General features: G+C 68.8%; 56 protein-coding genes (2 of these 56 running past the window's edge). 30 read left to right on the top strand and 26 right to left on the bottom strand.

Annotated elements, in window-relative coordinates:
• From OG558_RS33940 to OG558_RS33915, 6 genes are all read left to right on the top strand, one after another.
• On the top strand, positions 1-94 hold the final stretch of the coding sequence (locus OG558_RS33940) for an FtsX-like permease family protein (RefSeq protein ID WP_405066623.1). Its footprint begins 1844 nt before the window's first position; the window shows 94 of its 1938 coding nt (coding positions 1845-1938); its start codon lies beyond the left edge, outside the window; the stop codon is at positions 92-94.
• 254 nt (positions 95-348) lie between these two features.
• A complete protein-coding gene (locus OG558_RS33935; RefSeq protein ID WP_405066622.1) occupies positions 349-2799 on the top strand; it encodes a DNA topoisomerase (ATP-hydrolyzing) subunit A in 2451 nt (816 codons plus the stop codon).
• Positions 2800-2804: 5 nt separating this feature from the next.
• The gene (locus OG558_RS33930) at positions 2805-3512 is read left to right on the top strand and encodes an LppX_LprAFG lipoprotein (protein ID WP_405066621.1); all 708 of its coding nucleotides are present in this window, start codon (positions 2805-2807) and stop codon (positions 3510-3512) included.
• Complete coding sequence (locus OG558_RS33925) at positions 3509-5203, top strand: MFS transporter (RefSeq protein WP_405066620.1); 1695 nt, start codon at positions 3509-3511, stop codon at positions 5201-5203. Before OG558_RS33930 ends, OG558_RS33925 begins: the two co-directional genes overlap by 4 nt.
• A gap of 43 nt (positions 5204-5246) precedes the next feature.
• Complete coding sequence (locus OG558_RS33920; RefSeq protein WP_405066619.1) at positions 5247-6188, top strand: sucrase ferredoxin; 942 nt, start codon at positions 5247-5249, stop codon at positions 6186-6188.
• Positions 6185-6682 (top strand): carbonic anhydrase, encoded by a 498-nt coding sequence (locus tag OG558_RS33915; RefSeq protein WP_328520893.1) that lies wholly within the window; start codon positions 6185-6187, stop codon positions 6680-6682. The genes OG558_RS33920 and OG558_RS33915 overlap by 4 nt, the downstream gene beginning before the upstream one ends.
• Positions 6683-6696: 14 nt before the next feature.
• On the opposite strand, the gene OG558_RS33910 is transcribed toward OG558_RS33915, so the two are convergent.
• Positions 6697-7266, bottom strand: a complete 570-nt coding sequence (locus tag OG558_RS33910; protein ID WP_405066618.1) for a dihydrofolate reductase family protein — start codon at positions 7264-7266, stop codon at positions 6697-6699.
• A 145-nt stretch (positions 7267-7411) separates the two neighbouring features.
• Between OG558_RS33910 and OG558_RS33905 the strand changes: the two genes are divergently transcribed.
• Entirely contained in the window at positions 7412-8422 is a 1011-nt protein-coding gene (locus OG558_RS33905) for a sigma-70 family RNA polymerase sigma factor (RefSeq protein ID WP_405066617.1), read from the top strand.
• Here the strand turns inward: OG558_RS33905 and OG558_RS33900 are convergent.
• Positions 8419-8712 (bottom strand): hypothetical protein, encoded by a 294-nt coding sequence (locus OG558_RS33900; RefSeq protein ID WP_405066616.1) that lies wholly within the window; start codon positions 8710-8712, stop codon positions 8419-8421. The genes OG558_RS33905 and OG558_RS33900 overlap by 4 nt on opposite strands.
• 60 nt (positions 8713-8772) lie before the next feature.
• On the opposite strand from OG558_RS33900, the gene OG558_RS33895 reads away from it, so the two are divergent.
• Entirely contained in the window at positions 8773-9402 is a 630-nt protein-coding gene (locus OG558_RS33895; RefSeq protein WP_405066615.1) for a TetR/AcrR family transcriptional regulator, read from the top strand.
• Positions 9403-9472: 70 nt separating this feature from the next.
• On the top strand, positions 9473-10768 hold the full coding sequence (locus OG558_RS33890; protein WP_405066614.1) for a hypothetical protein: 1296 nt from the start codon (positions 9473-9475) through the stop codon (positions 10766-10768).
• 474 nt (positions 10769-11242) lie between these two features.
• On the opposite strand, the gene OG558_RS33885 is transcribed toward OG558_RS33890, so the two are convergent.
• Positions 11243-11920, bottom strand: coding sequence for a Gfo/Idh/MocA family oxidoreductase (locus OG558_RS33885; protein ID WP_405066613.1), 678 nt, complete (start codon positions 11918-11920; stop codon positions 11243-11245).
• A 283-nt stretch (positions 11921-12203) separates the two neighbouring features.
• Between OG558_RS33885 and OG558_RS33880 the strand changes: the two genes are divergently transcribed.
• Entirely contained in the window at positions 12204-12446 is a 243-nt protein-coding gene (locus OG558_RS33880) for a hypothetical protein (protein WP_405066612.1), read from the top strand.
• Between the two features lie 76 nt (positions 12447-12522).
• Complete coding sequence (locus tag OG558_RS33875) at positions 12523-14646, top strand: Xaa-Pro dipeptidyl-peptidase (RefSeq protein ID WP_405066611.1); 2124 nt, start codon at positions 12523-12525, stop codon at positions 14644-14646.
• A gap of 9 nt (positions 14647-14655) precedes the next feature.
• Here OG558_RS33875 and OG558_RS33870 read toward each other — a convergent pair whose 3' ends face one another.
• Positions 14656-15285, bottom strand: a complete 630-nt coding sequence (locus OG558_RS33870) for an HAD family hydrolase (RefSeq protein ID WP_405066610.1) — start codon at positions 15283-15285, stop codon at positions 14656-14658.
• Complete coding sequence (locus OG558_RS33865; RefSeq protein WP_405066609.1) at positions 15285-17369, bottom strand: type IIA DNA topoisomerase subunit B; 2085 nt, start codon at positions 17367-17369, stop codon at positions 15285-15287. The genes OG558_RS33870 and OG558_RS33865 overlap by 1 nt, the downstream gene beginning before the upstream one ends.
• A 426-nt stretch (positions 17370-17795) precedes the next feature.
• Between OG558_RS33865 and OG558_RS33860 the strand changes: the two genes are divergently transcribed.
• Positions 17796-18026, top strand: a complete 231-nt coding sequence (locus tag OG558_RS33860) for a hypothetical protein (RefSeq protein ID WP_329477330.1) — start codon at positions 17796-17798, stop codon at positions 18024-18026.
• A 91-nt stretch (positions 18027-18117) separates the two neighbouring features.
• Here OG558_RS33860 and OG558_RS33855 read toward each other — a convergent pair whose 3' ends face one another.
• Complete coding sequence (locus tag OG558_RS33855; RefSeq protein WP_405066608.1) at positions 18118-19593, bottom strand: PLP-dependent aminotransferase family protein; 1476 nt, start codon at positions 19591-19593, stop codon at positions 18118-18120.
• An 87-nt stretch (positions 19594-19680) separates the two neighbouring features.
• Between OG558_RS33855 and OG558_RS33850 the strand changes: the two genes are divergently transcribed.
• Positions 19681-20307: a LysE family translocator gene (locus OG558_RS33850; RefSeq protein ID WP_329477334.1), complete on the top strand. Its 627-nt coding sequence runs from the start codon at positions 19681-19683 to the stop codon at positions 20305-20307.
• Here the strand turns inward: OG558_RS33850 and OG558_RS33845 are convergent.
• Positions 20265-22283: a glycogen debranching N-terminal domain-containing protein gene (locus tag OG558_RS33845; protein ID WP_405066607.1), complete on the bottom strand. Its 2019-nt coding sequence runs from the start codon at positions 22281-22283 to the stop codon at positions 20265-20267. The genes OG558_RS33850 and OG558_RS33845 overlap by 43 nt on opposite strands.
• Before the next feature lie 41 nt (positions 22284-22324).
• On the opposite strand from OG558_RS33845, the gene OG558_RS33840 reads away from it, so the two are divergent.
• The 4 genes from OG558_RS33840 (at position 22325) to OG558_RS33825 (ending at position 25756) form a co-directional block, all read left to right on the top strand.
• Positions 22325-22810, top strand: coding sequence for a DUF456 domain-containing protein (locus OG558_RS33840; protein WP_405066606.1), 486 nt, complete (start codon positions 22325-22327; stop codon positions 22808-22810).
• 109 nt (positions 22811-22919) lie between these two features.
• The gene (locus tag OG558_RS33835) at positions 22920-23453 is read left to right on the top strand and encodes a hypothetical protein (protein WP_405066605.1); all 534 of its coding nucleotides are present in this window, start codon (positions 22920-22922) and stop codon (positions 23451-23453) included.
• Between the two features lie 66 nt (positions 23454-23519).
• A complete protein-coding gene (locus tag OG558_RS33830; RefSeq protein ID WP_405066604.1) occupies positions 23520-24221 on the top strand; it encodes a response regulator transcription factor in 702 nt (233 codons plus the stop codon).
• A complete protein-coding gene (locus tag OG558_RS33825; protein WP_405066603.1) occupies positions 24221-25756 on the top strand; it encodes a sensor histidine kinase in 1536 nt (511 codons plus the stop codon). Before OG558_RS33830 ends, OG558_RS33825 begins: the two co-directional genes overlap by 1 nt.
• Here OG558_RS33825 and ppk2 read toward each other — a convergent pair.
• On the bottom strand, positions 25731-26639 hold the full coding sequence (ppk2, locus tag OG558_RS33820; protein WP_405066602.1) for a polyphosphate kinase 2: 909 nt from the start codon (positions 26637-26639) through the stop codon (positions 25731-25733). The genes OG558_RS33825 and ppk2 overlap by 26 nt on opposite strands.
• A gap of 68 nt (positions 26640-26707) precedes the next feature.
• On the opposite strand from ppk2, the gene OG558_RS33815 reads away from it, so the two are divergent.
• Complete coding sequence (locus tag OG558_RS33815) at positions 26708-27517, top strand: phosphotransferase (RefSeq protein ID WP_405066601.1); 810 nt, start codon at positions 26708-26710, stop codon at positions 27515-27517.
• A 219-nt stretch (positions 27518-27736) separates the two neighbouring features.
• Here the strand turns inward: OG558_RS33815 and OG558_RS33810 are convergent, their stop codons facing one another.
• From OG558_RS33810 to OG558_RS33765, 10 genes are all read right to left on the bottom strand, one after another.
• Positions 27737-28792, bottom strand: coding sequence for a Gfo/Idh/MocA family oxidoreductase (locus OG558_RS33810; RefSeq protein WP_329477348.1), 1056 nt, complete (start codon positions 28790-28792; stop codon positions 27737-27739).
• A 1-nt stretch (position 28793) separates the two neighbouring features.
• Positions 28794-29636 (bottom strand): TIM barrel protein, encoded by an 843-nt coding sequence (locus OG558_RS33805; protein WP_329477350.1) that lies wholly within the window; start codon positions 29634-29636, stop codon positions 28794-28796.
• Complete coding sequence (locus OG558_RS33800) at positions 29633-30772, bottom strand: ROK family transcriptional regulator (protein ID WP_405066600.1); 1140 nt, start codon at positions 30770-30772, stop codon at positions 29633-29635. The genes OG558_RS33805 and OG558_RS33800 overlap by 4 nt, the downstream gene beginning before the upstream one ends.
• A 91-nt stretch (positions 30773-30863) precedes the next feature.
• Positions 30864-31541, bottom strand: coding sequence for a YidC/Oxa1 family membrane protein insertase (locus tag OG558_RS33795; RefSeq protein WP_405066599.1), 678 nt, complete (start codon positions 31539-31541; stop codon positions 30864-30866).
• A gap of 45 nt (positions 31542-31586) precedes the next feature.
• Positions 31587-31847, bottom strand: coding sequence for a DUF6412 domain-containing protein (locus OG558_RS33790; protein ID WP_328520925.1), 261 nt, complete (start codon positions 31845-31847; stop codon positions 31587-31589).
• Positions 31847-33172: an RNA polymerase sigma factor gene (locus tag OG558_RS33785; RefSeq protein WP_329477357.1), complete on the bottom strand. Its 1326-nt coding sequence runs from the start codon at positions 33170-33172 to the stop codon at positions 31847-31849. The genes OG558_RS33790 and OG558_RS33785 overlap by 1 nt, the downstream gene beginning before the upstream one ends.
• A gap of 249 nt (positions 33173-33421) precedes the next feature.
• A complete protein-coding gene (locus OG558_RS33780) occupies positions 33422-34042 on the bottom strand; it encodes an HhH-GPD-type base excision DNA repair protein (protein ID WP_405066598.1) in 621 nt (206 codons plus the stop codon).
• Between the two features lies 1 nt (position 34043).
• A complete protein-coding gene (locus OG558_RS33775) occupies positions 34044-34457 on the bottom strand; it encodes a universal stress protein (protein ID WP_405066597.1) in 414 nt (137 codons plus the stop codon).
• 422 nt (positions 34458-34879) lie between these two features.
• The gene (locus OG558_RS33770) at positions 34880-36358 is read right to left on the bottom strand and encodes a glutamate--cysteine ligase (RefSeq protein ID WP_329477361.1); all 1479 of its coding nucleotides are present in this window, start codon (positions 36356-36358) and stop codon (positions 34880-34882) included.
• 87 nt (positions 36359-36445) lie between these two features.
• Positions 36446-37207: an MBL fold metallo-hydrolase gene (locus OG558_RS33765; RefSeq protein WP_405066596.1), complete on the bottom strand. Its 762-nt coding sequence runs from the start codon at positions 37205-37207 to the stop codon at positions 36446-36448.
• A gap of 36 nt (positions 37208-37243) precedes the next feature.
• Between OG558_RS33765 and OG558_RS33760 the strand changes: the two genes are divergently transcribed.
• Both OG558_RS33760 and OG558_RS33755 read left to right on the top strand, forming a co-directional pair.
• Positions 37244-38599 carry a DNA polymerase IV gene (locus OG558_RS33760; protein ID WP_405066595.1) on the top strand — a complete coding sequence of 452 codons (1356 nt, stop codon included), beginning with the start codon at positions 37244-37246 and terminating at the stop codon, positions 38597-38599.
• Positions 38592-39542, top strand: coding sequence for a tetratricopeptide repeat protein (locus OG558_RS33755; RefSeq protein WP_405066594.1), 951 nt, complete (start codon positions 38592-38594; stop codon positions 39540-39542). Before OG558_RS33760 ends, OG558_RS33755 begins: the two co-directional genes overlap by 8 nt.
• On the opposite strand, the gene ddaH is transcribed toward OG558_RS33755, so the two are convergent.
• Positions 39511-40272: a dimethylargininase gene (ddaH, locus tag OG558_RS33750; protein ID WP_405066593.1), complete on the bottom strand. Its 762-nt coding sequence runs from the start codon at positions 40270-40272 to the stop codon at positions 39511-39513. The two genes, OG558_RS33755 and ddaH, sit on opposite strands and share 32 nt — an antisense overlap.
• A gap of 48 nt (positions 40273-40320) precedes the next feature.
• Between ddaH and OG558_RS33745 the strand changes: the two genes are divergently transcribed.
• Entirely contained in the window at positions 40321-40833 is a 513-nt protein-coding gene (locus tag OG558_RS33745) for a hemerythrin domain-containing protein (RefSeq protein ID WP_405066592.1), read from the top strand.
• A 55-nt stretch (positions 40834-40888) separates the two neighbouring features.
• On the opposite strand, the gene OG558_RS33740 is transcribed toward OG558_RS33745, so the two are convergent.
• The 4 genes from OG558_RS33740 to OG558_RS33725 all read right to left on the bottom strand — a co-directional run bounded on the left by OG558_RS33740 (position 40889) and on the right by OG558_RS33725 (position 44148).
• Positions 40889-41620 carry an MBL fold metallo-hydrolase gene (locus OG558_RS33740; protein ID WP_405066591.1) on the bottom strand — a complete coding sequence of 244 codons (732 nt, stop codon included), beginning with the start codon at positions 41618-41620 and terminating at the stop codon, positions 40889-40891.
• Complete coding sequence (locus tag OG558_RS33735) at positions 41617-42009, bottom strand: YccF domain-containing protein (protein WP_329477375.1); 393 nt, start codon at positions 42007-42009, stop codon at positions 41617-41619. The genes OG558_RS33740 and OG558_RS33735 overlap by 4 nt, the downstream gene beginning before the upstream one ends.
• 112 nt (positions 42010-42121) lie before the next feature.
• Positions 42122-43258 carry a saccharopine dehydrogenase family protein gene (locus tag OG558_RS33730; RefSeq protein ID WP_405066590.1) on the bottom strand — a complete coding sequence of 379 codons (1137 nt, stop codon included), beginning with the start codon at positions 43256-43258 and terminating at the stop codon, positions 42122-42124.
• Positions 43255-44148 carry an SDR family oxidoreductase gene (locus tag OG558_RS33725; protein ID WP_405066589.1) on the bottom strand — a complete coding sequence of 298 codons (894 nt, stop codon included), beginning with the start codon at positions 44146-44148 and terminating at the stop codon, positions 43255-43257. Before OG558_RS33725 ends, OG558_RS33730 begins: the two co-directional genes overlap by 4 nt.
• 195 nt (positions 44149-44343) lie before the next feature.
• On the opposite strand from OG558_RS33725, the gene OG558_RS33720 reads away from it, so the two are divergent.
• The 5 genes from OG558_RS33720 (at position 44344) to OG558_RS33700 (ending at position 50083) form a co-directional block, all read left to right on the top strand.
• Positions 44344-44934 (top strand): TetR/AcrR family transcriptional regulator, encoded by a 591-nt coding sequence (locus OG558_RS33720; RefSeq protein WP_405066588.1) that lies wholly within the window; start codon positions 44344-44346, stop codon positions 44932-44934.
• Between the two features lie 182 nt (positions 44935-45116).
• A complete protein-coding gene (locus tag OG558_RS33715) occupies positions 45117-45920 on the top strand; it encodes an exodeoxyribonuclease III (protein ID WP_405066587.1) in 804 nt (267 codons plus the stop codon).
• Between the two features lie 49 nt (positions 45921-45969).
• Positions 45970-46683: an alpha/beta hydrolase family protein gene (locus tag OG558_RS33710; RefSeq protein WP_405066586.1), complete on the top strand. Its 714-nt coding sequence runs from the start codon at positions 45970-45972 to the stop codon at positions 46681-46683.
• A 31-nt stretch (positions 46684-46714) separates the two neighbouring features.
• Entirely contained in the window at positions 46715-48799 is a 2085-nt protein-coding gene (locus OG558_RS33705) for a S9 family peptidase (RefSeq protein ID WP_405066585.1), read from the top strand.
• 324 nt (positions 48800-49123) lie between these two features.
• Positions 49124-50083, top strand: a complete 960-nt coding sequence (locus OG558_RS33700; RefSeq protein ID WP_328520942.1) for a sigma-70 family RNA polymerase sigma factor — start codon at positions 49124-49126, stop codon at positions 50081-50083.
• A 65-nt stretch (positions 50084-50148) separates the two neighbouring features.
• On the opposite strand, the gene OG558_RS33695 is transcribed toward OG558_RS33700, so the two are convergent.
• Together OG558_RS33695 and OG558_RS33690 are read right to left on the bottom strand one after the other, a co-directional pair.
• Entirely contained in the window at positions 50149-50865 is a 717-nt protein-coding gene (locus OG558_RS33695; protein WP_405066584.1) for an HAD family hydrolase, read from the bottom strand.
• Positions 50866-50908: 43 nt separating this feature from the next.
• Positions 50909-52096 carry a CPBP family intramembrane glutamic endopeptidase gene (locus OG558_RS33690; protein WP_405066583.1) on the bottom strand — a complete coding sequence of 396 codons (1188 nt, stop codon included), beginning with the start codon at positions 52094-52096 and terminating at the stop codon, positions 50909-50911.
• Positions 52097-52144: 48 nt separating this feature from the next.
• Between OG558_RS33690 and OG558_RS33685 the strand changes: the two genes are divergently transcribed.
• From OG558_RS33685 to OG558_RS33670, 4 genes are all read left to right on the top strand, one after another.
• Positions 52145-53113, top strand: coding sequence for a Dyp-type peroxidase (locus OG558_RS33685; protein ID WP_405066582.1), 969 nt, complete (start codon positions 52145-52147; stop codon positions 53111-53113).
• 53 nt (positions 53114-53166) lie between these two features.
• Positions 53167-54741, top strand: coding sequence for an ATP-dependent DNA ligase (locus OG558_RS33680; protein WP_405066581.1), 1575 nt, complete (start codon positions 53167-53169; stop codon positions 54739-54741).
• Positions 54734-55408, top strand: coding sequence for a class I SAM-dependent methyltransferase (locus OG558_RS33675; RefSeq protein ID WP_405066580.1), 675 nt, complete (start codon positions 54734-54736; stop codon positions 55406-55408). Before OG558_RS33680 ends, OG558_RS33675 begins: the two co-directional genes overlap by 8 nt.
• Positions 55409-55691: 283 nt before the next feature.
• The gene (locus OG558_RS33670; protein WP_328520949.1) at positions 55692-56561 is read left to right on the top strand and encodes a helix-turn-helix transcriptional regulator; all 870 of its coding nucleotides are present in this window, start codon (positions 55692-55694) and stop codon (positions 56559-56561) included.
• 143 nt (positions 56562-56704) lie between these two features.
• Here OG558_RS33670 and ctaD read toward each other — a convergent pair whose 3' ends face one another.
• Positions 56705-57671, bottom strand: partial view of a cytochrome c oxidase subunit I gene (gene ctaD / locus OG558_RS33665; RefSeq protein ID WP_405066579.1) — the 3' portion only. Its footprint extends 731 nt past the window's final position; 967 of the gene's 1698 nt are visible here — the last part of the coding sequence; its start codon lies beyond the right edge, outside the window; it ends in the stop codon at positions 56705-56707.

Here is a 57671-nt window from a genome sequence, read left to right as displayed (position 1 = left end):
CGCGGGAATCTGTCTGGGCCTGGCGGTAGGGTCCGCTCTGGCCCCGACGACGTACATCCTGCGCCGGTCGCAGCCGTCCGCGGCGGTGGAGTAGACCGGTATCGGGCGCTTCGACCACCACGCGGGCGGGTCGTGGCCCCGGTCATGGGGCCTCCCGTCCTGGACTGAGGAGCGTAGGGAGCGAAGCGACTGAAGCGACGAAGGAAGGACGGGAGTTACAGCCCCATGACCCGCCGCGCCGGAGGCGTGGCCGTTCGTACAGAAATCACCGTTCACCAGGGACAATGGGTGCGGCGCCGGACCGTCGCGGCGCCGGACCGGTTTTGATCGAGGAGTTCGCAGACCCGCATGGCACGCCGTAGCAGCACCACCGCTGAGCCCGAGGACTTCGAGGAGCGCATCCTCGACGTCGATGTCTCCGACGAGATGCGCTCCAGCTACCTGGAGTACGCCTACTCGGTCATCTACGCCCGGGCGCTGCCCGACGCGCGGGACGGGCTGAAACCCGTCCAGCGGCGGATCCTGTTCTCGATGGCGGAGAACAACATCCGCCCCGACCGCGGGCACGTGAAGTCGGCCCGCGTCGTCGGTGAGGTGATGGGTAAGTACCACCCGCACGGCGACGGCGCGATCTACGACGCCCTGGTCCGGACCGCGCAGCCGTGGTCGATGCGGGTCCCGCTGATCGACGGCCACGGGAACTTCGGATCTCTGGACGATGGTCCAGCGGCGATGCGATACACGGAATGCCGGATGGCGCCGCCGGCGATGGCGATGACGCAGGGCCTGGACGAGAACGTCGTCGACTTCCGGCCGAACTACGACGGCCAGGAGGAAGAGCCGGCGGTGCTGCCGGCCGCCTTCCCGAACCTGGTGGTCAACGGCGCCACCGGGATCGCGGTCGGGATGGCGACCAACATGGCCCCGCACAACCTGGTCGAGGTGATCCAGGCGCTGCGGCACCTGATCAAGACCCCGACCGCGACCCTGGACGACCTGATGCGGTTCGTCCCCGGCCCGGACCTGCCGACAGGCGGCAAGATCGTCGGCCTGGACGGCATCAAGGACGCCTACGCGACCGGTCGCGGCAGCTTCAAGATGCGCTCCACCGCCCGGATCGAGAACGTCACCCCGCGGCGCAAGGGCATCGTCATCACCGAACTGCCGTACTCCGTCGGCCCGGAGAAGGTGATCGAGAAGATCAAGACCCTGGTCCAGGCGAAGAAGCTGCAGGGCATCGCCGACGTCAAGGACCTGACCGACCGCACCCACGGCACCCAGCTGGTGATCGAGGTCAAGAACGGCTTCGTCCCCGAGGCCCTGCTGGAGCAGCTCTACAAGCTGACCCCGCTCGAGGACGCCTTTCACGTCAACAACGTCTGCCTGGTCGACGGCCAGCCGCGCACCCTCGGGCTCAAGGACCTCCTCGAGGTCTACCTCGACCACCGGTACGACGTGGTCCGCCGGCGCAGCGAGTTCCGCCGGCAGAAGGCGCAGGACCGGCTGCACATCGTCGACGGTCTGCTGATCGCGATCCTCGACATCGACGAGGTCATCCAGATCATCCGCGGCAGCGACGACGCGGCCGAGGCCCGTGGCCGGCTGATCGAGATCTACGACCTGTCCGAGGTGCAGGCCAACTACATCCTCGACATGCCGCTGCGCCGGCTGACGAAGTACTCCAAGCTCGAGCTGGAGACCGAGAAGGGTGAGCTCGAGCGTGAGATCGAGCGGCTGACCGCGATCCTCGAGGACGAGGCGCTGCTGCGCAAGACGGTATCCGACGAGCTGGCCGAGATCGCGAAGACCTACGGCACCCCGCGGCGGACCGTGCTGCTCGAGTCGTCCGGTGCGACCAAGACCGCGGCCGTGCCGCTCGAGGTCAGCGACGACCCGTGCTGGATCCTGATGAGCTCGACCGGCCTGCTCGCGCGGACGAATGGCGTCGAGCCGTTCGGCACCGGTGACACCCGGGCGAAGCACGACGCGATCGTCTCCGCGGTGAAGAGCACGGCGCGTGGTCAGTACGGGCTGATCACCAGCACGGGCCGGCTGATCCGGCTCGAGTCGCTCGATCTGCCCGCCGTACCGACGACCGCGAACGCGCCGAACCTGCAGGGCGGCGCGCCGGTGGCGGAGTTCGTCTCGCTGGAGCCGGGTGAGAAGGCGCTCGCGCTGACCACGATGGATCCCGACTCGATCGGCGTCGCCCTGGGGACGGCGGGCGGCGTGGTGAAGCGCGTCGTACCGGACCACCTGAGCAACCGCGACTCGTGGGAGATCATCCGGCTGAACGACGGCGACGAGGTGATCGGCGCGGTCGAGCTGACCACCGGCGACGAGGAGCTGTGCTTCATCGCGTCGGACGCGCAACTGCTGCACTTCCCGGCGTCAGTGGTTCGGCCGCAGGGGCGGACCGCGGGTGGCATGGCCGGCATCCGGTTGACCGCCGGCGCGAAGGTGGTCTTCTTCGGTGCCGTGAACACCGGTCGCGAGGCGCAGGTCGTGACGATCGCAGGCTCGTCGACGGCACTGCCGGGGACCGAGGTCGGCGCGGTGAAGGTGACGCCGTTCAACGAGTACCCGGGCAAGGGCCGTGGCACCGGTGGTGTGCGGTGCCAGCGGTTGCTGAAGGGTGAGGACGGGCTGCTGCTCGGGTTCATCGGTTCGGCGCCGGTGCGGGCGAGCGCGAGCAGTGGTGCTCCGGTCGAGTTGCCGCCGATCGACATGCGGCGCGACGGTTCCGGCGTACCGGTGGCTCAGCCGATCGCGGCCTGCGCTCCTGATCTGGCAGGCTGACCCCTGTGAAGAGACTGCTCGCGCTCTGCGCGGTGCTCGTGGTAGCGCTGGCGGGCTGCAACGACAAGAAGGACTCCGGCGGGGGCGACGGTCAGTCGGGCGACGATGCGGTCGCGATGCTGACCGCGGCCAAGAAGTCGATCGACGACGCGGCCAGCGTGCACATCGTGCTGACCGGGCGGGACCTGCCGGACAACGCACAGACGCTGGCGAGCGGTGACGGAGTCGCGACCCACGCCCCGGCATTCAAGGGCAAGCTGACGGTCCGTTCGAACGGCGCCCCGATCGACGCCCAGGTGGTGTCGGTCGGCAGCAAGGTCTACGCGAAGCTGTCGTTCACCCCGAGCTACATCGAGCTCCCGCCGTCGCAGTTGGCCGGTCTCGGCGCGCCCGACCCAGCGGTCCTGCTGGACCCGGCGAAGGGCTTGTCGTCGCTGCTGACGGCCGTGAAGGACCCGAAGGTGAAAGGTGAGAGCCGGGACGGAGCGAAGGTCCTGACCGAGGTCACCGGCTCGATCCCGGGCCAGTCCCTGCAGGGCATCTTCCCGAAGGCCCCCGCGGACAAGGACTTCCCCAGCTCGTTCAAGATCGACAAGGACTCCAAGCAACTCGTCTCCGCCACCATCACCGGTCCCTTCTACGGCGACGCCACCAGCAGCTACGACGTCACCCTCGACAAGTACGGCGAGAAGATCGAGATCACCAAGCCGTGAGCTCGTCCGTCGGCCGCCCGACGCCGGTGAGCAACCCGAGGACCCAACTCACCCTGGCCTCCATCGCGGTGGCGTTCGCGGCGGCCGACACGTACGTCGTCGTCCTCGCGCTGCCGGACATGATGGCCGGGGTCGGGCTGTCGGCCGACCAGCTGCAGCGGGCGGCGCCGATCATCTCCGGGTTCCTGCTCGGGTACATCGCGGTGCTCCCGCTGATCGGGCGGATCGCCGATGTGGTCGGGCGGACGCCGGTGCTGGTCGGTGCATTACTGCTGTTCGCGGTCGGCTCGCTGATCACAGCCGGGGCGTACGACCTGCCGCTGGTGGTGACCGGTCGGTTTCTCCAGGGCGTCGGCGGTGGTGGGCTGGTCCCGGCCACGCTGGCCCTGGTGGCGGATCTGTGGCCGGCTGAGCGGCGAGGCCTTCCGCTGGGTGTTGTTGGTGCGGTGCAGGAGCTCGGCTCGGTGCTCGGCCCACTGCTCGGCGCCGCCGTACTGGCGATCGCGGACTGGCGGTACATCTTCTGGCTCAATCTCACCGTCGCTGTCGTGCTGGCCCTGTTGTTGCGCGGATGGCGACCACCGCCTCTGTCCGCGATCATCGGGGTGCTCGCCTGCATTGCACTTGGGCTGACTCTCACCGCGCCCGAGCGGTTGGCAACTGGCGTAACGCTCGGCCTGCCATTCGTGCCGTTCACCGGGTCTTCCCGGCTGCTCACCCCGATCGGAGTCGCCACCCTCGTGCTGGGTCTGCTCTGGCTCGGTCTGGTCGCGTGGCGCAGCCGCGGCCGGATGGGGACTGTGCTGGCCCAGGTCGACCTCGTCGGAGCAGTCCTCCTCGCGCTCGCCCTTGCCGGCGTGGTGCTGGCGTTCGCGACCGCCGACCCCGAGCGTGAGCTGATGTCGCCGGCCGGCCCATGGCTCCTGGTCGCCGCCGCAGTCTTCGCGATCGCGTTCGCGGCCTGGCAGCGCCGTACGACGCGGGCGATCGTGCCGCACGGTCTCCTCGGTGCGCGGCCGGCCTGGGGATCGCTGGTCGTCAGCTTCCTCGTCGGATGTGCGCTGATCGCCGCGCTGGTCGACGTACCCGTGTTCGCCCGCACGACCCAGGGCGGTGGGCAACTGGCCGCCGCTCTGGTGCTGCTGCGGTTCCTGATCGCCCTGCCGGTCGGTGCGGTCGTCGGCGGCTGGCTGACTCGGCGCTATGGCCTCGGCCTGATCACGGGTGCCGGGCTCGCGTTGTCCGGCGCGATGTTTGTGCTCATGGCGTTCTGGAGCCGTACTGCGCTCGATCACTGGCCGGCGACCGTCGTACTCCTGCTCTGCGGCTTCGGCTTCGGACTCGCGCTGTCTCCGGTGAACACCGCCATGCTCGGTGCCACGCCGGCCGACAGTCACGGCCTGGTCAGCGCGCTGGTCGTGGTCGCGCGGATGGTCGGCATGCTGGTCGGGGTGTCCGCCCTCACAGCCATCGGCCTGCGGCGGTACTTCGCGCTCGCCGACGACATCCCCTCCCCGAACGAACTGTGCCCGAAGTCCCCCGGCAACTGCCGCCCGTTCGTCGACGCGCTCCGCGATGCCGCCGTTTCACAAGTTCACACCATCTTCGCCGGCGCCGCCATCAGCGCCTTCCTGGCCGCGCTCCTGGCCGCACTCCTGCTCGGCCGACGTGGCGTTGTGCACACATCCTGATCATCATGAGGGACAGCCGTCTCACCTCGCGTACGGTGATGCTGTGACCCATCGTCTCGACGCCACCGGTCGTGCCGGTTTGTGTTCGACCTTCTGCCGGGAGTTGCGTGAGCCCCTCGCCGGTACGGCGGTTGTGGCCGTGGGCTGGGTGGTTGTCGAGCAGCCGGGGCCGTGGGGCGCGAAGGCGCCGATGCAGAGTCACCTGGACCCGGCCTTCGGCGGCGCGTTCGACGAGGCCTGCAAGAAGGTGGACGTCCGCTTCGGGCTGATCCGCTCCCCCGGCCGCCATCCGGATGAGGTCGAGCGCTCGCACCAGGTGTACGTCGCCTCGACCCTCCCAGGGCGCACGTGGTTGCTTGGTGCCTGTGTCGATGATCCCGCCGCACTGAAGGAACTCGACCTCGACGCGGTCGGTCGCGGCGACCGGACCGCCGTACTCGCGTCGCTGCCGTCGCTGGCCCCGATCGACGAGCCCGTTGTGCTGGTCTGCACGAACGGCAAGCGCGACGAGTGCTGCGCACTCCTCGGCCGCCCGCTCGTCTCCGCGCTGGAGAAGCTCGCGCCGGGCCGGGTGTGGGAGGCGAACCATCTCGGCGGTCACCGGTTCGCGCCGACCGCGACCTTCCTGCCGGCCGGCACCATGCACGGCCAGTTGACTGTCGAGACCGCCACGGCCGTGCTGGACGCGGCCGGTCGTGGTGAGATCGTGCTGACCGGGCTGCGCGGCCGCTCGACCTGGACCAAACGCGGTCAGGCCGCGGAGATCGCCGTACGCCGTCTTGTCGGTGAGCTCGCGCTGGATGCCCTCAGTGTCGTGGGCGAAGACCTCGAGGCCGTCGCCGTACGGCATGTCGACGGCCGGTCCTGGACCGTGCCGGTGACCAGCGCACCCGCCGATCCACCCCGTCCGGAGTCCTGCGGAAAGGAGCCTTTCGCCATGTCGATCCTGCATGCCGGAACCCCTGAGGCTGGTGAGGTCCGTTGAGTACCGGTTTCGAGGATGTCCTGGCCGCCAACGCCGACTACGTCGCCGACTTCCACTACGGCGGGTTCGACGGCATCGCGCACGCCGGCATCGGCGTGGTCACCTGCATGGACTCCCGGATCCCGCCGCTGGAGATGCTCGGGCTGAAGCCGGGTGACGCGAAGGTGCTGCGCAGCGCCGGCGGCCGGGTTACCGAGGTCACGCTGACCGGGCTCGTCCTGGGCGTCCAGCTGCTCGGCGTCCGCCGGATCATGATCATCCCGCACACCCGCTGCGCGATGGCCGCGATGTCGGAGGACGACCTGCGCGCGAAGGTCGAGGCGGCTGCCGGGAAACCGGCGGGTTACCTGCCCATCCCGGTCATCCCCGACCAGCTCGAGGCCCTCCGCCGCGATGTCGCCGCCGTCCGCGAACATCCGCTGATCGGCGACGACATCCTCGTCGGCGGTTTCATGTACGACGTCGACACCGGGCAACTCACCCAGATCGACTGACGCCTACCGCCTGTTCAGTTGGCGCGCTGGTAGGTGAGCAGAACGAGACCGTCGCCGATGGTCCGGTTGCCGACGAGGCGCTGAGGCTTCTGCTCGCCGGTCTCGCCGAAGAGGTGTTGCCCGGCGCCGAGTACGCACGGGAACGTCATCAGCCGCAGTTCGTCGACCAGATCGTGCTCCAGCAGTGTCGGCACGAGGCGGCCACTCGCGTAGACGACGAGGTCTCCGGTGAGCGTTTCCTTCAACTTCGAGACGTCGTCCACGACGTCGCCGGTCAGCACGGTCGAGTTGTTCCACTCGGCGGCCTCGAGGGTGGCGGAGACGACGTACTTCGGCATGCTGTTCAACCTCTCCGCCCAGACGCCGGTCCGGGACGGAAACCGTCCGGCGAAGTACTCGTAGGTCCGTCGCCCCAGCAGCATCGCCTCGACGTCCAGCGCCTCGTCGGTGAAGAACTCGGCCCACGCAGCCTGATCCTCGGGCCCCATCTGGCTCCAGGCACCGCGGCCGAGACCTTCCTCACCGGTCGGGTCCTGGATGACTCCATCGAGCGTGATGTTCTCGGTGACGATGAGCTTTCCCATGTCGGTTCTCCCTTGTCGTGATGTCGACTACTGCTGATGGAGACTCCGCGGTGTCCGGAAACGGGGCGTCCGCAGACCGCCCCCTTCGCTCCTCGGCCGGCGTCCATACAGGATGGAAGCGCGACACGACAGAGAGGTGGCCGGAGTGGAGTTGGTGAGAGCCGACCTGATCAGCAGGGCGCGGGCCGGCGACGAGGAGGCGTTCCGGGCGTTGACCGAGCCGCACCGCAGGGAGCTCCAGGTGCACTGCTACCGCATGCTCGGATCGTTCCAGGACGCCGAGGACGCCCTCCAGGACACCCTGCTGGCTGCCTGGCAGGGGCTCAGCGGGTTCGAGGGGCGCGCCTCGCTCCGCACCTGGCTCTACCGGATCGCCACCAACCGGTGCCTCAGCACGCTGCGGTCAGCCATCCGGCGTCCCGCCAAGGAATGGGACATCCCCGGCGTCGAACGGCCCGAGCCGACTCGGCTCGGCGAGGTCGTATGGCTCGAGCCGTACCCCGACGCGCTTCTCGACGGCGCGATCACCGTGCCGCTCGGCCCGGAGGCCCGCTACGAGCAGACCGAATCCATCTCCCTAGCCTTCGTGACCGCCCTTCAGGTCCTGCCGCCTCGCCAACTCGCCGTACTGATCCTGCGCGACGTCCTCGGATTCCGCGCGAACGAGGTGGCCGGCATGCTCGACACGACCGTCGAGTCGGTGAAGAGCGCCCTCAAACGGGCCCGCGTCAGCCTGCAGCGCCGGCAGTCGGCGGCCGCCGAACCGCCTCCCGCCGCCGACTCACCCGCCGAGGATGCGATGGTGGCGAAGTTCGTCAGCGCGTGGGAGTCCGCCGACATCGACGGACTGCTGGCCCTGCTGACCGACGACGTCTTCATGTCCATGCCGCCGCTGCCGTTCGAGTACGAGAGCCGCGACATCGTGGCCGGCTTCTGCGCAACGCTGTTCGGCTCGGGCCGGAGATTCGACCTCGTCCCGACCCGAGCCAACGGTCAGCCGGCGTTCGGCGCCTACCTGCGCGGCGCCGCCGGCGTCCGGCACGGCACCGGACTGTACGTCCTTACCCTCAGCGGCGACCGGATCTCCGCCATGACCCGGTTCGAGAACAGCGTGTTCCCGGCCTTCGGTCTGCCGCGATCGCTCCCCGGCGCTTAGCGCTCGTCGATCACGTCGATCTCGTCGACGGCCGACGTACCCTCGCGGACCAGGGCGAACGCCGCCTTGGTCTCGGCGAGGGTCGGGGCGAGTTCACGGGCTGCCTTCAGGTCATCGGCGGACTCCCAGCGCCAGACGCCGACCCACTGGTTCTGGAGCCGGCCGAGCCGGGCCTCGGTGAGGCCTGGGATGGCGGCGCGGACCGCGTCCACCAGGGCGTTGTGTTTGCCGCGGATGTCGGAGGCGTCGTCGGTGGTGGCCTCGAAGCGGGTGATTGCGATGAGCGACATGACTATCGCCTTTCACTAGAGTTGACTTATAGCGAACAAATCTAGAGATAGACTCTAGTCATGACTGTTGTCAAGCGGCCCAACCGCCGAGCGGAGAAGGCGCAGGAGACCCGGCGGCGCATCATCGAGGCCGCGAGGGAGCTGTTCGTCGCCGACGGGTACGGCGCGACCAACCTGCAGGACGTGGCCGACCGGGCCGGCGTCGCGGTGCAGACGATCTACTTCACCTTCGGCAACAAGCGGGCTCTCCTGAAAGAGCTGGTCGATGTGACGATCGCCGGCGACAGCGAACCGGTCGCCACGATGGACCGCCCGTGGTTCACCGACGCGGTCGCCGCCGCCACCGCCGGGGAGATGCTGGCCGCGTACGTCCCCGGCTCGAGCGCCGTCCTCGCCCGGGTGTCCCCGATCATGCGGGTCCTCGAAGCGGCCGTCGCGAACGACCCCGAGGTCGCCGCGCTCTGGCCCCAGGACGAGGACCTGCGGTACGTCGTCCAGCGCGCAGCCGCGGACGCACTCGTCACCAAGCCCGGCGCTCGCAATGGTCTGACGGCCGACGAAGCCGCTGATCTCCTCTACGGCATCCTCAGCCCCGAGCTCTACCTCCTCTTCACCCGAGACCGCGCCTGGCCACACGACCGCTGGCTCACCTGGGCCACCCAAACCCTCCACACCCAACTCTGCGCGTGACGGCCAGATGATCACCCGGGGCTGTTCGGAATCTCTCGGAACTCGGGCCGGGATCTGGTAGACACCACGTATGAGACTCCGCCCCAGCTCATTTTCGCGTTCCCTGCTCGTCGGCGCCCTCGCCCTCACGACAGTCCTGTCCGGCGCTCCGACGGTCCACGCCATCCCGCCTGTCACCGGATGCCTCGACCAGTCCGCTACCGGAACGGTCGAGGAGCAACGTCTCGACACCGGCGTCGCCGGCGGTCCATCGGTCCCGGCCGAGATCCTCCGCCGATCCGGCTTCGACCGCCATGTCGCCCTGTTCACTCGCCTGCTCTGCTCGATCCCGAACCGCCAAGCCGCTGCGGCCCTCGTGCACGCGCAAGGCGAAGCCCTCTGGCGTACGGCGACCCACCGCGCCCAGCACGCGCCGACAGGATCGGACGCATTACCCGCCACCGACGACCGCGGCCTCTACTGGGCCCGCCTCTCGATGGCGCTCGCATTGAGACAATGGCACCCCCGGTTCGGCCTCGGTACGACGGAACGCGCCGGACTCATCCGATCCCTCGAGTACACCTCGCGCGGCATCACCAGCACCCGGTTCGCGCCCGGCGTACGGAAGATCCTGGTGACCGGCTTCGACCCGTTCACGCTCGATGCGGATATCCGGATCGGCAACCCGTCCGGGGCGAACGCGCTCACGCTGGACGGGCAGCGCTGGACGATCAACGGCAGAACCTACGAGATCCAGACCGTCGTGTTCCCGGTCCGCTACACCGACTTCGACGAGAACATGGTCGAGAACGCACTCGCACCGCACTACCGCCCCGGCCCACAGCACGCGGACCTGGTCATGACGGCCAGCCAGGGGCGCGTCGGAATCTTCGACCTCGAGGTGTTCAACGACCGGCGTCGTTCGGTCAGCTCGATCGGCGACAACAACAACCTCTGGGGAGGCGGCACGATCTCCGCTCCGGTCGTCTCCCCCAGCATGCCGCCGGGACCCGAGTGGATCACGTCGAGTCTGCCGCTGGCGCGGATGTCGCAGGCCGACGTGACGCCGTTCCGCACGCGCGTCAACACGTCGGTGCTGGAGATCCCGGCCGGCCAGACCCAGCCGGTCCGTCAGCCGCTCGGCCCGACGCCCGGCTCGATCGCCTCGGAGGGCACCGGCGGCGGGTACCTCTCCAATGAGGTTGCCTACCGCAACACCTTGCAGCGCGACCTGCTCGACCCGTCGATGCCGGCCGGTCACCTGCACGTCCCCGTGCTGTCCTTCGGCCCGGCCAACAAGACCGACATCACCGACCCGACGTACGAGGCCAACCGCGAGGCGATCGTCACCGGCGCCCACGCGATCCTCCGCGCAGCGCTCAGCTAGTACAGAAAGCTGGCTCCCGGGCGGCGGGTGGGGGCGCTGGCAAGAGCAGGGACCTGGGACAGGATGTCGGGACCTGGGGGGCAGGTCACCAGGTGTCTCAGGTCCCGACATGGTGTCCGCGCCCCCGCCCGCCAAACGACGCCGCTCGTGCGGGACCGTTGCGGGTTCGGACCTGAGCCACTCACCCGGCCAAACCGGTTTCGGCCACAGCAGAGCTCGACTTTGTGCACCAGATCCGTACGCGGAGTCCGGCGCCGTACGGATCTCGTGCACAAAGTGACCGACCCAGGCAGCCCGGCGGGGTAGCGAGGCGGCCGGGGGCGGCGACCAGCGACGAGGCTGACTAAGTGGCGTCCGCGGGGAAGGGGTTGGTCCCCGCGGGTACTCACGGAACGACAGGACAGCCAGAAAACTATTCATGGCCACGCTCGGCATGGACAGTTTTCTGATCAGGCCGGGCGTGGCGACGCACACTCAAAGAGCCAGTACGTCGGCCGTTCGAACAGGCAGTCCGGTCTCGAGGGAGCGGTTCGCCGCCAGCCCGGTCACCAGCGCCAGCGCGGCCTGCCGGGCATCAGCCACGTCGGCTCCCTCGGTCCGCGAGTCGTCGAGCAGCGCCGCGAGTACCCGGGCGTCGGCGCCACCATGGCCGGCGTGATCGTGCTCGACGGTGTGGTCGACAGCCGCTGACCACAGCGGCCGCAGGGTGATGCTTGTCTGTCCGGCCGTCGGCGCGGCGAGGTCGCCATGGACCGCTCCCCTGGCCGACTCGACCCGCTGGTGGGGCAGGACAAATGTCGACTCTTCTACATTCAGCTCCAGCCGTCCCCGCGATCCGTTGAATATCACGCGGTAGCCCTCGGCCGGTGAGTACGCGGTCAGGTGATACGTCATGGTCGCCCCGGAGTCGTAGGCCACCAGCACCGCCATGTCGTCCTCGATCGACACCCCTGGCGCGAACACGTTGCGATCGCGGTAGTAGCCGTCCTCCGCTTCCGCGTCCAGGTACAGCTCACGCAAGGTCTGGTTGTCGGCCAGGTGCAGCGCGAACGGATCGTCCAGGGCGGCCGCGGATCCATGGGCACGGACGTAGTCCCGCGCGTACCCGTGCCGGCGCCCCGGACCGTAGAAAGGCCAACTGTCCTTGTGCATAGACGATCCGGGGTTCGGCGCCGAGCCACCAGTTCACCAGATCGAAGTGGTGGCTGGCCTTGTGCACCATCAGGCCGCCCGAGTTCGCCTTGTCGCGATGCCACCGGAATGATCGTGCAGCCGTGCGGCAGGAACAACGTCGCCGACACCAGCCCGAGACAGAAGCCTCCGCCCGGGAAGCGTGTGCAGGCAAGTGCATATCCGGCGCAGGACGTGACTACTAAAGTGCTCACTACCGCGCCTCAGGTGATCAGTATTGTGTTCATGAAGGACCGGCCGAACGATGCCGGCCGGCGCCGAGGCCATCCTCACCGGCCTGGCCGGGATCCGCCCGCACCCCGACGGATCCCGCACCATCCACCCTCAACCCGTTGCCGCGGGCAACATCAGCATCCACGGCCTCAGCTACCGTGGCCACTCCGTCGACGTCACGATCACGACCGAGAACTGCCAGGTCTCCGTGGACGGCCGCCGGCTGTCACCCGGCCCGGACGGCACCATCCTCGCCGTACCTCCGCGGTCCTAGCTGTTGCGATTCGGGAGGTCCCGCCGCATGATTCAGAGGTTTGATCTGCCAGGCGAACGCTCGGAGAGGACCAGACATGAGAATCCGACTTCTGGCGAGCGCTGCCGCGACGACCGTTCTGGTGGTCGCGGCAGTTGCCAGTCCTGCCTCGGCACGACCCGCGACGACCGGCACTCCAGCGCCGGTGGCGCCGACCTTCGTCGACGGTCTTGCCCAGGCGGTCTTCTCCACCAACCCCACCGACTGGTACAGCGGTGAGGTCTGGGTCCAGGCGCCGTTCGACAGCGACCACGACGGCGAGCTCGACCGGATCCACACCGACTTCTCCGCGCCGCGCGAGGTGCTCACCGAGGGGCTGAAAGTACCGGTCGTCTTCGAGGACAGCCCGTACTACGCGGGTACGGCGGACGCGTACAGCAACTGGGCCGTCGATCACCCGCTCGGCTCGCCGCCGCTGCTCCGGCCGCGGGCGCCGTTCTGGACGGCCTTCGACACCAGCCCGGTGATCAGCACCAGCCTGGAGTCGACCTGGGTGCCGCGCGGATTCGCCGTCGTCCATGCGGAGTCACCAGGCACCGGCCACTCCCACGGTTGCCCGACGTCGGGCGGCAGCAACGAGACGCTGGCCGGTAAGGCGGTGATCGACTGGCTCAACGGTCGCGCCCGGGCGTACACGACCAGGGACGGCTCGACCCGGGCCGTGGCCGGCTGGACCACCGGCAAGGTCGGCATGATCGGCACGTCGTACAACGGCACCCTGCCGGAGGCTGTCGCGACGACCGGGGTGGATGGCCTGAAGGCGATCGTACCGATCTCGGCGATCTCCGACTGGTACGACTACTACCGGGCGAACGGCATGGTGCGGGCACCGCATTCGTCATCCAACCCGTCCGGCAACAACAATGCCTTCCAGGGCGAGGATCTGGACGTGCTGGCCGACGTCGTGTACTCGCGGCTCGACGAGACCGGCGAACGGAAGATCTGCCAGCCGGTGATCGACGACCTCGAGCACCACATCGATCGCGCCACCGGGAACCGTAGCGGCTTCTGGCAGGAGCGCAACTACATGAAGGACGTGCGCAACGTCCACGCCGCAACCTTGCTTGCCCATGGCAATAACGACTTCAACGTCATGACGAAGAACGCGGCGCAGTTCTACGCGGCGCTCAAGAAGCAGCACGTGCCGCACATGTTCTACTTCCACCAGGGTGGCCACGGCGGCCCACCGCCGGACGTGCTGGTGAACTACTGGTTCACCCGGTACCTGTACGGCGTACCCAACGGAGTCGAGCGGCTGCCACGGTCGTGGGTCGTCCGCGAGGCCGCCTCCTGTCCGCCTCGCCAGACCGCTGTCAGCGGAGACCAGTCGAACACGGCAACGCTGGCGGTGGCCGACACCACCCCGTTCCGGATCGGGTTCTCCCTCACCGTGCCCCAGACCAACGCCGACGGCACGATCACCACCACGACCCGGCTGATCGCGAGGATCCCCGACTCGACCCATCTGGTACTGGCGTCGGCGGTCGCCACCGCGACCGGTCAGAAGGTAGCCGACGGCGCGACCGTCAGCCTGCAATGCAGCAACGCCAACCCGACCCCGTACGCCGAGTGGCCGGATCCCGCCTCGGGTCAGGCCGGTCTCCACCTCACGCCGGGAGCCCCGGCACGCGGTGGCCTGACCTTCGCTCCGACCGCGGCCGGCACCGCGACGGAGACGCTCACCGATGACGCGTCGATCGCCGCCATCACGTCGGCGAACGCTGCCGCTTCGGACGTGCGGCTGGTCTACCAGACGCCGCCGCTCACCAAGCCCGTCCGCATCAGTGGTACGCCGTCGGCCGCGCTGCAGATCGCCTTCAGCGCGTCGAAAGCGAACCTGACCGTGGCGCTGGTCAGCTACCCACCGACCGGCAACGGCACGATCCTCACGCGTGGCTGGATGGACCCGGCCAACCGTCTCTCCGACTGGGCCGACGCTCCCGTCCAGCCGGGCAAGCTGTACCGGATGAACGTCGACCTGCAGCCGAAGGACACCGTCGTACCGGCTGGGAACAGGCTCGCGCTGATGGTCGTGTCGAGCGACCGCGACTTCACGATCCGGCCTCCCGCCGGCACGCGGCTGACCCTCGACCTTGCCCACAGCTCACTGGTGATCCCGGTGGTCGGCGGCCCGGAAGCGCTGGTCGACGCCCTGAGCTAACCCCTGGATTCAGCTGGCGAGAATGATGGGGAATACGCCCTGGACCGAAATCAGGTGGTGGTCCGCGATCGGCGTCGGCGCGTCGTGACGGTGGCCGATCCGGATGGTGCTCAGGTTGGCGTTGATCCCGCCGGCGATGTCGTACGACGGATGGTCCCCCACCATCCACCCGTCGACCAGGGTCGCCCCCGCGCCTTCGGCTGCGATCTCGAAGATCCGCGCGTCGGGCTTCCGCACGCCGACTGCCTCCGAGATGCAGCAGTAGTCGACCGCGTCGGCGATCCCGGTGTGCTCGAGCTTGCGGCTCTGCTGGACCACGCCGCCGTTCGTGACCACGGCAACCCGCCAACCCGCCGTACGCAAGGAAGCGAGCCCGTCGAGCACCGGCTGGTCGACCCAGGTGAACGACGGATGCTCCCGGTCGTACTCGTCGACGGAGACAGCAACCCCAAAGCGTTCGCGGAATCCGGCGAACAACTGCGGCCGCGGCGTGAACCCACCGTTGTCATGGGCAACCAACCAGTCGACCGCGTCCGGCCCGAGCCCCGCGCGATCGACCCACCACCGAGCCCACGCCAGAAACGCCCCGTCCCGATCAATCAACGTGTTGTCGAGATCGAAGCACGCCAGCCGGGGCATCACACGTCGATGCGGTTCTCGTCCAGGTCGTAGGCGCCTTGGACGATGAATTCCTTGCGGGGGGCGACGTCGTTGCCCATCAGGAGGTCGAAGACGTTCGCGGCGGCCTCGCCGTCGTCGACGGTGATCCGGCGTAGTGTGCGGTGCCGCGGGTCCATCGTGGTCTCGGCCAACTGGTCGGCGTCCATCTCACCGAGGCCCTTGTAGCGCTGCGGTGGCTCCTTCCAGCGGACGCCCTTCTTCATCAGCTCGGCCGTCTTCCGCTGGTACTCCGCGTCGCTGTACGTGTAGAGGTACTTCTCCTGGCCCTTCTTCGGGTTCGTCAGCTCGAACCGGTGCAGCGGCGGTACCGCGGTGTAGACCCGCCCGGCGTCGACCAGCGGCCGCATGTACCGGAAGAAGAGCGTCGCCAGCAGGCAGCGGATGTGGGCGCCGTCGGAGTCGGCGTCGGCCATGAAGATGATCTTGCCGTAGCGGACCTGCTCGAGGTCGAACGTCCGGCCCGACCCGGCGCCGACCACCTGGATGATCGACGCGCACTCGGCGTTCTTCAGCATGTCGCCGACCGACGCCTTCTGCACGTTCAGGATCTTCCCCCGGATCGGCAGCAGCGCCTGGAACTCCGAGCTCCGCGCGAGCTTCGCCGTACCCAGCGCCGAATCACCCTCGACGATGAACAGCTCGGAGCGGTCGACATCGTTGCTGCGGCAGTCGGCCAGCTTGGCCGGCAGCGCCGACGACTCCAGCGCGGTCTTCCGCCGCTGCAGCTCCCGGTGCTGACGGGCCGCCACCCGCGTGCGCGACGCCGCGACGACCTTCTCCAGCACAGCGCGCGCCTGCGCCTTCTGGGCAGCCTTGTTCGAGGTGAGGAATGCCTCCAGCTCGCTCTGCACGACCTTCGCCACGATCCGCGACGCGGCCGGCGTGCCGAGCACCTCCTTGGTCTGGCCGTCGAACTGCGGCTCGGCCAGCCGGACCGTCACCACCGAGGTCAGGCCTTCGAGGACGTCGTCCTTGATGATCTCCTCGCCGCTCTTCAGCAGGCGGGTCCCGTCAAGTGCGTTCGTGAAGCTCTTGGACAGCGCGCGCTCGAAGCCGGCCACGTGGGTCCCGCCCTTGGGCGTGGCCACGATGTTCACGAACGAGCGGACCTCGGTCTCGTACCCGTCGCCCCAGCGGACCGCGATGTCGACCTCCAGATCGCGCTCGACGTCGGTCGGCGTCATGTGCCCGGCGTCGTCGAGCATCGGCACGGTCTCGGTGAAGTGACCGGTGCCGGTCAGCCGGACCACCTCGGTCACCTTCTGGTCGGTGGCGAGGAACTCGCAGAACTCACTGATCCCGCCGTCGTGCTTGAAGGTCTCCTCGGTGATCTCGTCGCCGCGCTCGTCCCGGATCACCAGCTCGAGCCCCGGCACCAGGAACGACGTCTGCCGCGCCCGGGTGACCAGCTCGTCGTAGTTGAAGGTCGCGTCGCGGGTGAAGACCTGCCGGTCGGCCCAGTACCGGATCCGGGTGCCGGTGACGCCCTTCTTCGCCCGGCCGGCCTTGCGCAGGCCCGTGGCCGGAGTGAACGGCGCGTTCGCGCCCTCGCCGTCGAACTCACCGGCGGCACCGCGCCGGAACGACGTGGTCCAGATCACGCCACCGCGGTCGACCTCGACGTCCAGCCGCGCGGACAGCGCGTTCACCACCGAGGCGCCGACACCGTGCAGACCACCCGAGGCGTTGTAGCTCCCGCCGCCGAACTTGCCGCCGGCGTGCAGCTTGGTGAACACGACCTCGACACCGCTGAGCTTGGTCTTCGGCTCGATGTCGACCGGGATGCCGCGAGCGCGGTCGCGGACCTCGACGGACCCGTCCTTGTAGAGCACCACGTCGATCCGCTCGCCGTGCCCGGCCAGGGCCTCGTCGACGGCGTTGTCGATGATCTCCCACAGGCAGTGCATCAGGCCGCGGCTGTCGGTGGACCCGATGTACATGCCGGGGCGCTTCCGGACCGCCTCGAGACCTTCGAGGACGAGCAGGTTGCGGGCGTTGTACGTCGGGTCGAGCTCGGTACTGCGAGGCGTCGGGGCGGCCACTTGGCTCCTTCACTGGTTCACAATCCACCTGCACACGTCCGGGACCGGATCGGCTCCGAACGCATGCTGACAGCCTATGCGGCCGCACCCCCAAATCGTGGCAGGCAGGGCTGTGAGTGGACGGTGATGGGTACTGGAGATACGTGCTGCGGCAGGTATCGATCTGGACTCGATCCGGGAGTGGTGTTCGACACTCCGATCTTCAGCGCACTGTGACCGCACCATGGCGCACAGTGAGAGAAGACACGCCCGATACCCGCCGGAAACAACAATTCGACCCTCCCCGAAACGATTCCTCGTCAAGATGCGTCATACGGGAACAGGTGGTTCGTCTCACATACGGACACGTTGCCCCACCCGGGAAGCGATCCGTCTGTCAGGATGTTGGTATCTGGTGAGTACGGAACTAGATGAGATGAGGCCTCAATGACTACAGCACTCGCCCCGAGCTCGACCCTGTCGGCTGCGGACCGTTGTGATCGCTGCGGCGCGCAGGCCTACGTTCGTGTCACCTTGACCAGCGGTGGGGAGCTTCTGTTCTGCGCCCACCACGGCCGGGAGCACGCGGAGAAGCTGCGCAATATCGCGATCACGATCCACGACGAGACGGGACGGCTCGAAGCGACCCCGACCATCGCCACGGACGAGGATCGGTAAGGACCTGACTTCCTAAACGCGCCAACGGCGGCGCCAAAGTCATACAGGCTTCGATGGCGGTCACCCGCAAGGGTGACCGCCATCCTTCCGTTCACACCACAGGTACGGCGGGAGCCGGGCCGTGGCGGCGGAGTTCGTGCCAGGCCCGGGCCAGCCGCGCGACCGCATCATCAAGCACTTGCTCGGAGTAGGCGAACGGCACCCGGAGATAGTCGTCGTGCTCGCCGGTCGGATCCATCGCATGACCCGCCACCACCTCGACACCGTGCCGCAGCGCGACCTGGGAGAACACCCGGGCGTCAGTGTCCGGCAGCCGGATCCAGAGCGCGGACCCACCGACCGGTGGAGACCATTTCCAGTCGGGCAGTCGCTCCGTCAGCAACTGCCCCATCAGCTTCTTCCGCGCAGTCGACACCCGCGCCCGCTGCGCGGTCAGTTCGGTCAGCCGCGGCAGCAGCCGAGCCGTGAGTGCCTGATCGATCACCGGACTCCCGAGGTCGGCCAGCGCCTTGTGTCGTGCCAGCCGTTCCGCGAGCGGTCGTGACGCACGGATCCACCCGATCCGCAGTCCGCCCCAGACCGCCTTCGACACCGACCCGATCGTCAGCACCTCGGCCCCGTCCGGCGCGTAAGCAGCCAACGGTGGCGGGATCGACGGTCCGGCCGGATCCCACGCCGAATACGCGTTGTCCTCCACCACCACAACGCCGTACTTGGCCGCCAGTTCGGCGACCTGCCGTCGCCGGTTCGCTGACATCAGCCGACCGGTCGGATTGTGGAACGTCGGCATCACGAACAGCATCGCCGGCTGATGCTCGGCGAACGCTGCCGTCAGCAGGTCCGGCCGGATGCCGGCGTCATCCAGCGGTACGCCGACCACCCGCCCGCCGGCCGCGCCGAACAGGTCGAAGCACCCGGGCCAGCTGGGCTGCTCGATCACCACCGTGGCCCCGGTGCGCAGATACATCTGCGTCACCAGAGCGATCGCCTGGTGTGCACCCGTGGTGACCACCACCTCGTCGGCCTCGGTCGGCAACCCCGACGACGTGAAGTGCTCGGCGATCCGCTCCCGCAGCACCGACAGCCCGCGCGGGTGGTACCCGACGTCGTCGAGCAACGCGGGGAGGTCGCCGGACGCCAGGTCGATCAGTTCCTCGGCGAGTTCGGGCAATCCCGGGTCGACGGCGTACGTGAGCGAGATGACCTCTCCTGGGCCGACCGCGATCCGATGGAACAACGACTCGCCGTACCCGGCCGGCATCTGCTTGTCCGCCCGTGAACGACCACGTCCCGCCGCCCGTGCGACGGTCGTACCGCTGCCGCGCCGGCTCTCGACGAGCCCGCGGGCACGGAGTTCGTCGTACGCCGCGACGACCGTGGAGCGACTGATCGCGAGGGACTCGGCGAGCCGGCGTTCGGCCGGGAGGCGGGCGCCGACCGGGAGCTCGGCCGAGCCGATCAGGGCCGCGATCGCGTCGGCCAATCGCCGGTACAAGCCGCCGGCGCGGCCGGTCAGCCGGTGACCGATCAGGTCGGCCAAAGCGGCTGGGTCTCCGGAACGGTCCACTTCTCCCCTTATTGGCTCGGGTGGACTGCTTCTCGCGCCGCCAGGCTAGTACCGGCAACCAGTCCAGTTCGAGTGGAAGGCGGGATCATGGGGATCGGGCAGTTGTTGGGGTTCGCCGGTGCGACGGTGGTGCTGGTCGGCATGCCCGGGCCCAACAACCTCTACATCTCGCTGCGCAGCCTGACCCAGGGCCGCCGCGCCGGGGTCGTCTCCGCGCTGGCGATCGAAACCGGCACGCTCGTCTACATCGTCGTCACCGCGCTCGGCCTCGCGGCGCTCGTGCAGGCCTCCCCCGCGTTGTTCACCGCGATCACCGTCTCCGGCGCGCTGTACCTCGCCTATCTCGGGCTCAAGCTCGTCAAGGTCCGCGCGACCGAGCACTCCGGTGGCGTCCCGGCGGCACCCCTCGGCCGCGTCTTCCGCGACGGCGTCCTGGTGAACCTGCTCAACCCCAAGGCCGCGCTGTTCTTCCTGGCGTTCCTTCCGCAGTTCACCACCCGCGACGCCGGACCCGACCAGCTCCGCAGGGAGATGTTGCTGCTCGGCGCCGGCGCGATGCTGATCGGTCTGGCACTGGACCTCTGCTACGCCGTTGGCGCGGACGCGATCGGCCGGCGCTTCCGCTCGGTCCGTACGACGAACCGCGGCCGCAATCTGGTCGTTGCCACGATCTACTTCGCGCTGTCGGCGTTCGCCCTCATCAGCGTGTTCTGAGGCGCTTCCAGCACGGTCAGGACGCCGTCCTCGACGCGCACGGACAGTACTTCGTCACCGAGCCGAAGCCCTCTGACCTCGAGTGCATTCCACGGTGCCTGGGCTGGGTTCACGATCAGCGTCTCCCCGGGAACATCCGGCTCGATGCCCAGCGCCGCAACCACCGCCGCGACGACCGATGCGGCGGCCCACGCCTGCGGCCGACAGGACAACGGGTACGGCGTCGGCGTGTTCTCCTCGTCCGTACCGCGACCGCCGTATAACTCGGGCAACCGATAGCCGAACGCTTCCGCGGCACGAATCAGACCGTCCACGTACGACGAAGCCACCGCCCCGTGACCGGATGCGTACAGGCCCTGGATCGTCATCGCGGTGTCGTGCGGCCAGACGCTGCCGGTGTGATAGCCGAGCGGGTTGAACCGAGTCATTGCCGTGGACAACGTTCTCAACCCGAAGCCGCTGTTCAGTTCCGCGCCGGCCAGCACGTCGGCTACCGCTTGCTCCTCGTCCGCATCGAGCAGACCGGTGCCGAGCAGATGACCCATGTTCGACGCGCGCCCGACGACCGGGTCCTTGGCGCCGTCGAGCGCGATCGCCGGGTAACCGTCGACCCAGAACGCGGAGCGGAACCGCTCCTGCAGAGCGGCCGCCCACTCCCGCCATTCGTCGCCGGACTCACCGTGCGCTTCGAGGAGCTCGGCTCCCCTGACCGCCGCGGCGTACGCATAGCCCTGCACCTCGCACAGTGCGATGGGTGCGGTGGCGAGCGTGCCGTCCGGCCATTGCACCGCGTCGGCGGAGTCCTTCCAACCCTGGTTGGCCAGTCCGTGGCCGGACTCATCGACATACTCGAGGAAGCCGTCGCCGTCAGGATCGGCGTAGTCCTTCATCCAACCGAGTGCGCGGCGCAGGTTCGGCAGCAGGTCGCTGACCTCTTTGGCCGGCATGCCCCAGCGCCAAGCCTTGTGGAGGGTGGTGATCCAGAGTTGGGTCGCGTCATGCGTTCCGTAGTACGCCGCGGGCAGGACGAGACCGCCGCCGTGGTCGGCGACCTCGGCGCGGAGCTCGTGCGGGATCTTGCCGGGTTGCTCGGCGGAGTCCGGGTCGACCTTGGTGCCTTGCCAGGCGGCGAGCGCTCGCAGGGTTCCGGCGGCCAGTCCGGGGTCGACCGGGATCAGCATGCCGGACGAGATCAGCGAGTCGCGGCCGAAGAGCGTGAGATACCACGGCGGGCCGGCGCCGAGATAGCGATCGGCGCCGACGGCCAACTGCAGCGCGAGCACGTCGTCGAGTGAGCGCTGCAGCCAACGCTCGACCCGCTTGTCGTCACAGCTCAGGCGGACGCCGTACGGCGCTCTGTCCGCGGGCGGCTCGATCGAGAAGCCGGTGGTCGACGTCGGGACGTCAGCCCTGACGCGCAGGGTGATAGTGAACTCCTCCCCCGGCTCGAGCCGGGGCATGGTGGCGACTCCGGGATCGGCACTCACGCTCACCCGGGTCCCGGCTTTCTCCCAGTGCAGCCAACCCGACTCCCCCGCCCTGGTCGGCAGTGGCGTCAGGTCGGGCAGCTCGGCGGCCGCTCCGCTCCGGACCGCGGCCGTCCCTGCGAGATCGGTGCCCAGGGCAACATCCAGCCGGCACGCGATCGGCGTGCGGGAACGATTCACCAGCGTGATCCGCTCGGTCAGGCCCTCGCTGTCCACCTCCCGGGTGCGGTACAGCATCACGGTCGGATCGTGCCGGGTGTCACCGAGTCCTTCGACCATCGCGACGTACTCGTGGGCCGCCGCGGAGCGCTCGACGGCGTGCACCGGGATCGGCTCCCGGCCGTCGATCGTGACCCTGAGCCGGGACAGGATGCGCCGGTCGCGGGCGTACACCCCCTCGGCGCCGGAGCCGGTGAGCTGCCCGGATCGTGGCGACAGGACCACCCAGGGAGCAGCGAGTGCGGTGACCAGTTCGTGCAGCTGGGACATGGCTCCACCCTAAAGGGCTGCTTTTGCGGCAGAGTGTCGGTGTGGAAACTGGTGTGACCCTCCTGGTCGGCGTCGCGATCTTCGTCGGGATCGTGGGGATCGTCGTGCCGATCCTGCCCGGGGCCCTCCTGAGTCTGGCGGCGATCCTGGTCTGGGCGATCCTGACGCACAGCGCGACCGGCTGGATCGTGTTCGCGATCACCGGGGCCTTGATCGGTGCGAGTCAGGTGGTGAAGTACGTCGTACCGGAGCGACGGCTCCGGGAAGCCGGCGTGCCCCGCCGGTCCATGCTCGTCGGCGTCCTGCTCGGGATCGTCGGGTTCTTCGTCATCCCGGTGGTCGGCATGTTCGTCGGCTTCCCGATCGGTGTCTACCTGTCCGAGGTCCAGCGACAGCGCACGCACGCCGCCGCGTGGACGTCGACCAAGCATGCGCTGCGGCAGACCGGGGTGTCGATCCTGATCGAGCTCATCGGCACGTCGCTGGCTGCGGCGGTCTGGCTGGCCGCCGTACTCTTCGTCGTCTGAATTGCCAGGGTTTTCTCAGCCGCACCGGAGCCCCGTCTCAGTTCGGCGGTGCAGCGTGGGAAGACCAGTGGCAGGTCAGCCTGGCACGCAGTTCGGAAGGCAGAGCAGGATGAAGCTCTCAGAGAAGCGGTGGCGGATCCTCGGCACGGTCGCCGCGGTCGCCGTGACCACCACCGCAGGCGGGGTGGCCTGGGCCGCGACCAACGCGGACCCCACGCCGTCCCCCTCGGCGTCGCCGTCGACACCGTCCACGCCGAACCAGCAGCAGCCCGGTGGACCGGGCAAGGGCGGGTTCGGGCATCGCGGCGAGTTCGGTGTCGGTGGGGCGCTGCACGGCGAGTTCGTGGTCCCGAAGGACGGCGGCGGCTATCAGACCATCGCCACCCAGCAGGGTGACGTGACCGCGGTCAGCACGGACTCGATCACCGTGAAGAGTGCGGACGGGTACAGCCGCACCTACACCGTCGCGGCGGAGACCCTGGTGAACTCGGCCCGCGACGGCATCGCCTCGATCAAGACCGGCAGCAAGGTGTCGGTCAGTGCCGTGGTGGCGAACAACACCGCGACCGCGACCACGATCGACGACGGCACCGCCCGCGACGCGGCGGGTCAGAAATGGGGGTTCAAGCACGGGCCGCGCTGACAACTCACAGCTGATTGCCAGGAACCCTCCAGGGTTCACACGGGTACCAGCGGCAGACTGTGGGGCATGAGTCCGCATCTGCTGGTGGTCGACGACGAGCCGAACATCGTCGAGTTGCTGTCCGCGAGTCTGCGTTTCGCCGGGTACGACGTGACCACGGCGACCCACGGCGCCGAGGCGCTGCGGAAGGCTCGTGAGGTGGAGCCCGACCTGGTCGTCCTCGACGTGATGATGCCGGGCCTGGACGGATTCGAAGTGGTCCGCAGGCTGCGCGGTGGGGACCGGCATGTGCCGGTGCTGTTCCTCACCGCCCGTGACGCGGTCGAGGACAAGGTCCTCGGCCTGCACACCGGTGGCGACGACTATGTCACCAAGCCGTTCAGTCTGGACGAGCTGGTCGCCCGGGTGCGGGCACTGCTGCGCCGGTCCGGTCACCGCGAGCAGACCACCTCCGAGGCCGCCGTACTGCGCTATGCCGATCTGGAACTGAACGAGGACAGCTACGAGGTGTTCAAAGGTGGTCAGGCGGTCCAGCTCTCGCTGACCGAGTTCAAGCTGCTGCGCTGCCTGCTGGAGAACGCCGAGCGGGTGATGTCCAAGGGCCAGATCCTCTCCGCGGTCTGGAACTACGACTTCGCCGGCGACGCCGGCGTGGTCGAGTCGTACATGTCCTACCTGCGCCGTAAGGTCGACACCGGCGACCAGAAGCTGCTCCACACCGTCCGCGGGGTCGGGTATGTCCTGCGCACCCCGCGAGGCCCCAACTGATGCAACTGACCCACCGGCGCTTCGCGGACCGGTACCCCCTGCGCGTCACCATCGTCGTCGTCCTGCTGACGTTGGTGGCGCTCGCTCTTGCCGCCTCCGGCGTGGTGGCGACCACGATCATGCGCGGCTACCTCGTCGACCGTGTCGACGAGCAGTTGCACCAGACTGTGATGCAGGTCCAGCGGATCCCGCCGGACCGGCGCCCGCAGCCACCCGGCACCGGCGAACTGGGCCGTCGTCCACTGCCGAGTGAGTTCGTCGTCCAGTTCAACGACTCCGAAGGCACCAGCGACGGCGGTCCGATCGGTGCCCGGCTGGCCGAGACCGAGCCGCTGCCGAAGCTGCCGACGCTGAATCTCAACCAGGTGCGGGCGCTCGACGGGAAGTCCTTCAACGTCGACGCCGTCTCCGGCGGCGCGACGTGGCGAGTCGTCGCCATCCCGCTGGACAATGGCTCGGGCTCGGTGATGGTCGCGCAGAGCCTCAAGGACATCGACCACACGATCCAGCGCCTGGTCGGCATCCAGGCAGCCGCCGGCATCATCCTCCTGGTGTTGCTGGCCGGCATCGGGACCTACGTCGTACGGCGAAGTCTGCGCGGACTCGAGGACGTCGAGCACACCGCGGTCGCGATCGCCGGCGGCGACCTGAGCCAGCGGGTGCCGCAGCGGGATCCCAGGACCGAGGTCGGCCGGTTGTCGCTCGCGCTCAACCAGATGCTCGGGCAGATCGAGACCGCGTTCACGCAGCGGACCGCGTCCGAACTGGCCGCCCGGCGCTCCGAGGAGACCGCCCGGGAGTCCGAGGAGGCCGCGCGACAGTCGGAGGAGGCGGCCCGCCAGTCGGAGGACCGGATGCGGCGGTTCGTGGCGGACGCGTCCCACGAATTGCGGACGCCGTTGACCTCGATCCGTGGCTTCGCGGAGCTTTCCCGGCAGCGCGGTGACACCACGGATCCGGACACCATGCGGCGGATCGAGGACGAGGCCAAGCGGATGGGCCTGCTCGTCGACGACCTGCTACTGCTCGCGCGGCTCGATCAACAGCGGCCACTGAAGATGGAATCGGTGGATCTGCTGCCGATCGCCGCCGACGCGCTGCACAACGCCCAGGCCGTGCAGCCGGGGCGCAACATCTCGCTCAAGATCCTGCAGGACTCCGAAGCGCCGGTGGTCGAGGGCGACGAGGCTCGCCTGCGTCAGGTGCTCGGGAACCTGGTCAGCAACGCGCTCCACCACACCCCGCTCGAGGCCCCGATCACTGTCTCCGTCGGCACCCGCGGGGACGAGGCGATCCTCGAGGTCAGCGACACCGGCCCGGGCCTGAGCGATGAGCAGAAGGCCAAGGTCTTCGAGCGCTTCTACCGCGCAGACTCGGCCCGCACCCGCACCACCGGCGGCTCCGGCCTAGGCCTCTCCATCGTCGCCGCCCTGGTCGCCGCCCACCGCGGCCGCGTCACCGTCACCGACTCCACCCCGACCGGCGCCACCTTCACCGTCCACCTGCCGCTCACAGAGCCGGGAAGGCGCGGGTAGCGGACTCGCCGTGCTCGAGGACCTGGGCGGCCGGGCCGAGGATCTTCGGGTCCGGGCTGCCGACCAGTTCGACGTCCTTGTCGGTGTAGTCGTAGCGGCTGAGCACGTGCCGCATGGCCTCGAGCCGGGCGCGCTTCTTGTCGTTGCTCTTCACCACGGTCCAGGGCGCGTGCAGCGTGTCCGTGTAGTGGAACATCGCCTCCTTGGCCTCGGTGTAGTCGGCCCACTTGTCCAGCGACGCGAGGTCGGTCGGCGACAACTTCCACTGCCGCACCGGGTCGATCTGCCGGATCGTGAAGCGGGTCTGCTGCTCGGCCTGCGACACCGAGAACCACAGCTTGATCAGCAGGATGCCCGAGCGCACCAGCATCCGCTCGAACTCCGGCGCCTGCCGCAGGAACTCCTCGTACTGGTCGTTCGTGCAGAACCCCATCACCCGCTCGACACAGGCCCGGTTGTACCAGGACCGGTCGAACAGCACCATCTCCTTCGCGGCCGGCAGGTGCTCGACGTACCGCTGGAAGTACCACTGGGTCTGCTCGCGCTCGGTGGGCTTCTCCAGCGCGACGATGCTCGCGCCGCGCGGGTTCAGGTGCTCCATGAAGCGCTTGATCGTGCCGCCCTTACCGGCCGCGTCGCGCCCCTCGAACACGATCACCAGCCGCTGCCCCGACCGCTTCACCCAGTACTGCAGCTTGAGCAACTCGATCTGCAGCAGCCGCTTGTCCCGGTCGTAGATCTCGCGCGGCAGCCGTTCGCCGTACGGATAGCCCTCGCGCCAGGTGTCGACCGGCGTACCGTCCGCACGCAACAGCACCGGATCGTCGTCCTCATCGTCGAGGACACGGAAGCCGAGCTCTTGGACCAGATCAGGGGTGCTCATGTCTCAAGAGTCTGCGCCGCCTGTGTCATCCAGGTAAACAGGTCGTTCCTCCGGCAGAATGAGCCACTGTGATCGACGAAGGTGAAGAAGTTCCCCTGCTCGGCGGCGACGTGACCGAAGGACTGGTCCGGGTCGGCGACACGGTACGACGACCGCCCGGTGAGCGCGGCGAGCTCGTCAGGGATGTGCTGCTGCACCTCGAGTCGGTCGGGTTCGAGGGTGCACCGCGATTCCTCGGAGTCGACTCCGCCGGCCGTCACGCGCTGTCCTACATCGAGGGCGAGGTGGCCGGCCGTCCGTGGCCGGTCTGGATCGCCGACGAGGACCGGATGCTCTCGGTCACCCGGCTGGTCCGCGCGTACGACGACGCGATCGAAGGGTTCGGGATCCCGACGGATCTCCCGCCGCCGATCGAGCCGCCGGGGCTTCCGGACCTCGCCGATCCAGCGGAGCTCGTGGGGCATCAGGACATCACCCCGGAGAACGTCGTCTTCCGCGACGGCCGCGCGTACGCCTTGATCGACTTCGACCTCGCGCGGCCGGTCAGCCGTGCCCGCGAGGTCGTCAACCTGATGCTGTGGTGGGCGCCGTTCGGCGCGGACGCCGATCTCGACCCGGCGATGCGCGGCCTGGACCGCGCCCGGCGGTGCCGGCTGATCGCTGATGCCTACGACCTGTCCCTGGCGGACCGCAAGCGGTTGATCGGCTTGGCCATCGGACTGGGTGAGCGGGGCTGGCACCTGATGAAGTACCGCGCGGAGACCCTCGGCGGCGGATGGCAGCGGATGTGGAGTGAGGGAGTCGGCGACACGATCAAGCATCGCCAGGTCTGGCTCGAGAAGAACGCCGACTCCCTCACCACTGCCCTGATCAGCTGATATTGAACGGTGATCAAGTCCTGCACATCGTTCAAGGGCCGGCATGAACTACCTCGGCCCGAACCTGCTGCGCGTCTTCGGACGAGCTGCTCGGCCTCTACCTGACCGCCGGCTTCGAACCGGCCGAAGCCGACCACGCCTCCAAGACAGTGCTCGGATACGTGATCGGCAACGCCTCGACCGAGGCCGCCACGACCACCCGACGGAAGCCGGACCCGGTCACCGAGTGATCTTCACCTCGGATCCGATCCGGGCGGACTCGTAGATCGCCGACAGGATGCGCGCCATCTCGAGGCCTTGCTCCGCCGTCGCGTCGGCCGGGATCTCCCGGCGGCAGATCTTCAGGAAGTTGTCGATCTGGTTGGCGAACCCGACCGCGAAGTCGAACCCGAGCGAGTCGATCTGCGGCTGGACGTGCAACAGGGTGTCGTGCCGCTCGGTGACCATCAGCAGCTCCGGCTCGATCTCCGCGCCGCCCTTGTCGCCGTGGATCTTCACACTCGTCGAGTTCCGCGCGTGCAGCGAGTACGACGTGTCCACGTCGAGAACCGCCCCGTTCTCGAAGCGGACCTGCGCCGTCGCGTAGTCCTCGACGTTGTTGACCCGCGTCTCGGACGCGGCCCGGTACCGGGTCAGGTGCTGGATGTTGTCCCGGGCACCGAGTGGCGAGAACGTCGCCCCCGACACCGAGACCGGGGTCGGCATGCCCATCAGGTACCAGCACAGGTCGATGATGTGCACACCCAGGTCGATCAGCGGGCCGCCACCGGAGATGTCGACGTCGCCGAACCATCCACCGGGGTTGCCGGCGGCCCGGATGATCGTGGCCCGCGCGGCGTAGATGTCGCCGAACTCGCCCTCGTCCAGGAAACGCTTCGTGACCAGGGCATTCGGGGCGAAGCGCCGTACGTAGCCGATCTGCAGGGCCTGACCGGTCTCCTGCGTCGCCCGGACCAGCGACTCCGCCTCGGCGACCGTCACGGACATCGGCTTCTCGACCAGCACGTCCTTGCCGGCCCGCAGCGCCGCTTCCGCGATCTTGGCGTGCAGAAGGTTCGGCACGCAGATGCTGACGGCGTCGACACCGGGGTCGGCCAGGACCTCGTCGACGACATCGGTTGCCCGCGGTACGCCGAACTCGTCGGCTCGGGCCTTCGCTCGCGTCCGGTCGATGTCACAGACGGCCACCAGCTCGGCCTGCGGGTTCTTCTGGTACGAGATCAGGTGCTGGGTCGCGATGGCACCCACACCGATGACAGCAATTCGGGTCGTCATGTCAGGCAGCTCCCGCCAGTCGGAGGATGTTGTTGAGCGAGCGCTCGATGGCGTCCGGAGTCGACTCCAGACCCTCGAACTCGAGGCTCACCGGTACGTCGGGCTTGGTGGCGACCAGGGCGAGCAGGCCCGCCAGGTCGAGATCTCCGTGCCCCGAGATCGTGCCGAGCAGGTAGTCCCCGGCCAGCGTCCTGAGCCAGCCGTCGCCCGCCGACCGGCGGATGTGGAAGTCCTTCACGCCCACGGAGGCCGCGAGGTCGATCAGTCCGGCGGCGGTCTTGCCGGGCACCTCGCCGACGCACAGGCCGTTGCCGAGGTCGAGCGTGACCCGGAAGTTCGGGCGGTCCACGGCGTACACGAGCCGGGCCAGCCGGTCGCTGCCGTTCATGAAGAAGCCGTGGTTCTCGATCGTCGAGACGATGCCCAGTTCCGCGGCATGGTCGGCGACGGCACGGCAACCTTCCACGACCCGCTCGAACGTCGACTCGAACTCCCCCGGGTCCTGTTCACGCCACGCCCACGGGGCGACGTCGTGCCGGAAGACGCGAGCGCCGAACCGGTGCGCGACATCCAGTTGCCGGCGGAGGCGGTCGATCTCCTTGTCCTCCGCCGTCCGCAGGTCGCCGCTGACGAGGTAGTTCACGATCGGTACGCCGACATCGTCGGAGTGCTTGGCCGCGTCGCGGACGACGCCGTCGTTCTCCAGGTAGTACTCGCCGTCCATCGCGGCGATCTCCAGATGCCCGGCAGGTGATGACGCGACCCAATCCAGGACCCCGATCAGGTCCATCTCGCCGCTGTTCATGAGCCCTCGGAAGCAGTACGAGCTGACTCCTAGTTTCACGTGCTGGTCCTCTCCACGTCGTGAGTGATCCGGCTCCACGGACTCGGGTAGCCGTGAATCCCATAGATGTCTGAACTGAACTGGTCGAACGCGGTGCCGACCGCCCCGAGCACCACGGCCTCACGCCCCAGGGCCGAGGCGACGAACGGTGGGCGCTCGGGGAAGAGCAACTCCTTCTCGACCGCGGCCTCGAGCGGACGAAGCAGCGCGTCACTGTCCTGCGCCAGCCAGCCCCGCACGACCACGACTTCTGGATCGACGACCAGCAACACGGTGGCGATCCGGCCGGCGATCTGCGCGCAGAAGTCCGCGATCTCCGCCTGGGCGGCCGCGTCGCCGGCGGCAGCCGCGCTCAGCACCGCTTCGCCGCTCGGGTGTGAGGTCCAGATCAACTGCCCGCGCTGCGCGTTCCGCGTCCAGCGCATGCCGCGCTGCGCTCCGAGCTCCCCGGCGAGCCGGTGGCGTCCTTGCCGGATGACTCCGTTCAGGACGATCGACACGGACAGCCGATGACCTATCTGGAGGTAGACCACGTCGGAGTACCCGCGCCCCGCACCGCCGCGCTGCTCGGCGAGCGCCGCCAGCTTGATGTCGTTGTCGATGGCAACCGGAAGGCCCAGGTCCTGCGACACGGTCTCTACGATCGGGACGCCGACCAGCTCGGGCAACGCGAGACTGGCGCGCAGGTGACCGTTCGCCTCGATCACACCGGGCAGCGCCAAGCCGACCGCACGAAGTCGTCCGGCGTCGACCGCGCCCTGTTCCGCCGCGGCGTCGATCGCGCGCTGGATCAGGGAGACACCGGCACGCCGGTCCCGCTGCAGTTCGGTGTAGCCGACCCGGCGGCCGGACAGGTCACAGATGACGGCTCGAGCCCCGCGCGGGCCAAGATCGACGCCGGCCACCAGCCCTGTCTCCCGGGCGAACTGAAAGGCACGCGCGGGCCGGCCCGGACCCACGGTCGCCGGGTCCGTGGACACGACCAGACCGGCCTCGAGCAGATCGTCGAGGACGGCGTGCACCGTGGGTCGCGACAGTCCGGTCTCCGCGCTGATGACTCCGACCGTTTGCGCTTCGTCGGAATCGGCCAGGAAGCGCAGACAGGCGACTTGGTTCGCCGACCGTACGGGATCCATCGCCCTCCGTCGCGTTTATGCAACCGGCTTTATTAAAGACGGTAGCAGAATGATGCGACGGACCGCAACAGATAGTTGCTCCAGGCAACTGTCAGCGTTGCAGGATGGTGCGTTCGGCGACAGTCCAGGCGGTCGTGGTGAGCAGGTACAGGCCGGCGGCCAAGGGCAGGAAGGCCGCGCTGAGCAGGGTGCCGTAGGGCAGCAGGCGGGCCACCCGCCGGGACAGTGGCGTGGCCGTCTCGTCGAGTTGCCGCAGGGCGAGGCGCGCCGAGAACCAGGCGACGACCGCCAGCAGGACGGCGAGAACGAGGAACGCCGGGGTCCCGGTGAGGACCGGCCAGTGCAGGCCGAGCGGCGCGCCGAGGAGGCTGCCACTGATCAACTGGTTCAACTCCCCCGCCACTACCGCACGGGAGAACAGCGTGTACATCAGCCAGAAGAACGGCATTTGCGCGAGCGTGGGCAGGAACCCGGCGAACAGCGACGTACCCGACTCCGCCTGGAGCTTGGCGAGCTCGCGTTGCAGCCGCTCCGGATCGCCACGGTGGCGATCACTGAGCTTCTTCAACGCAGGCATCAGCTCCGCGCGGGCGCGCAACCCGCGATGGGCCCGCAGGCTGAGCGGAACGAGACACAGGCGTACGGCGAGGGTACAGACGACGATCGCGATCACGGCGGCGTAGCTGCCGGTGAGCGGTTCGATGGCGGTGACGAGGGACGTGAGCACGTGATAGGCACCGGCGACCGGTGCCTCCAGGAACGAAGGCACAGCACAACTCCACGAGTGAGAAGGAACGGGTAGCGAGGTAGAGCGCTACCGTCCCGGTGCTCGTGGACGAGGCCGCCCGGCGTCGTCCGGATCACACAGCCGGAGGAAAACGGTCTGCTCCGCACGATCGCGGACCGAGGTCGCCCGCGCGAGCAGCGGAGCGGCCGGGGGCGCCGAGGTGCGCGCGACGAGAAGAAGCGTGAACAGCAAGGCCGCCGCCGTGAGCACGGCGGCGGCCAAGGTTGCCGAATCGTAGGCAGGCATCACCAGCGCGAGTACGCCGGCGATCGCCTGACCCACTGTCATCAGTCCAGGTAGTCCCGGAGGACCTGCGAACGCGACGGGTGGCGCAGCTTCGACATCGTCTTCGACTCGATCTGCCGGATCCGCTCGCGGGTCACGCCGTACACCTTGCCGATCTCGTCCAGCGTCTTCGGCTGGCCGTCGGTCAGGCCGAAGCGCATCGAGACCACGCCGGCCTCGCGCTCGGACAGCGTGTCCAAGACGGCGTGCAGTTGCTCCTGCAGCAGCGTGAACGACACCGCCTCGGCCGGCACGATCGCCTCGGAGTCCTCGATCAGGTCGCCGAACTCGGAGTCGCCGTCCTCACCGAGTGGGGTGTGCAGCGAGATCGGCTCACGGCCGTACTTCTGCACCTCGATGACCTTCTCCGGGGTCATGTCGAGCTCCTTGGCGAGCTCTTCCGGAGTGGGTTCGCGACCGAGGTCCTGCAGCATCTGCCGCTGGACCCGGGCCAGCTTGTTGATGACCTCGACCATGTGCACCGGGATCCGGATGGTCCGGGCCTGGTCGGCCATCGCGCGGGTGATCGCCTGCCGGATCCACCAGGTGGCGTACGTCGAGAACTTGTAGCCCTTGGTGTAGTCGAACTTCTCCACCGCGCGGATCAGACCGAGGTTGCCCTCCTGGATCAGATCCAGGAACAGCATGCCGCGGCCGGTGTAGCGCTTGGCCAACGACACCACCAGGCGCAGGTTGGCCTCGAGCAGGTGGTTCTTGGCCCGGCGCCCGTCCTCGGAGATCCACTCGTACTCGTCGCGGACCTTCTCCTTCAGCTTGTTCGCCTCGTCGCCGATCTGCTCCTCGGCGAACAGGCCGGCCTCGATCCGCTTGGCGAGCTCGACCTCCTGCTCGGCGTTCAGCAGCGGGACCTTGCCGATCTGCTTCAGGTAGTCCTTGACCGGGTCCGCGGTGGCACCGGCGACCATCACCTGCTGCTCGGGCTCGTCGGTCTCGTCGGCCTCGGAGACGACGAAGCCCTCGTCCTCGGTGAGCTCCTTCTCCAGCGGCTTGACCGCGTCGGGACTGAAGTCCGCCTCGTCCACCTCGTCCAGCGAGCGGGGCTTGCCGGTCTTCGGGTCGATCGCCAGACCCGCCTCGGAAACTGCGGCCTTCTTCGCCGGCGCCTTCTTGGCGGCGGCCTTCTTCGCGGCGGGGATACCGTCCTCCTTGATGCTGGCGGCAGACTTGGCCGCGGCCTTCTTCACGGCCGCCTTCTTGGCAGCGGGCTCGGTCACTCGGGCGCTGGTCCTCGGAGCCGTGCTGCGGGCGGTGGCGGCCACGGCCCGGGCTGACTCGGCGGGAAGATTCTCGGACGAGCTGGACGACACGAATTACCTCTCGTCTGACGCAGGGTTTGTACGGCGGTACGACGTTGTGATGCTGCTGGTGGTGCCACGTTCTGGGTATGACTGTGTGTGCGCTGCTCGCTGGTCAGGCGGCGGCAACACTACATTGTAATCCGCGAACCAAGCCCAGGCGCCGCGCGACCCCCCGAAGGACATGCGCAGGCCTCCACCGTACGGGCGTTCCCGCCCGGATGGAGGCCTGATCGCGTCAACGTTCGATATCGTCTGCCGTCACCCGTTGCGGGTCTGCCGCAGCGGCCGGGCCACGACCCGCTGCCGGACCACCTGTTGTTCCTGCTTGAACTGCCGCACCCGAACCAGCGACGCGACGTCGATCACGTCCGCGACGGACTTGTACGCGCCGTCCTCGCCGTACGGCTCGGACGCCTCGCGCCACCCGCGCGGGCGGACCTTGAGTTGCTTGCCGAGCAGCGCGACGAAGACCTTCGCCTTCTGCGCGCCGAAGCCCGGCAGGGCCGAGAGCCTGGCCAGCAGGTCGTCCCCAGACTTGACATCGGACCAGAGCCCCGAGGCGTTACCGCCGTACTCCTCGTCGAGGTGTTTGGCCAGCGTCTGGATCCGGGCGGCCATCGCGGTCGGGAACCGGTGCACGGCCGGCGGGCCGGCCACCACCTCGACGAACGCGTCCGGGTCGTAGTGCGCGACCGTGGCCGGGTCGAACGGACCGTCCATCCGCTGGGCGATCGCGACCGGGCCCGCGAACGCGCGCTCCATCGGGATCTGCTGGTCCAGCAACATCCCCACCAGCAGGGCGAACGGATCTCTGCTCAGCATCTCGTCGGCGTCGGGCTGCTGTGCGAGGCACAGCTTCTTGCTGCGTGTCGAAGTCACCTCAGTCCTCCCCTTCCTCGGCCTTCACGGCCAGCACCGGGCACGGAGCGTCGAGCAGCACCCGCTGGGCGTTGCTGCCGAGGATGAGCTTGCCGACCGGGGACCGGCGGCGCAGGCCGATCACGATGAACTCCGCGTGCACCTGCTCGGCGACGGCCACCAGGTCCTCCGCCGGATCGAGTCCACGCACCAGTTGCCGTACCTCGTAGGGCACGCCGGTCGAGTCGAGCTGTTCCCGTACCTCTGCCAGCGCGGCGTCACTCGCCGCCGCCTCATCGCTGTCGAAGCTGCGTCCACCCCGGTGCGAGTTCACCACCACCAGTTTGGCGTCCCGAAGCGTTGCTTCTTCCGCCGCCCGCCGAAGGGCCGCACGGCCCTCCGCCTTCGGCACGTAACCCACGACGATGGTTGTCATCGCCCTGCCTCACCTCCGGGTGTCGTGTCGACCCGTTCCGAACGATACTGCTCCCGACCGTGGTCGGCATCCGCTGCATTTACACCAGCTGTGTCGCGGCCGTGACGGATGGCTGATCGTTACGCGGGTAGTACTCCACCACCGGCTAGACCACCGTGGTGGCAGCCACGCCGGTGCCCGAGTACTACCCGCGACGAAACTCTCTAACCTTCCGGTGGCCACACCTTTGCAGGGCTGTCACCCAACGCGCCACCCCTGTAGTCCGGGTCGTTATCGAACTCGTCCACCCAGTTGCCTTGGGCAAGGTCGCCGGAGCTCGGCACGGTTCCGCCGGAGGGACCCCGGTTCCGCGGCTGCACCCCCGCCGGGCGGAGCGAGGCGCGCTTTCCCTTGTCCAACGTTGTCGTAAATAACTAACCGGTTCAGTCCACCGGCCACTCATGAACTGGCGTGTTCTCGTGCATGTGATCGCGGTAGCGGCGCAGCATTCCGCGCAACGCGTCCCGCCGCCCGTGCGATCCCTGTGTATACAGTCGATGGAACTCGTCGGCCTGCCACGACGCGCCGTTGCGGTGGGTCAGGCAGCGCTGCTCGATGATTCCGAGCAGCCGATCCCGTACGGCGGTGTCGACGCCCCAGGCCTCGAGTCCCCGGGATGCCAACGGCAGCAGGCGTCTGAGCACCAGCTCGGTCGCGCGCACCGTACCGATACCCGGCCAGAACACCTCCGCGTCGATCCCGTTCCTGGCCGCTTCGTGGAAGTTCTCCTCGGCCGCGCTGAACGACATCTGCGACCAGATCGGCCGTTCGCTGTCGGCAAGGGCCCGCACCAGGCCGAAGTAGAAGGCGCCGTTCGCGATCGTGTCGACGACCGTCGGCCCGGCCGGCAGCACCCGATTCTCCACCCGCAGATGCGGCTTTTCCCGGACAACGTCGTACACGGGCCGGTTCCAGCGATAGATCGTCCCGTTGTGCAGCCGCAACTCCGAAAGGGCCGGTGTGTCGCCACGATCGAGGACGGCGATCGGATCCTCGTCCGACGTCACCGGCAGCAGCGCCGGGTAGTAGCGGGAGTTCTCCTCGAACAGGTCGAAGATCGAGGTGATCCAGCGTTCACCGAACCACACCCGCGGCCGCACGCCCTGGGTCTTCAGTTCGTGCGTCCGGGTGTCGGCGGCCTGCTCGAACAACGCGATGCGCGTTTCCCGCAATAGCTCCTTACCGAACAGGAACGGCGAGTTCGCGCCGACGGCGAGCTGGACGCCGGAGATCGCCTGCGCGGCGTTCCAGTACCGCGGGAAGGCCTCGGGTGTCACCTGCAGATGGAACTGCGTCGACGTACAGGCTGCCTCGGGCACGATGCTGTCGGCGGTCACCTGCAGCCGCTCGATCCCGTCGATGGAGATCTGCACGTCCTCGCCCCGCGCGGCGAAGATCTGGTCGTTGAGCAAGGCATACCGCGGGTTCGTGCTCAGTGCCTCGCGATGGATGTGCTCGGTCAGCAGTGTCGGCAGGATACCGACGACAACCATCGACGACCCGGTCCGGGCCGCCTTCTCCTCGGCCGCGTTCAGGCTCTCGCGGATGCTGGACTCCATCGTGTCCAGGCCGATGCCGTCGATCTGCCCGGGTGGCACGTTGATCTCGATGTTGAACTGGCCGAGCTCGGTCTGGAACGCGTCGTCCTCGATCGCGCTCAGCACCTCGCCGTTCTTGAACGCCGGGTCGCACTGCTCGTCGACCAGGTTCAGCTCGATCTCGATTCCGGTCATCGGCCGCTCGGGGGCGAACCGGTTCTCGCGCAGCATCCGCGCGAAGGCGTCCAGATTGCGATGCACTTGATTGCGGAACGCGGTCCGGTCCGCCCGGGTGAACTCGACCCGGTCGACTTCCTCACCCATTTCGGCCTCCCCTGGTGGCTCCCGCTACAGCATGGCCTCAGTCTGCCCGAAGGTGCCCATCCATGGGTGGCGCAATCGCGTGGTGGATCAGACCGGGTAGACGATGAAGTGGTCGCGGACGACCCGGACCGGCTCCGGTCCCGCCTCCTCGAGCACGCCGGCGAGCTCGGTCAGTACGGCGGGATCGAGCGGCAACTCGTGTTCGCTGGGGTGGCGGTCGGCGCCCATCTCGTAGTCCTCGCCGGGCCGGTCGGTCAGCTCGATGTGCGCGCCGGCGATCCACTCGACGGCATTGCCCGCGGCAACGAAGTCGGCCAGCCGCCGGACACTCGCCCGGAACGCCGGCCAGTCGAAGACGTACAGCCGGCCGGGGTACAGCGAGTCGCCACTGATCAGCAGCCGCGTCGCCCGGTCGTAGACCGCGACGTGCGAGGCGTGGTGCCCCGGGATCGGGATGATGTCCAGGACCCGGTCGCCGAGATCGAGCTGGACCACGTCGTTCGGCCAGTCCGCGATCCCGAAGTACGCCGCCACCTCCTCCGGTGAGCGGCCGACGACGCTGTCGAACTCGGCGTCCCCACCGACGTGGTCGCCGTGCGCGTGGGTGTGCGCGACGATCAGCTCCTGTCCGCTCAGCAGGCTTTCGACCAGTGGGCGGAGCTGCACGTGACCGGTGCCCGTGTCGAGCAGCAGGGCGCGCTCGGTGCCGAGCAGGAGGTACAGGAACGGTCCTTCGAAGTTGGTCCGGAGCGCCTGCCGGATGATCACCGTGCGCTCGTCGTACCAATGGACCTGATGGTCGGGACTGGCCGGATCGGTGCCGTCGTCCCAGTGGTCGGGGAAGCTCATGACGCAATTGTCGGTCATAGCAGGGACACTTGGGTCGTGCGTGGGGATCCGTCGGTGCTGCATGTCGATCTGGACGCGTTCTTCGCGGCCGTTGAGCAGCGGGACAAGCCGTCGCTGCGGGGCAAGCCCGTCGTGGTCGGCGGTGTCGGCGTCCGCGGTGTCGTGTCGACCGCGTCGTACGAGGCCCGCAAGTACGGCGTCCGGTCCGCGATGCCGACCGCGGAGGCGCGGTCCCGCTGTCCGCACGCGGCGTACCTGGGGCCGCGGTTCGAGGTGTACCGGCAGTCCAGCCGAGCGGTGATGGCGGAGATGCGGGCGCTGTCGCCGCTGGTCGAGCCGCTGTCGCTGGACGAGGCGTTCATCGACCTGGCGGCGTCCGGCCTGACCGGGCTCACGGTCGACGACGTGCAGGCGATCGCGAACGATCTCAAGGCGGCGATCCGGAAGGTCAGCGGCGGACTCACCGCGTCGGTCGGCGCGGGCACGTCGAAGCTGATCGCGAAGATCGCCAGCGATCTCGACAAGCCGGACGGTGTGGTCGTCGTGCCGGCCGGGACAGAGGCCGAGTTCCTCGCGCCGATGCAGGTCACCGTGATTCCCGGTGTCGGTCCGGCGACCGCCCAGCGGCTGAGCATGGCCGGCGTCCGCACGGTCGCCGACCTGCAGCAGCTCGACGAGGACGAGCTGATCCGTCAGGTCGGATCCGCGCACGGCTCGAGCCTGTACCGGCTCGCCATCGCGGCCGACGACCGCCCAGTGGTGAGCGACCGGGAGACCAAGTCGGTCAGTGTCGAGGACACCTTCGAGACCGACATCATCGACCGCTCGCTGCTGGCCGCGATCGGCGACCGGATGGCCCACCGCGTCTCCGAGCGCTTGCAGAAGGCGCAGCTCTCCGGCCGGACGGTCACGGTGAAGACCCGCATGCACGACTTCACCACCCACACCCGGTCGTCCACGCTGGCCGGCCCGACCGACGATGCCCGCGTGATCGCCCGGGTCGCCCGCCGGTTGCTCGACGACAGCGAGATCGGCGGCGGCATCCGGCTGCTCGGGGTGGGTGTGTCGTCGCTCGCCGACTGGATCCAGGACGACCTCTTCACCGAGAGCGAGTACGCCGAGGCCCCGGTCGAGGTGGTCGAGCTGCCGGAGCGCCCGCGCGACCAGATCGGGTTCTTCCCGGGCCAGGACGTCGCCCATCCCGACTACGGCCACGGCTGGGTGTGGGGCTCCGGACGCGGCCGCGTCACGGTCCGCTTCGAGACCGCGGACACCCCGCCGGGACCGGTGCGGACGTTCGCCACCGACGACCCGGCCCTGTCAAAGGTCACCATCGGGTTGCAAGAGGAAGACGACGAGCCCGAAAGCGACCAGAATAGGTCGAGTGAATGAGGAACGGCGGGGGGTTTACCCGTTCTGTGGCACGTGCGCGTCGTCGTCGATCGCGTGGCGCGCGGCCGTGACGGCCGGCCCGATGGGGAGCCGGTTCTACGGCCACCGGGACGTGTGCGAGAGCTGCGGATCCTCGGTACGCACGCTCTACAGCACGATCCTGTGGGTCCCGGTGTCGAAGGTCGCCCGGTACCGGATCATCCCGACCGGCGGCCGCAGCTACATCGGCCGGAAGGTGATCGACCGGCCGATCCTGACCGTCGTACGGCATGAGCCGGTGTCGGCGCTCGCCGATCACCCCGAGCTCGACGGCGATCCGGCGTACAAGCAGGCCGAGGTGTACTGGCACGAGCGCGAGGCCGGGCAGGCGTTGCCCTTCTATCAATCCGCGTTGGTCGAGCGGGAGAAGGTGCTCGCCGCGGACGACCCGGCGACACTTCGGGTCCGGCTGCGGGTGGCGCAGGGCCTGCTGGCGACCGGGAACTACGGACGGGCGATCGCGTGGTTCGAGCTCGTGACACCGCAACTGGTGGACGTGTTCGGGCCGAATCACGATCTGACCCGGACGGCGACCGAGGCCGTCACCGGAGCCCGCCTGATGGTTGGCGGACCGCACTCCGAGGCGCAACTCCTGCAGGACATCGTCGCCGTCGACGCGCTGGTCCTGGATCAGCACGACCCACAACTGCTCCGCGACCGGGCAGCCCTCGGGCGCGCGCTCCTCTCCGGTGGGGAGATCGCGGCGTCGATCGAAATGCTCGCGCACGCAGTTGGTGGCGCCGCTGCCGCACTCGGCCCGACCCACCCGGACACCTCGGTCTATCGCACCGCGCTGGTGGAGGCGTGCGACGTCGCCAAGGCGCGTGGCAAGAAGCGGGACCTGCAGGCTGCTGAGGCGGCCCTGCCGTTGCTCAACGCCGAAGGCGCACCGACAAGCACGTGACACAGCCCTCGAGCTTCTCGAACTCGCTGATGTCCACGACGACCGGCGTGTAGCCGAGCTCCGCGAACAGCGCCGCGGTCTTCGGCGCGGAGGCCGCCATCAACAGCCGGTCCTCCCCCAGCAGGACGATGTGCGCCCCCGCTTCCTCGGGGACCGGACGGAAGCTGTCGAACGCCGCCGGGTCGTCGACGAGTGGCTCGTACCCGATCACGGTCCCGTCGGGCAGTGCGGTCACCGCCGACTTCAGGTGCAGCACCTTGCGCACCGGCACCGCGCGTACGTCGGCCCCGAGCGGCGCGAGCGCGTCCCGCAACTGCCGGATGCCTTCGTCGTTGGTCCGCCCGCCGAGCCCGGCGTACACGGTCGAGCCGATCTTCAGGATGTCGCCGCCGTCGAGCGTCCCGGGCCTGGTGATGCGCGTGATGCGGTACCCCTGGCCCGCGACCGTCTCCTCCGCGGCGGCCGCCTCCGGCCGGCGCTGGTCGGCTCCGGACCGTGCGATCACCGCGAGGTCGCCGTACACGATCATGGTGTCCTCGATGAAGACGCCGTCGGGGCATTCGTCGATCGCCGGCACCTCGACCGTCGTCCACCCGGTCGCCTCGAGCGCGCCGATGTACCCCTGCCATTGCCGTACGGCGAGCTCGGCGTCGACCGGGGTCCGTTCGATGTGTGTGACGAGTCCGTCGGCGAGACGCGGGCTGGGGCGTCGGACCAGGGCAGTCGGCATGGCTGCAGGGTAACCGGGTACCGGAGGGCTCGACGAAGGGAGGAACGGATGCCGAAGATCCTGCCCGCGACGGGCGGCGACGTGGTCGAGATCATCCTGGCGGACCACCGGTGGTTCGAGGAGGCGCTGCGCGAACTGCGAGACGTCCAGAGCGACCGGAAGGCTGTGCTCGCCGATCTGGCGACCGTGCTGATCGCCCATGCGGAAGCCGAGGAGGCGAAGGTCTATCCGGCGCTGCGGACGAAGGATGCGATCGACGCGGAGGAGGTCGAGCACTCCGAGCACGAGCACGACGAGGGCAACGAGGCGCTGCTCGACCTGATGGAGATCGAGGACACGGACAGCGAGGAGTTCAGCAAGCAGCTCCACGAGTTGTCCGAGGCGCTGACCCACCACCTCGACGAGGAGGAGCGCGACGTCCTCAACCCGGCGCGGACGGATGTCTCCGAGGAGGTACGGCGCAACCTGGGCGACGCGTTCGCCGAGGAACGGGCGCGACTGATCGACTCCGGCTGCGGCGACATCGCCACCGTGCGCAAGATCGTCGCCGGGGCGAAGTGAGCGGCAGCCCGGCCACAGAGGGTTCCGGTGTGGCCGGGCTGCTCGGTGGCCGCTCTCACAACGTGATAGTCAGGCCCTCGTCCGCCGCGATGACCTCGCCGTCGAACTCCTGCTCCGCCTCGGCCACCGACACCGACCGGTCCGAGCCCGGCCAGAAATGCGTCAACAGCAGCCGCCGCGCGCCACGCGCACCACGACCGGCCTCACCAGCCGTCATCAGATAGCGAGGCGTCGTGTCCGGCGACGGACCTTGCAGGGTCGCGTCGGAGATGAACAGGTCCGTTCCTTCGGCCAGCTTCCGGAGGTCAGGGGACGGACCGCTGTCGCCGGTGTAGGCGACCGACACACCCGGCGCAGACAACCGCACACCGAAGTTGGTCTTGTAGTGCGGCAACTCGACGGTCTCGACGGTGAACGGCCCGAGTTGCTCGGTGGTCGCGAGGTCGTGGAACTCGAAGACGGTGGCCGGATCCGGGATCGGCTCGAGGGCTCGCAGTACGTCGAGGACGCCCGGAGTGCAGTGCAGCGGGATCGGCGGTGCGTCCGGTGCCTCGTAGTACCTGACCCGGGCCAGCGCACTTACGTCGACGCAGTGGTCCGGGTGCTGGTGCGTGACCACGACCGCGTCGACCTCGCCCTTCGGACGGTGCTCGAGCAGTCGCGGGAGGGCGGCGTACCCGAGGTCGAGGACCACGCGAAAGCCGTCGTATTCGAGCAGGAAGCCGGCGCACGCACGGCCGGCCTCCGGCCAGGCGCCGCACGAGCCGAGGACGGTGAGCGACCTCACCGGGCGGCGAACGGCTGGTCGGTCGGCACGATCTCCTTGCCGAGCGGGACCAGCGAGATCGGGATCAGCTTGAAGTTCGCCACACCGAGCGGGATGCCGATGATCGTCAGGCACAGCGCGATCCCGGTAGTGAGGTGGCCGAGCGCCAGCCACCAGCCGGCGAAGACGATCCAGATCACGTTGCCGAGCAGCGCGCCCGCGCCGGCACCCGGCTTGTCGACCATCGTCCGGCCGAACGGCCACAGTGTGTACCCGGCGATCCGGAACGCGGCGATGCCGAACGGGATCGTCACGATCAGCACACAGCAGATGATGCCGGCGATCGCGTAACCGACCGCCAGCCAGAACCCGGCCAGCACCAGCCAGATCAGATTGAGAAGCGTCCTCATGTCCCCCAGCCTGCCACCTGGCGGGGGTGTTCCCGTACCAACCGGGCACAAGTCCGGGATCGTTCCGGGGCACCCCTGACCATCTTCGCGATCTCGTGGACGGCGATCCCGCTCAGTAATCGTCCGTGCTGAGGGTGGCAAAGGTCATCCCCGCTGCGACGAGACGGTTGCGCAGGGCCGGGCCCATGGCCGCCGCTGTCGTGGTCTGGCCGGCCGTCGGCGGCAGGTCGTCCAAGGCCAGGCAGAGGGCGCTCTCACCGAGCATCTTCGCGGTCTCGTCGTACCCGGGATCGCCGCCGGCGACCTCGGTGATCACCTGCTTGCCGCCACCGCGGCCGACAAAACGGACGTTGAACCAGGACTTCGCGCGGCGCTCTGGGCTCGGGCCATCGCCGGGCTTCAGCCGGTTCAGCAACGCGTTCCGCAGCGGCGGCACCTGGGCGGCCGCCATCAGGAAGCCGACGGTACCGATGCCGCCGGCAACCATCGGGAGCCGCCTCATCGCCGCGTAGTGCGAGTAGCGGAAGTCCGGGCCGTAACTGTCCAGCAGCCGCGCCGAGTAGCCGACGATCTGCGGATCGATCGTCGGCAGCGGGACGGCCCAGAAGCCTTGCTGACGGTGGATCCGGCCGGTGACCGCGCCGGCCTTGCGACCGTCCGGGCGAGGTTCGGCCCGGCGACGGGCGCGGTGGGCGTCGACGTTCTGCTTCGGCCGGGAGAACGCGGTGATCGCGGTGTGGAAGGTGCCGCCGGACGGTCGGCCGCCGGCCCGGAGCAGTCCGTCGACCTTGATCGGGACACGCTCGGGCAGTTGCTCGACGGTGTACTGGACGCCCAGGTCGTACGGGATCGAGTCGAAGCCGCACGCGTGGACGATCCGCGCGCCGGTCTGGACGGCGCGCTCGTGGTAGCGGACGTACATGCGGTCGACGAACTCTGGCTCACCGGTCAGGTCGAGATAGTCCGTCCCGGCCTCCGCGCAGGCAGCCACCACTGGTTCGCCGTACTGGATGTAGGGACCGACCGTGGTGGCCACGACCTTGGTCGACTCCGCCAGGGCCTGCAGGGACTTCGGGTCGGTGACATCCGCGTACAGGACGTCCTTGCCGAACACCTCCAGCTTCTTCTGGTTGCGTCCGGCAACGGCCCAGTTGAGGTCGACCGGTCCGTTCTTCGCCAGGTACTCCGCGGTGAGGGCTCCGGTGAAGCCGCTCGCCCCGAGCAGCACGACGTCGTACGCGCGGCTCACTTGTTCGCGGCCTTCTCCGCGTCGGCCCGGCCGCCGGCGCCCGTGGCGCGAGACGACTCGGCGGCGCCGCGGGCCTGGATGTCGGCGAGCGCGGCCCGGTCGGCCTTCGGCACGCTGAATCGCGAGCCCAGTTCGATCACGTGCGGAAGCAGCCAGCGGAACACCTTCATGGCCCCGATCCAACCAGGCACGTGCACGGTCCGCGAGCGTTTCCGGATGCCGTCGACGAACTTGTCCACGGCGAAGTCCAGCGGGTACACCTTGCTCGCCAGCGGGATGCCGGTCCGCACCTTGCCGAATACCGGGTGGTCGTCCACACCCCGCACCATGTCGGTGTCGACGAACGTCATGTGCGCGACGCCGATTCGGACCCCGAGATGCTTCAGCTCGGGCCGCAGGGTGTCCCCCATCGCCTCCACGCCGGCCTTCGCCACGTTGTACGACGCGAGCCCGGGCATGTGCACGATCGCCGCGAGGGACGAGACCAGCAGGAGGTAGCCCTTACTCTCCAGCAGGTACGGCAGGGTCACGTGGACGGTGCGCCAGACGCCGTACAGGTCGACGTCGAGGACGCGTTCCCACATCTTCGGGTCCATGCTCCGGCTGAACCCCGGCGCGGCGATCCCGGCGTTCGCCATCACCACGTCGATCCGGCCGTAGCGCTCGGCCACGGCCTCCACCGCGGCACGCAGGGACTCGGTGTCGGTGACATCGGCCTCCCACCAGCCGGCATCCGGGCCGCAGTCCTCCGCGACCTTCTTCAACTCGTCCGGCTCCAGGCCGATCAGGGCAAGCGTGGCGCCCTCGCGGGCCAGCTTCCGCGCGACCGCGGCCCCGATCCCCCGGGAGGCGCCGGTGACGAGGACGATTTGACCGGTCAACGGGCGCATCTGGACCTCCAGCTTGTTGAGTGGATACTCAACAGTAAGTGCTTGTTGACCCTTTACTCAATAGACTGCCGCCATGACTGCGCTTTTGGCCGGGCCTTCGGCGCCGGCGGGGTCATGGGGCCTCGGCTCCCGCCCTTCCCTCGTCGCTCCGGTCGCTTCGCTCCCCGCGCTCCTCAGTCCAGGGCGGGAGGCTCCATGACCCAGACCTCGTCCGCCCGGCTGCGGCCTGACGAACGGCGGGCGCAGATCCTGGCGGCCGCCCGCCGCGTGCTGCTCGCGGATCCGCACCGGGAGCTGACCGTCGAGCTCGTCGCCGCCGAGGCCAAGGTCTCCCCCGCCCTGCTGTTCCACTACTTCGGCTCGAAGAAGAAGTTCCAATACGCCGTGATCGAAGAGGCGGCTGCGGAGGTCATGCTCCGCACCGCTCCGGACCCGTCCCTTCCCCCGGACGAGCGGCTGCGCTCGGGCATCCGTGCGTTCGTCCGCGCTGTCCTCGAGGCACCCCAGCTCTACCGCGCGACCCTCCTGATGTCAGCCGCCGGCGATCCCGACGTAAGGGCGTTGCATTCCGAGATCCGGCAGGTCTTCGGCCGATGGGTGATCAGCGCAGTCGCCGAGCGCGGGATCGAGATCACCCCGACCGTCGAGCTCGCCTGTCACGGCTGGCAGGGGTACGTCGAGCAGATCCTGCTCACCTGGATCGACCACCCGACGATCCCCGCCGAGGCCCTCGAGCACCTCTGCGAGCACTCCCTCGACGCGCTCCTCACCACGACCACCGACTGAGCGGACTCCGTGATAGGGCTGACCGGGGTGGTGCAGGTCGACAGGACGTATGCCTCCACTGAGGAGGCGGCGGCTGGTCGGTCAGGCGTGAAACCGGCCGGCCGGGCCGGGGGCCCGGCATATACGTCCTGTCGAGCTGCACCACACCGGTCAGTTCTCAGGCCGGGCGTTAGGGTTTGGCCGTGCTGACGGTTGCCACGGTGAATGTGAATGGGATCAGGGCCGCGTTCCGGCGTGGCATGGGGGCGTGGCTGGAGCAGACGGATCCCGACCTGTTGCTGATGCAGGAAGTCCGGGCGACAGACGACGTACTGCGGGAGCTGCTCGGCGGGGACTGGAACATCGCGCATGCCGAGCCGTCGATCGACGGCCACAAGGGCCGCGCGGGGGTCGCGGTGGCGAGCCGGCGGCCGATCAAGGACGAGCGAGGCGAGATCGGGCCGTCGCGGTTCGACGGGTGCGGGCGATGGGTCGAGGCCGACGTGGTCCTCGATGACGGTACGACGCTGACGGCCGTGAGCACGTACGTGTTCACGGGCGAGTTCGAGACGCCGCCGCGGCAGGAGGAGAAGTACGCGTTCCTGGAGGCGATCACCGCCCGGTTGACCGAGCTGCGCGCCGACGAGCGGCACGTGCTGATGTGTGGCGACCTGAACATCGCCCACCGCGAGGTCGACCTGAAGGCCTGGAAGGCGAACCGGAAGAAGAGCGGCTTCCTGCCCGAGGAGCGGGCCTGGATGGATCGTTTGTTCGACGCCGGCTGGGTCGACCTCGGCCGCCGCTTCGGTGGCGAGGGCCCAGGCCCGTACTCCTGGTGGTCCTGGCGCGGCAAGGCCTTCGACAACGACGCCGGCTGGCGCATCGACTACCAGATCGCCTCCCCCGCCCTCGCCACCGCAGCCACGACTTGCGTCGTCCACCGCGCCTCGACCTACGCCGCCCGCTGGAGCGACCACGCCCCAGTCGTCGCGACGTACGACGTGTAGGTCTGACGCTCCACCGGCTCTGACACTGGGCGCGAATACCGTGGGCGGCATGCCTGACTCCCAGCCTGCGTTCGTGCTGCCCACACCGGACGTGCAGCGCACGCGGCACGAGGGATTCGAGCTGTACCTCCCTGTGGCATCCGAGCAGGCTCCGGCGGTGATCCTGGTCCACGGTGTGCCCTACACCGCCGAGGGCCGGCCGGTGCCGAGTGCGTGGCCGATCTACCAGGGATACGGGAGTCAGCTGGCCGACCTTGGCTGCGTGGCGACGGTCGTCGACCACAGTCCCGATGGACTGCCGGACGACAACCGGTCCACCGCTGCCCTGAGCGCCGCGATCTCGGCCGTCCGAACCCATCCGCGCGTGAACGGCAACCGGGTCGGGCTGTGGTTCTTCTCCGGCAGTGCGCCACTGGCTGCGACGTACCTGCAGCACCCGCCCGAGTGGCTGCGGTGTGTGGCGCTGACCTATCCGGTGCTAGGTGACTCAGACCTCGTCACGATCCGCGGCCTGCATCCGATCGAGGCGGTCGCCGGTGCCGGTGGGTTGCCGATCGTGATGACCGTGGTGGGCCGGGAGCTTGCCGATGTCGCTCCCACGCAACCGCCGTTCATCGCGGCGGCGCGGGCGGCAGGAGCCGACCTCGAGGTGGTCGAGGTTCCCGAAGGTCGCCATGGCTTCGACGTCCTGGACCACACCGACGAATCACGCCGGGCGGTGACCACCGCTCTGTCCAGTGTGACGGCACGATTGCGCGCTTAGCCGCGGCGCGCGCGACAGGTAGTCTCGCGGCATGTCCGAGTTGAATTCTTCCCCGAAGGCCCCGGTTGCCGCCCGGAAGCCGGTTGAGCGACGCCATCATGGTGACGTGTTCGTCGACGAGTACGAGTGGTTGCGGGACAAGACCGACGACGAGGTGCTGGGGCACCTGCGCGCCGAGAACTCCTACACCGAGGCCCGCACGGCGCATCTCGAATCGTTGCGTGGGGCAATCTACAAGGAGATCTCGGACCGCACCCTGCAGACCGACCTGAGCGTGCCGAACCGGCGCGGCGACTACTGGTACTACTCGCGCACGATCGAGGGCAAGCAGTACGCCCTGCACTGCCGGGTCAAGGTGGACGGCGACCAGCCGCCGGCCACCGACGGCGACATCGCCGGCGAAGAGGTGATGCTCGACGGCAACGAGGTGGCCGGCGACTCGGAGTTCTTCTCGCTCGGCACCGTCGACATCTCCCCCGACGGCCGCCTGCTCGCGTACTCCGTCGACCTCAAGGGCGACGAGCGCTTCACCGTGCGGATCAAGGACCTGAGCACCGGCGAGCTGCTGCCGGACGAACTGCCCGAGGTGCACTACGGCTCGGCCTGGTCCGCCGACGGTTCGACGATCTTCTACACCAAGGTCGACGACGCCTGGCGGCCGTACCAGGTCTGGCGGCACGCCCTCGGCAGCACCGACGAGGTCCTGGTGATGGAGGAGCCGGATGAACGGTTCTGGGTCGGCGTCGACCTGAGCCGCAACGAGCAGGCCATCCAGATCGCCCTCGGCAGCAAGCTCACCAGCGAGGTCTGGCTGCTCGACGCCAGCGACCCCGCCGGTCAGCCGGTCGTGGTTGCCCCGCGCCGGGAGGGCGTCGAGTACGACGTCGAACACGCCGGCGACCAGCTCCTGATCACGCACAACGCGGACGCCGCCAACTTCTCGCTGGCCACGGCTCCACTCGACTCCCCGGGCGACTGGACGACGCTGATCCAGGGCGACAAGTCCAGCCGCCTGCTCGCCACGGACGCCTTCGCCGACCACGTCGTTCTGTACCGCCGTCGCGACGCGCTCACCGAGCTGGCGATCATGCGCCGTACGTCCGAGGGCTTCGGCACTCCGGAGGTGCTCGAGTTCGACGAGCCGATCCACACTGTCTCGCCCGGACGCAACGACGAGTGGCACGAGACCCGGTACCGGTTCGGCTACACGTCGCTGGTCACGCCGGGTTCGACGTACGACGTGGATGTCGCGACCGGGGAGCGTCGGCTGCTGAAGCAGCAGCCCGTGCTCGGTGGCGTGGACCTCGGCGAGTACACGCAGTACCGGGAGTGGGCGACCGCGCCGGACGGGACGAAGGTGCCGATCTCGATCGTCGCGCGCAAGGACGTCGTGAAGGACGGCAACGCGCCCGTCGTGCTCTACGGCTACGGGTCGTACGAGAGCTCGATGGATCCGTGGTTCTCCATCCCGCGGCTCTCGCTGCTGGACCGCGGTGTGGTGTTCGCGATCGCGCACGTCCGCGGCGGGGGTGAGCTGGGCCGGCATTGGTACGACGACGGCAAGATGCTGACCAAGCGCAACACCTTCACCGACTTCATCGCGGCCGCCGAACACCTGGTCGAGGCCGGCTGGACACGGCCGGAGCGGATCGTCGCGCAGGGTGGCAGCGCCGGCGGTCTGCTGATGGGCGCAGTGGCGAATCTGGCGCCGAAGGCGTTCGGCGGGATCGTCGCGGAGGTGCCGTTCGTGGACGCGCTGACCACGATCCTCGACCCGTCGCTGCCGTTGACCGTGATCGAGTGGGAGGAATGGGGCAATCCGCTCGAGGACAAGGCCGTCTACGAGTACATGAAGTCCTACTCGCCGTACGAAAACGTCAGCGCGCAGGGGTATCCGCGCATCCTGGCGATCACCAGCCTGAACGACACCCGGGTGTTCTTCGTCGAGCCCGCGAAATGGGTGGCGAAACTCCGGGCGACCGCGACCGGCGAGGTCGACGTCCTGCTGAAAACCGAAATGGAAGCCGGGCACGGCGGCCGCAGCGGCCGGTACGACGCGTGGCACGAGGTGGCCTTCACGCTCGCCTGGGAGCTCGACACGCTCGCCTTGGCCTGACCCGAGCGGAATTTCTCCGGCCCCCCGTGTGTTGTGCAACACATCGGGGGGCACTGGAGCGTGTGATTCTGACGAGATTCTCAGGTTCGGTGGCCGGTGTGCCACTGGACAGGCGGTACCGAATTCCCTTGGTTGTCACGGGAATTCGGGATGCCCGGCGCAAACCCGTCCGGGCAGCGGTTCCGGGAGGTTCCTGGACACCGGTTTCCGGCGCGGATCGCTGCCGGGAACTCTCAGGGAACGTTCAGGCTGTTTACACACTGGTCCTGGAATCTTGAACCTCACTCGAGCGTTGCTCTCCATGTAACGACGAAGGGAGTTTCGGTGGCTCGCATGGCTCGTGTCCGCAGCACGGACGACGGTATCGACGGCAAGGACAGCGTTGGTCTCTACCTCGAAGAGATCGCGCGTACGCCCCTGCTCACCGCAGAGGAAGAAGTCGAGCTCGCTGAGACGGTCGAGGCAGGACTCCTGGCGGAGCAACTGCTGGCCGAGGGGCGGGTTGGACGCAAGAAGGGCGGAGCGCCCAAATATGCGACGGAGGACGAGCTGGAGTGGCTGGCCGAAGAGGGCCAGCGCGCGCAGCAGCGGTTCGTGACCGCAAACCTCCGGCTGGTGGTTTCTATCGCGCGCCGCTACGGACGTTCCCAGATGCCGCTGCTGGACCTGGTCCAGGAGGGCAACACGGGGCTGATCCGGGCGGTGGAGAAGTTCGACTACCGCAAGGGATTCAAGTTCTCGACGTACGCGACCTGGTGGGTGCGGCAGGCGATCACCCGCGGTATCGCGCAGCAGGCCCGTGTGGTCCGGCTGCCGGTGCACGTGGTGGAGCAGCTGAACCAGATCGGCTCGGCGCGGCGCACGCTGGAGCGCAAGCTCGGGCGGGAGCCGGAGCTCGACGAGATCGCGGCGGAGCTGGACCTGGACGTGGAGCGGGTCACGGAACTGATCCGTATCGGCCGGGACCACATCAGCCTGGACAACCCGATCGACGACGAGGGTGAGACCTCGCTGGGTGACCTGATCGCGGCCGAGACCGCGCCTGGCCCGGACCAGCTGGTCGCCGACGCGTCGGACCGCTCGGGCCTGTTCAGCCTGGTCGACCAGCTCGACCCGCGGTCGGCGGACGTGATCCGGCGCCGGTACGGCCTGCACGACGGCCGCCAGGCCAAGCTCGCCGACATCGGCGCGGTGCACGGCATCTCCGCCGAGCGCGTCCGCCAGATCGAGCGTGAGGCCCTGGGCCGCCTCCGCCTGCTGGCAGATCCGACGCTGGCCGCGTAACTCCCCACCCGAAACCCCTCGAAGGACCCCGAGCCGACCACCCGGCTCGGGGTTCTTCTCGTCTGTCAGGCGGCGGCCGTGTTCCAGCTGTCGATCAGGGGCGGGAGCTCGGACAGGCGCTGGACCGTGGCGTCGGGCGTGCCCTCGGTGTGGCCGACCTGCTCCACCGGGATCGCGCTGTGCGGGACGTGCGCCGCACGCATGCCGACGTTCTGCGCGCCCCACACGTCGTCGAAGAGCCGGTCCCCGACGAACAGGCACCGCGACGGCTCCGACACCCCGACCGCCCGCATCGCGGCCAGGAACGCCTCCGGGTGCGGCTTCGTGTACGGGATCTCGCTGGTGTAGACGGCGCCGTCGAGCAGCTCAAGTACGCCGTCCCGCGCGAAGATGTCCTCGTGCCGCCGGCGCGACCAGATCGTGTTCGACAGCACGCCGACCTTCAGCCCGTCGGCCCGGATCGCGCGGAGCGTGTCGATGGCGTCCGGCTCCAGCTCGGTGTGCGGGTCCCACTGCCGCTCGTACTCCGCCAGGGCGGCCGGTGTCATCACGGCGTCCGCGAGCAGGCACACCTCCTCGAAGGTGCCGCTGCGGTGCTCGTCCCGGGAGCGCCGCCAGACGGCGTTCTCCGCGGTCACGAGCCGGGCGGCCAGCTCGTCGGCCCGGGCCTCGTCGAGCAGCGCCGCCACCGGGCGCCAGGCGGCCAGCAGGTCAATCGTGTGCCAGGTTGCCAGCGTGCCGCCCCAGTCGAACAGGACGGCTTCGATCTTCACGTTCGTCACGCGGATACCCTGCCAGACACCGCCGACAGTCCTCGCCTGATTTTCAGCTGCTGAGCCGCGCGATCTCCCGGCGCCGCGACAGCCAGACCACGGCCGCGGCGTAGAACGCCAGGCTGGGGATGTCCGAGAGCAGCAGCGTCCACGGCGCGCCGCCCTGATCGTCCCAGCCGGACAGCTGACCAATTGCCGCTGGCAACAAGAATGCGAGCAGATTGTTCAGCACGTGCAGCGCGATGCCCGCCTCCAGTCCGCCGGTCCGGACGGCCAGCCAGCCGACGGTGAGCGCGAACAGGAAGATGTCGACCATCGCCCAGCCGGTGTACCCGTGCCCGGCCACGAACGCCGCGCCGGCGACCACGATCCCGGGCCACGGCGAGCGGAACACCGCCCGGACCCACCGCCCGCGGCCTTCCTTCTGGTCCGGCCTGTAGGCGCCGACCGCCTGGATCAACCACCCACGGAAGAGAAACTCCTCCGCCGCGGACTGGAACGGCACCAGGCAGATGATCACCAGCGCCGGTACGACGAACGCACCGAAGCCGACCCAGGACCCGCCGTCGCCGGCGGTGGCCGAATCCTGACCGGGGAAGATCGCGTCGACCAGCAGGCCGAGGCCGTACGACAGCGCGAGGTAGCCCAGCGCGGGCACACAGCACAACAGCAACCAGCGCCAGCGGATCCGATTCACGACGGACGCGACGCTCCAGAACGGGCGGCGCTGGACCAGCCAGGCGGTGAACATCACGAACGGCGTGAGCACGCCGAGCATCACCAACGTGACGGCGAGGTTCTCGGTGTCACTCGGGAAGATGTTGTTGCCCTGCGGCTGGGAGAACTCGCCGGTGATCAGGCCGTGGACGATCTCCCAGCCGACCAGGACGCCCGCGGTGATGAACAGGACGCCGGCGCCGAGGAAGAGGGTGCCGAGGATCGGGCGCCACCACGCGTTCTTCGCCGTACGGGCCAGGCGGTGGAACGGCGTACCCGCCGGCGCCGGGACGATCCGGGGCTCGCGGGAGGCGAACTGACCGGGGTACGGCGGCGGCGCACCCCATTGCCGCGGGTACGGACCTGGCGGTGGGTAGGTGCCGCGCGGTGGGTAAGTCCCGGGCGCGGGGTATGGACCCGGGGGCGGGTAGCCGCCTTGTGGGTGGGGCGGGGGCGGTGGGTACTGCCCCGGCTGCGAGTATGGGCCCGGTTGTGAGGGCGGCCCGGGTTCTTGCGGGTCCATGACTGGACTCTAGAAGATCAGGGCAAGCGTGAGTGGAGGGAGAGCACGGTGGTGACTGATCCGACACCTGGACCGGCCGCGTCGACGCGGGCGCTGCCGCAGTCGGTCCTGATGCCGCTGACGGGTTCCGCGATCTTCTTGGTCGTGACGATCGACCCGGGCGGCGAGGCGACGGCCCGCGACCTGCTCGAGCGGATGAGCGGTCTGGTCCGCTCCGTCGGCTTCCGGGTGCCGTCCGGCAGCCTGTCCTGTGTCACCAGCATCGGGTCGGACGTGTGGGACCGCTTGTTCAGCGGCCCGCGCCCGGCCGAGCTGCACCCGTTCATCGAGCTGAAGGGCCGCACGCACCACGCTGTCTCCACACCGGGCGACCTGCTCTTCCACATCCGCGCCGCGCACCAGGACCAGTGCTTCGAGCTCGCCAGCCAGATCATGAACGTCCTCGACGGCGCCGCCACGGTCGTCGACGAGGTGCACGGCTTCAAGTACTTCGAGATGCGCGACCTGCTCGGATTCGTCGACGGCACCGAGAACCCGACCGGCTCCGAGGCACAGGACGCCGTACTGATCGGCGACGAGGACCCCGGCTTCGCGGGCGGCAGCTATGTGATCGTGCAGAAGTACCTGCACGACCTGAAGGCGTGGAACGCGCTGACTGTCGAGCAGCAGGAACGTGCGGTCGGCCGGAGCAAGCTCGAGGACATCGAGATGGCCGACGACGTCAAGCCGAGCAACGCCCACATCGCGCTGAACGTGATCGAGGACGAGGACGGCAACGAGCTGCAGATCGTGCGCGACAACATGCCGTTCGGCACCGTCGGGACCCAGGAGTTCGGCACCTACTTCATCGGGTACGCCAAGACTCCGTCGGTGACCGAGCTGATGCTGCGCCGGATGTTCATCGGCGAGCCCGAGGGCAACCACGACCGCCTGCTCGACTTCTCGACCGCGGTCACCGGCACTCTCTTCTTCACGCCACCGTCGGACTTCCTCGACGACCTCCCGCCTGCTCCCTGAGCCCGCGTCACTCCGGTCGGTGACGAAAGTCGTCTCCGGAAAGTGTCGGCAGGATGGGTGAGACTGGGATCATGTTGCTGACCGAGGTGGTGGAGACGTCGGCCGCGCTGGCCGGGACGCGGTCGCGCCTGAAGAAGGCCGAGTTCATCGCCGGATTGTTGTCGAAGGCCACCGAACCGGGCGACACCGAGATCGTCGTGACGTACCTGTCCGGTGAGCTCCGCCAGCGTCGGACCGGCGTGGGCTGGCGGACGCTGGCCGACGCGCCGGAGCCCGCCGCGGAGCCGTCGTTGACCGTCGAGGAGGTCGACCGGGCCTTCGCGGAGCTGGCCGAGATGGGCGGCGCGGGGGTGCAGGCCCGGCGGCGGGAGGCGATCGACGCGTTGTTCGGCCGGGCGACCGCCGATGAGCAGTGGTTCCTGCGGCAACTCGTGGGTGGTGAACTGCGGCAGGGCGCGCTGGACGGGGTGATGGCTGACGCCGTCGCGCGCGCCACCGGGATCCCGTTGGACAAGATCCGGGCCGCCACGATGCTGCGGGGTGCGGCGGCTCCGGTGGCCGTCGCCGTACTGACCGAGGGTGAGGCGGGGCTGGCGCAGTTCGGGCTGGAGGTCGGGCGCGGCGTGCAGCCGATGCTCGCCCAGTCCGCGACCAGCGTCGCCGAGGCCTTGTCCAAGACGGGTACGCCGGCCGCCCTCGAGTGGAAGCTGGACGGCATCCGGATCCAGGCGCACCGCGACGGCGACAAGGTCGTGGTCTACACGCGGACGCTCGACGACATCACGACTCGGGTGCCTGAGGTGGTCAGCGCCGTACTCGAAATCGATGCGCAGCAGGTGGTGCTCGACGGTGAGCTGATCGCGCTGCGGCCGGACGGGCGACCCGAGCCGTTTCAGGTGACGGGATCGCGGACGGCGACTCGTGCGGCGACCGGACCGGAGTCGGTGCCGTTGACGCCGTACTTCTTCGACATCCTGCATCAGGACGGGGAGGATCTGCTCGGGCTCGACGGAGCCGCTCGGCACGACCGGTTGTCGAAGCTCGTGCCCGAGGAGCGGCGGATTCCGCGGCTGGTGACCTCCGATGCGGATGCCGGGCAGTCGTTCTTCGTGGATGCGGTACGGCGGGGCCATGAGGGCGTGATGGTGAAGTCGTTGACCGTGCCGTATGAGGCGGGCCGGCGCGGATCCGGGTGGGTGAAGGTCAAGCAGACGCACACGCTCGACCTGCTCGTGCTCGCGGCGGAGTGGGGGCACGGGCGTCGTACCGGATGGTTGTCCAACCTGCACCTGGGAGCGCGGGACGAGGAGACGGGCGAGTTCGTGATGCTCGGGAAGACGTTCAAGGGGCTGACGGACGAGTTGCTGCGGTGGCAGACCGAGCGGTTCCAGGAGCTGGCGGTGCGGCGCGACGACTGGGTCGTGTACCTGCGGCCGGAGGTGGTGGTCGAGATCGCCTTCGACGGAGTGCAGACCTCGCCGCGGTACCCGGCCGGGATGGCGTTGCGGTTCGCCCGAGTGCTGCGATATCGCGAGGACAAGCGACCTTCCGACGTTGATACGGTGCAAACCGTCCGGGCGATCCACGTCGGCCCCGGCGTCGAGGAGGAAGGTGCGTCCGATGGCTGAGGACCCCGATGTCGTATCGCGACGGATCGCCCGGGAGTCGCTGGACCGCGACGACCCGACCGGCTGGTTCGAGCAGCTGTACTCCGCTGCGTCGGAAGGCGCCGCCGTCGTACCTTGGGATCGCGGTACGGCGCATCCGCTGCTGATCGAGTGGATCGACGAAGCGGACCCGGACGGGGCCGGGAAGACCGCGCTGGTCGTCGGGGCCGGGACGGGCTGGGACGCGGAGCAGATCGTCGACTGCGGCTACGACACGACTGCCTTCGACATCTCCCCCACCGCGATCGCGACCGCACACCGGAACCACCCGGACTCGAAGGCGCACTACATGACCGCCGACCTCCTGGCACCACCCGCCGACTGGCACCGCGCCTTCGACCTGGTCGTCGAGATCTACACGGTCCAAGCCCTCCCGATCGCGGTCCAGCCGGCCGCCATCACCGAGGTCACCGAGCTCGTCGCCCCCGGCGGCACCCTCCTCGTCATCGCCGCCGCCCGTGCTGACGACGAGCCCGACGAGGCCATCGAGGGGCCGCCCTGGCCCCTCACCCGCGCCGCCATCGACTCCTTCACCACCCCCGACCTCCACCTGATCCAGCTGACGCGATCCCCCAGCCCGGTAGACCCCACCATCAACCGCTGGCGAGCCGAATACCTCCGCGACTAACCCACCCCCATCTGCAGGCCGGGGTGGCATGCAGGAGTTGCCACCGCTGGTTGTGCGAGCGCCGCAGGCGGCGGCCGAGGTCGGGGTCCCGCTGACTCGGCGCCAGCTGAGTGACGCGGGCGGGCACATCCCGGCGTACCAGCAGGCTGGACGTCACGTCGGTGGAGGTGTTGCCGGCCGTTCCTGGGCCACGCGGAATTCGCTGGTGGTGGGGACTCGGATGGGGTGATCCGGCTTTCGAACGCAGGGGAACATATGTTCGATAATGCTGTAGACTGGGCGCATGGCGGGGCAGGGCGTGGTGGGGCCGACGGCGTTGCGGATGATGCTGGGCAGTCATCTGCGGCGGCTGCGGGAGCGCGCCGGGGTGAGCCGGACGGACGCCGGCTGGGCGATCCGTGGGTCGGAGTCGAAGATCAGCCGGCTGGAGCTCGGGCGGGTCGGCTTCAAGGAGCGCGACGTCGAGGACCTGCTCAGCCTGTACGGCGTGACCGATGCGCGCGAGCGGGATCGTCTGCTCCAACTGGCGCGTGAGGCGAACGATCGCGGCTGGTGGCATCGGTACGGCGATGTCACGCCGGACTGGTTCGACGCCTACCTCGGGCTGGAGGCGGCTGCTGAGCTGATCCGGACCTACGAGATCCAGTTCGTGCCGGGATTGCTACAGACCGCTGACTACGCGCGGGCGGTCGCACGGTTGACGCCGGGTAACGCGCGAGCCGACGACGAGGTCGAGCGCATCGTCGCTCTTCGCACCAGGCGGCAACGCGCGCTGGACCGCGAGCCGCCGCTCAAGCTCTGGGCCGTGATCGAGGAGTCCGTCCTGCACCGCCCGATCGGCGGTCCCGACGTCCTCCGCAACCAACTCGACGCGCTCAGCGAGGCCGTCGCGCACCCCAACGTCACCCTGCAAATCATCCCGCTGGACAGCGCCGGCCACGCCGCCACCGGAGGAGCCTTCACCCTCCTCCGCTTCCCCCAGCACGACCTCCCCGACATCGTCTATCTCGAGCACCTCACCAGCGCCCTCTACCTCGACAAACGCGACGACGTGGAGACGTACACCCAAGCCCTGGACCTCCTAGCCGCCACCAGCCCCCCGCCCCACCAAACGGCCGCCCTCCTCACCACCCTCCGCAACCAACTCCCCTAACCTCCCCGCACGTCCCGGGAAGCTTGCGCGCGCACAGCACCCGGCCGCTGGGGTCGGTGGTGCTGCAGGCCCGCCCGAAGGAGCTCGCGCCAGCGCAGCCGCGAGCAACACCCGCGCGGCTGTGGGGCTTGGGGTGCGCGGCGTCAGTCGTCTGGGGTCAGGAGGTTTTGGGCGGGGGTGGTGGTGACCAGTTCTGGGTGGTTGGCGTCGAAGGCGGGGCTGTCGGAGCGGATTCGGGGCAGGTGGTCGAAGTTGTGGCGTGGGGGTGGGCAACTGGTCGCCCACTCCAGCGAGCGGCCCCAGCCCCACGGGTCGTTGACGCCCACGAGCGGGTTCCGGCGGGATTTGTAGACGTTGTAGAAGAACGGCAGCGTCGACAGGCCGAGGATGAAGGCACCGACGCTGGACACCTGGTTCAGCGTGGTGAAGCCCTCGTGCGCGCCGTACGACGCGTAGCGCCGCGGCATGCCCTCGACACCGAGCCAGTGCTGCACCAGGAACGTGGTGTGGAAACCGATGAACAGCAGCCAGAAGTGCACCTTGCCGAGACGTTCGTCGAGCATCCGCCCGGTCATCTTCGGCCACCAGAAGTAGAACCCGGCGAACATCGCGAACACCACGGTGCCGAACACGACGTAGTGGAAGTGCGCGACCACGAAGTACGAGTCGTTCAGCTGGTAGTCGAGCACGGGCGAGGCCAGGATGATGCCGGTCAGACCGCCCAGCAGGAACGTCACCAGGAAGCCGAGCGACCACAGCATCGGCGTGTCCAGCGACACCGATCCGCCCCACATCGTGCCGATCCAGTTGAAGAACTTCACCCCGGTCGGGACCGCGATCAAGAACGTCATGAACGAGAAGAACGGCAGATTCACGCCACCGGTCACGAACATGTGGTGCGCCCACACCGCGATCGAGAGCGCGCCGATCGAAATCGTCGCCGCGACCAGGCCGATGTAGCCGAAGACCGGCTTGCGGCTGAACACCGGCAGGATCTCGGTGATGATGCCGAAGAACGGCAGCGCGATGATGTACACCTCGGGATGCCCGAAGAACCAGAACAGGTGCTGCCACAACAACGCACCACCGTTCGCCGCATCGAACACATGC

It is taken from the genome of Kribbella sp. NBC_01510, assembly GCF_045040325.1.
In the GTDB taxonomy this organism is placed as follows: domain Bacteria; phylum Actinomycetota; class Actinomycetes; order Propionibacteriales; family Kribbellaceae; genus Kribbella.
The sequence above is the reverse complement of the archived record's forward strand: the minus strand, read 5'-3'. Positions and strand labels throughout refer to the sequence as shown.

Bases quoted from the DNA above. Each gene is read 5' to 3' on its own strand.
- OG558_RS33935 (WP_405066622.1), top strand. From the start codon at position 349: ATGGCACGCCGTAGCAGCACCACCGCTGAGCCCGAGGACTTCGAGGAG.
- OG558_RS33910 (WP_405066618.1), bottom strand. From the start codon at position 7,266: ATGGGAAAGCTCATCGTCACCGAGAACATCACGCTCGATGGAGTCATC.
- OG558_RS33900 (WP_405066616.1), bottom strand. From the start codon at position 8,712: ATGTCGCTCATCGCAATCACCCGCTTCGAGGCCACCACCGACGACGCC.
- OG558_RS33895 (WP_405066615.1), top strand. From the start codon at position 8,773: ATGACTGTTGTCAAGCGGCCCAACCGCCGAGCGGAGAAGGCGCAGGAG.
- OG558_RS33890 (WP_405066614.1), top strand. From the start codon at position 9,473: ATGAGACTCCGCCCCAGCTCATTTTCGCGTTCCCTGCTCGTCGGCGCC.
- OG558_RS33885 (WP_405066613.1), bottom strand. From the start codon at position 11,920: ATGCACAAGGACAGTTGGCCTTTCTACGGTCCGGGGCGCCGGCACGGG.
- OG558_RS33880 (WP_405066612.1), top strand. From the start codon at position 12,204: ATGCCGGCCGGCGCCGAGGCCATCCTCACCGGCCTGGCCGGGATCCGC.
- OG558_RS33875 (WP_405066611.1), top strand. From the start codon at position 12,523: ATGAGAATCCGACTTCTGGCGAGCGCTGCCGCGACGACCGTTCTGGTG.
- OG558_RS33870 (WP_405066610.1), bottom strand. From the start codon at position 15,285: ATGCCCCGGCTGGCGTGCTTCGATCTCGACAACACGTTGATTGATCGG.
- OG558_RS33860 (WP_329477330.1), top strand. From the start codon at position 17,796: ATGACTACAGCACTCGCCCCGAGCTCGACCCTGTCGGCTGCGGACCGT.
- OG558_RS33850 (WP_329477334.1), top strand. From the start codon at position 19,681: ATGGGGATCGGGCAGTTGTTGGGGTTCGCCGGTGCGACGGTGGTGCTG.
- OG558_RS33845 (WP_405066607.1), bottom strand. From the start codon at position 22,283: ATGTCCCAGCTGCACGAACTGGTCACCGCACTCGCTGCTCCCTGGGTG.
- OG558_RS33835 (WP_405066605.1), top strand. From the start codon at position 22,920: ATGAAGCTCTCAGAGAAGCGGTGGCGGATCCTCGGCACGGTCGCCGCG.
- OG558_RS33830 (WP_405066604.1), top strand. From the start codon at position 23,520: ATGAGTCCGCATCTGCTGGTGGTCGACGACGAGCCGAACATCGTCGAG.
- OG558_RS33825 (WP_405066603.1), top strand. From the start codon at position 24,221: ATGCAACTGACCCACCGGCGCTTCGCGGACCGGTACCCCCTGCGCGTC.
- ppk2 (WP_405066602.1), bottom strand. From the start codon at position 26,639: ATGAGCACCCCTGATCTGGTCCAAGAGCTCGGCTTCCGTGTCCTCGAC.
- OG558_RS33810 (WP_329477348.1), bottom strand. From the start codon at position 28,792: ATGACGACCCGAATTGCTGTCATCGGTGTGGGTGCCATCGCGACCCAG.
- OG558_RS33800 (WP_405066600.1), bottom strand. From the start codon at position 30,772: ATGGATCCCGTACGGTCGGCGAACCAAGTCGCCTGTCTGCGCTTCCTG.
- OG558_RS33790 (WP_328520925.1), bottom strand. From the start codon at position 31,847: ATGACAGTGGGTCAGGCGATCGCCGGCGTACTCGCGCTGGTGATGCCT.
- OG558_RS33775 (WP_405066597.1), bottom strand. From the start codon at position 34,457: ATGACAACCATCGTCGTGGGTTACGTGCCGAAGGCGGAGGGCCGTGCG.
- OG558_RS33770 (WP_329477361.1), bottom strand. From the start codon at position 36,358: ATGGGTGAGGAAGTCGACCGGGTCGAGTTCACCCGGGCGGACCGGACC.
- OG558_RS33765 (WP_405066596.1), bottom strand. From the start codon at position 37,207: ATGAGCTTCCCCGACCACTGGGACGACGGCACCGATCCGGCCAGTCCC.
- ddaH (WP_405066593.1), bottom strand. From the start codon at position 40,272: ATGCCGACTGCCCTGGTCCGACGCCCCAGCCCGCGTCTCGCCGACGGA.
- OG558_RS33745 (WP_405066592.1), top strand. From the start codon at position 40,321: ATGCCGAAGATCCTGCCCGCGACGGGCGGCGACGTGGTCGAGATCATC.
- OG558_RS33735 (WP_329477375.1), bottom strand. From the start codon at position 42,009: ATGAGGACGCTTCTCAATCTGATCTGGCTGGTGCTGGCCGGGTTCTGG.
- OG558_RS33725 (WP_405066589.1), bottom strand. From the start codon at position 44,148: ATGCGCCCGTTGACCGGTCAAATCGTCCTCGTCACCGGCGCCTCCCGG.
- OG558_RS33720 (WP_405066588.1), top strand. From the start codon at position 44,344: ATGACCCAGACCTCGTCCGCCCGGCTGCGGCCTGACGAACGGCGGGCG.
- OG558_RS33710 (WP_405066586.1), top strand. From the start codon at position 45,970: ATGCCTGACTCCCAGCCTGCGTTCGTGCTGCCCACACCGGACGTGCAG.
- OG558_RS33705 (WP_405066585.1), top strand. From the start codon at position 46,715: ATGTCCGAGTTGAATTCTTCCCCGAAGGCCCCGGTTGCCGCCCGGAAG.
- OG558_RS33690 (WP_405066583.1), bottom strand. From the start codon at position 52,096: ATGGACCCGCAAGAACCCGGGCCGCCCTCACAACCGGGCCCATACTCG.
- OG558_RS33680 (WP_405066581.1), top strand. From the start codon at position 53,167: ATGGGTGAGACTGGGATCATGTTGCTGACCGAGGTGGTGGAGACGTCG.
- OG558_RS33675 (WP_405066580.1), top strand. From the start codon at position 54,734: ATGGCTGAGGACCCCGATGTCGTATCGCGACGGATCGCCCGGGAGTCG.
- OG558_RS33670 (WP_328520949.1), top strand. From the start codon at position 55,692: ATGGCGGGGCAGGGCGTGGTGGGGCCGACGGCGTTGCGGATGATGCTG.